Genomic DNA, 56721 nt, shown 5'->3' on the forward strand with positions numbered 1-56721 from the left:
GGATCCTGGTCGGCAACCAGCACGGAATAGTCGCCGCTGCGCTCCAGCATCAGGGCGATGGCGAAACCGATTTTTCCGGCGCCCAGCAAAACGATGGGACGGTTGGGGGTGGACATGGTGCGACTCCTGCGAAGAGGGGGGATGGGTTGGCCTCATCCTATGCGGGAGTGCTGTCGATTTGTAGATTCGAAAGTGTCGTAACGGCTTAAGTTAACGTCGTTATGACTTAAAGCTGCGTCGAAACGTCAAAAAACAAAGCCCCTCGGCTTGTGGCCGAGAGGCTTTCGATGGGTGATCACAGGGCCTTTTCAGGCCAGGCGATCAGCTGCCCATGGGGGGGTAGTCCATGTTGCCGAAGGTGACCAGGCCTTCTGCCTTGGCTTGGGCCAGTTGCGATTGCACTTGCGCGCGGGTCAGCGACGTGGCGGTTTCAGCGGCGGCGACGGGCGGGTAGTCCAGGTTGCCGAAGGTGACTTCGCCGGCGGTTTTGGCCTGGGCCAGTTCAGCTTGCACTTGTTGCGAGGTCAGGCTGGACTTCTGGGCGATGGCGGCGGGGTAGCCTTCTTCACCGAACGTGTACTGGCCCGAAACCTTGGCTTGTTGCAGTTCGGCTTGAACCTGGGCGCGCGTCGGGCCCTGGTCGGCTTCAGCGGCTTGAGCGCCTGCAGCCAGAACGGACATGGACAGCATCAATGCGGTAGCAAGGGTTTTCATAGCAGACCTCCGGTGTCTTGTGAGCTTGGGATCCGAACCTCTGGCCTCATTGCTGGGGGTTCGCTTGCTGTGTCCCGATGAGATGCATTCTGTGCTCAAACAACCCTGGGATAAACCCTTATTACCTGAAAACATCTTTCCAAAATCTGCACTAATCGATTTCGATTCTTCCGAATGACACCATAGGTGGCGATATTTCCATTTGATGACGCAATAGGTGGTGGTCCGCAGGCGGCCGGCGGGGAACAAAAAAAAACAGCCCCGGGACGGGCCCGGGGCTGCGCAGGAGAACGGGGCTTGCCGGTTCTGGCTTAGCGGTTCAGTTCGACCAGTGCGGCGTTGTACTCGGACTGGGCTTCTTCCAGCTTGCGCTGCGCCTTGTCGATCTTGTCTTGCTTGCCCTTGGCGCGCGCTTCCTTCAGCTCCTGTTCGCGTTCAGAAACTTTGGACTGCTTTTCGCGTACGTCGGCTTCGCGCTGAGACTGCAGGCGGCTGTCGGTGCAATGGGCCTTGGCTTCGGCCAGGGCCTTGCGCAGGCCGGCTTCGCGGCGGGTATTGTTCTGCGCCTGGGCGGCGGCGATGTCGTTCTCGATCTCGCAGAACTTGGCGGCGCAGCCGCGCTGCGCCGAGCAGTCGGTGGCGGCTTGCGCCGGCAGCACGCCGAACAGGGCGCATGCGGCGACGGCAGCGGTCAGGGATTTGATCAAAGCGGGCATGCGGTGGCTCCGTAAGCGTGGCGGGAACACCATGATCGCGCGATCCGCGGTTGCCGGCAATGCGCGGGGTCAAAGCGCCCCGCGCCGCCGGCTTGCGGGATCAGCGGATCACCGTGCCGGCCAGCGCGGCCGCCACCAGCAAGGCGCCCAGCCACAGGTTGGCGCGGAACAGCATGAAGTTGCGGTCGGGGCGCTGGATGTCGAACACCTTCAATTGCCATGCCAGATGCACGGCGACGGCGGCGATGCCGGCCTGATACGCCCACGACAGGCCCATGGCGTGGCCGCCCCAAGCCCACAGCACGACGGTGGCGACGTAGAAGCCGCCGATCCACAGTTTGCCCTGGTCGCCAAAGCGCATGGCGGTGGAGTGCAGCCCCAGGCTGCGGTCGTCGCGCACGTCGACATAGGCGTAGATGCTGTCGTAGCCCACCTGCCAGAGCACCGCGCCCAGCCACATGGCGACGGCGGCCAGCGGCACGTGGTTCTGCGTGTCGGACCAGGCCATGAGCATGCCCCAGTTAAAGCAGATGCCCAGCACCACTTGCGGCCAATACGTGATGCGCTTGCACAGCGGGTAGATGAAGACGAAGGGCAGCACGGCCAAGGCCAGCCAGCGGCTCATCTCGTTCAGGAAGAACAGCAGCGATCCGCAGACGAGCAACTGGCCCAACAGGAACCACACGGCGTTCTTCATCGTCAGCTGGCCGCTGGTCAGCGGGCGGAAGCGCGTGCGTTCGACGTGTTTGTCGAAGTTGCGGTCGCACATGTCATTGACCGTGCAGCCGATGCCGCGCATCAGCAGGGCGCCCAGCGAGAAGACGATCAGCCGCCGCAGGTCGGGCAGGCCGCCTGCGGACTGGACCAGCGCGGCGATGGCCGGCAGCAGGGTCAGCCATGTGCCGATGGGACGGTCCAGGCGGCACAGGCGGGCGTAGGGCCGCCACGACTTGGGCAGCCAGCGTTCGACCCAGTCGGTGAAGACGATGTCGCTTAAGTCGACGGGAGATGGTTGCGGGGCGCTCACTGTCACGGTCGGAAAATGGTCGGGAAAGCCGACAGCATAAAACAACGGCCGGGCATTAAGCCCAGCCGCCCCAATATTCCGCCGTGTCGAGTGCTCCTACGAGGCACTTCCCCCATTAGCCGCCATTGCAACGCAAGCGGGGCCGCACGGATCCGGCTCCGCCGGTCCGTCGCGGCGCCCCCTGGGGGGAGGCGCCGCAGGCGCTTCGGGGGGGGACTTACTCCCCTTTCAACAACTTGCCCAGGATGGCGATGCCGGTGCGGATCTTGTCTTCCTGCACGGTGGCGAAGCTGAGGCGCAGCGTGTTGGCGCGCCCGGCGCCGCAGTAGAACGGCGCACCCGGCACGAAGGCCACGTTCTGCGCGATGGCCTTCTCCAGCAGTTTGGTGCTGTCGATGTGCTCGGGCAGCGTCAGCCAGATGAACATGCCGCCTTCCGGCTTGGTCCAGGTGACGGTGGACGGGAATTCGCGCTTGATGGCGTCCAGCATGCAACTGCCCTGGGCGCGGTAGATTTCGCGCACGTTGGGCAGATGCTCTTCCAGGAAGCCGTCCTTGACGATTTCGTACACGGCCATCTGCGTCAGCGTGGGCGTGTGCAGGTCGGTGGCTTGCTTGGCCTGCACCAGCTTGTTGATCAACGGACGGGCGGCGGCGATGTAGCCCAGGCGCAGGCCGGGGGCCAGCACCTTCGAGAACGTGCCCAGGCGCACGACATTGGCGCCGTATTCGGTGGCCAGCGCGATCAGGCCCGGCTGCGGCTCGCCTGCATAGCGCAGTTCGCCGTAGGGGTCGTCTTCGACGATGGGCAGGTTCAGTTCGGCGGCGCGCTTGACCAGCGCGATGCGGCGTTCCAGGTTCAGCGTGCGGCCCGTGGGGTTCTGGAAGTTGGGCAGCGCATACAGGAAGCGCGCGCCGTCGGCCAGTTCCGGGGTGATGGCCTCCGGGATCAGGCCGCCTTCATCGGTGGGCACCGGCACGAAGTCGGGCTGATACAGGCTGAACGATTGCAGCGCGCCCAGGTAGCTGGGGTCTTCGACCAGGACTTTGCTGTCCTTGTCGATCAGCACCTTGCCCAGCAGGTCCAGTGCTTGCTGCGAACCCGAGACGATGAGGATCTGGTCGGCGGCGACATTGGCGCCGGCGCGGTTCAGGTCGTCGGCAACCCATTGGCGCAGCGGCGCGTAGCCTTCGGTCGGGCCGTATTGCAGGGCCGCGCGGCCGTTGGTGGCCAATACCTTGTCGAATGCAGCACGTACCACTTCTACCGGGAAGCCGCCGGGCGCCGGCAGGCCGCCAGCGAACGAAATGACTTCGGGGCGCTCGGTGACCTTGAGGATTTCGCGGATGGCGGAGCTGGTAAGTTGCTGAGCGCGTTCCGAGAAGGAAAACGCAGGTTCGAAAGGCTTGTCCATGGATTGCTTCTTGATCAAGAAGGGTAAAGGGAGAGGCGTGTGAGGGGGACTGCGGTAAAAAACTATTGTCCCATACGCTAGCAGCCCGGCCCCTTTAACGCGCGGAACCCCTAAAATCACCTGCATCGATAACCGCCTGTACAGTTACATTTGACGCTATGTTTGAAGCCACCCCGATCGTCGCCGACACCAAAGCCGCCCTGTACGCCGAACTGGCTGCCCAGGCCCGCGCCCTGCTGGACGGCGAACCCGACCGCATCGCCAACGCCGCTAACCTGAGCGCGCTGGCCTACCAGGCCTTGCCCGACCTGAACTGGGCGGGTTTCTATTTCTTTGACGGCACGGAACTCGTGCTGGGCCCGTTCCAGGGCAAGCCGGCCTGCGTGCGCATCCCGTTGAGCCGCGGCGTCTGCGGTGCGGCCGCCAGCCAGCGCCAGACGCAACTGGTGCCGGACGTGCATGCGTTTCCGGGCCATATCGCCTGCGACGCCGCTTCGCGTTCCGAGATCGTCGTGCCGCTGGTGCATCAAGGCGCGCTGATCGGCGTGTGGGACGTGGACAGCCCCGTGCCGGACCGCTTCGACGAAGACGACCGCCGGGGCATGGAAGCGTTGTGCGCGGTGTTCCTGGCCAGCCTGGGCTGAACAGCGCGGCGCGCGCCGGGCATTGCGTGTGCCGCCGTTGACACGGCGGCGGGCGCCCGGTAGATTTCTGCATCCGTCGCCAATCGCGCGTTTCATTCATTCATGATCCATCAGGCCTTCCAATCCGCTTCCTGCATCCGCGCCCTGGGCGTGGTGCTGGCTGCCGTCGGCCTGAAATCCAAAAAACAGCCGCTCATCTGACCGGAGCATGCTGTTCCGTCAGATGGGCGACGGAACAGCGGCCTCCTGGCGGCGCTTTGGCGCCTCTGCGCACCCCCCTGATATCCCGAGCACTTCTGTACGGCCAACCACCACGGTCCGCTTACATCGAAGGAGTGTTCTCATGCCATCTCAATCTTCACTTTTCCAGGGCGTCTGGGTACCGCTGGTGACGCCGTTTTCCGGCGGCGCCGTCGACGGGGGCGCATTGCGCCGGCTGGTCCGCCATGTCGCCGCCGCCGGCGTGGACGGGCTGGTCGTGTGCGGCAGCACCGGGGAAGCCGCGTCGCTGGACGACGCCGAGCAACTGGCCGTGCTGGACGCCGTGCTGAACGAGGCCGGCCGCCTGCCCGTCGTCATGGGCCTGGCGGGCAACCATCAGGGCCACGTGCTGCAGCGCCTGTCCGCGTTCGGCACCCGGCCGCTGGCCGGCATCCTGGCGCCCGCGCCGTACTACGTGCGGGCCGGGCAGGAAGGGGCCGCGGCGTACTTCCGCTGTCTGGCCGATGCGTCGCGTTTCCCGCTGGTGCTCTACGACATTCCCTACCGGACCGGTACGACGCTGGACACGGAGACCCTGCTGTCGCTGGCGGCGCACCCGAACATCGCCGCCATCAAGGACTGCGGTGGGTCGTTTGCGAAGACGCTGGCGCTGATCGCCGACGGCCAGATGAACGTGCTGGCGGGCGAAGACCTGCAATCGCTGTCGACCCTTTGCCTGGGCGGCACGGGGATGATCGCGGCGGCGGCGCATATCCGGCCCGACCTGTTCGTGGCCATGCACCAGGCCGTGCGCGCGCAGCAGCTGGACCTGGCCCGCCAGCTGTTTCAGGCGCTGGTGCCTGTGATCCAGCTGGCATTCGAGGAGCCCAATCCGGGGCCGTTGAAGGCGCAACTGGGGCGGCAGGGGCTGCTGAGTGAGGAATTGCGCCTGCCGATGCCGCCGGCAAGCGCGGCGCTGGCGGCGCGCATGGATGCGGCCGTTGCAGGCTTGAACCGCCAGTATCCCTGTCAGTAGCCGGAAGTTAGGCCGATCCTGATGCGCTGTCCGCCAGCTTTGTGGTGCCCGGATTCATTTGGTAATAATTGGCTTACCGGGAAGCTGACGGATTGCTTATGATGCGGCCATTCTCAGGGTGAAACCAAACGTTTATGGCCCAAGCTTTTGAAGCCTTGTCCGCCTGGCAGGTGATGCTGGCGGGACTGCTGTTTTTCGGCGGCATCTATCTGGTCTTCGGCGCGGCGACCTGGCTGCTGACCCAGCACGTGTTGCCGGCGCTGGGCATGGGGCGTCCCCTGGACCCGCGGCCGTTGGCGCCGGGCCAGCTGCGGCGCGAATTCGCCCAGTCGGGGCTGTCCATCCTGCTGTTCGGCACGGGCATGATCTTTCCGTGGGGCCTGTTGCAGCTGGGGTGGGCGCATCTGGATCCGAACCCCAGCTGGCAGAAGGTCGCGGTCGAGATCCTGGTGCTGGTGGCCTGGAACGACGTGCATTTCTGGATCAACCACCGGCTGCTCCACACCAAGCTGCTGCGCCGCTTCCATTTGCCGCACCACCGCTCGGTGGTGACGACGCCGTTCTCCACCTATAGCTTCCACCCGATCGAGGCCCTGATGCTGGGCAACGTGATCCTGCTGCCGATGCTGCTGCACGATTTCAGCTTCTGGGCGCTGGCGTCGGTGCCGCTGTTCAGCCTGTTCTTCAATTGCATCGGGCACGCCAACTACGACTTCTTCCCCAAGGTGTCGTATGCGCACTGGTTCGCCGCCAGCCGCCGGCACCACCTGCACCACGCCTGCTACAACGGCAATTACGGGTTCCAGTTCACGTTCATGGACCGCCTGTTCCGCACCCGGCTGAAGGCCGAAGCGGCCGCCGCGCAGCTGGATGCGTTCCAGCGTAGAGAGTCGCTTGGCGGACGGGCGTAGTCCAAGACGCCGGCTGCCGTCGCTGCGCAATGGGCGCGACTGGCAAAGCCTGGCTTATCTGGCCGCGCTGCCCGCGCTGGCCGCCTGGCAATGGTTCTACGGATTCTGGTGGCCGCTGTACGCGCTGATGCTGTTTTTGACGCTGGGCATCGGCGTCATCCACCACAACCACACGCACATCAGGATGTGGCGCGGGCGCTGGGCCAACCGCGCCACCGACTTCTGGATCACGCTGCTGCAGGGGCACCCCACCTTCGTGTTCTATCCGGCGCACGTGGCCAACCACCACCGCTTCAAGCACGGGGCGAGCGACGTGGCGCGCACCTACCGCTTCGGCGGCGACACGAACCACCTGTGGGGCTATCTGATCCACCCGCTGCAGGCCGGCTGGGTGCTGTATCCGCTGTTCTTCGCGTGGCTGGGCCGCTTGCGCCGCCATTGGCCGGGCGCCTGGCGCTATTGCATGGCGCAGTACGGCGTGTGGCTGGGCTTGTGGGGCGGCCTCTTGGCCGTGAACCCCGTCAAGGCGCTGGTGTTCGTGATCGTGCCGCAGCTGCATGGGCTGCACTGGCTGTTGGCCACGAACTACCTGCAGCACGCGCATGCCGACGGCGGGCCGCGCGCCGTCGCCGGGCTGAACTACGCGCGCAATTTCGAAGGGCTGGTCAACCCGCTGCTGTTCAACATCGGCCTGCATACCGCGCATCACGAGCATCCGCGCGCGCATTGGTCAGACCTGACTCGGCTGCACCGCGAGCACTACCGCCAACACGTCGATCCGGCGCTGAACGAAGGGGGGCTTGCGCCCTACATGTTCCGCGTCTTCGTGCTGGGCGCTTTCGTGCCGCGGTTCCGCAGCCGTTCCTGCATGGCGCCCGAGCACATCCGCTAGCGCCGCATCCACACTCCCACTAGAGACCCGCCCATGCCTATCGCGTTCAATCGTGTCTACCTGGAGAGCGCCGGCTACTTCATGCCGGGCGAGCCCGTGTCCAACGACGCCATGGACAGCTACATCGCGCCGCTGAACCGGATGTCCAGCCGCATCAAGAGCCGCATCCTGGCCGAGAACGGCATCAAGCACCGCTACTACGCCATCGATGCCGAAGGCGCCACCGTGTTCACCAACGCGCAGCTGGCCGCCCACGCCATCCGCGATTGCCTGCGGCGCAACGACAGCGACCTGTCTGCCGTGTCGCTCCTGACCAGCGGCTCGTCGGGCGGCGACGCGCTGATGCCGGGCTTTGCGAACATGATCCAGGGCGAACTGGCCGCGCAGCCGATGGAGACGCTGTCGGTGCACGGCATCTGCGCGGCCGGCGTGTCGGCGATCCAGGCGGCCGCGCAAGGCGTGGAGATGGGCGGGCACGCCAGCGCCCTGGCCGTGGCCAGCGAACTGCCGTCGCGGCTGTTCAAGCGTTCGCGTTTCGCGGCGCGCGGCTACGACGCGGACTTCGACGCGCACTTCCTGCGCTGGATGCTGTCGGACGGCGCGGGCGCGCTGCTGCTGGGCAACACCGGCCGCGCGCTGCCGGGGGCGTCCAGCGGCGTGCGGCTCAAGCTGAAGTGGGTGCATCAGCGCTCGTTCTCGGGCGATTATCCGGTGTGCATGCAACTGGGGCTGTCGGCCGACCGGCAGAAGGGCCACCTGGACTATCCGTCCTGGAACGAGGCCGAGGCCGATGGCGCGCTGTCCTTGCGTCAGGACATCCGGCTCTTGCCGCACCTGTTCGACATCGGCATCCACGAGTACGCGAAGCTGGTGCGCGACGGTTGGCTGGATCCCGATCAGGTGGACCATTTCCTGTGCCACTACTCGTCCGAAAAGTTCATCCCGGTGGTCGAGGACCTGATGGAGAAGGCGGGCCTGGTGATCCCGCGCGAACGCTGGTTCAGCAACCTGGCGTGGCGCGGCAACACCGGCGCGGCGTCCATCCTGATCATGCTGGCGGAATTCCTGGAGACCCGCGAAGTGAAGCCGGGCGAGCAGATCTTCTGCTACATCCCCGAGTCCGGGCGCTTCATGGCCGCCTACATGCTGCTGGAGGCGGAAGCCGTGCACGCGCCGCTGGCGGTGGCGGGCAAAGCGGCAACGCCGGCGGTGCCCCGCGATGACGCGCAAAGCGGCGACGCTGAGGCGATCGCGCCGCCGCACGACCCCGACATGGCGCCGCAAGGGCTGGGCCAATTGCTGACCGAGCTGGCGGCCATCTGGCACGATTACCGTTCGCGCGTCTGGCGCACGCCGGTCGTGCGCCGTTTGCGCAATCGCCAGTTCCAGACGGCCGATTACCTGAACTGGATGGAGAACTGGATTCCGCAGGTGCGCGAAGGCAGCAAGTGGATGCGCGAAGGCGCGGCTTCGCTGTCGGAACAGTACGCGCCCTTGGCCGCGCTGATCGACATGCACGCCGGCGAAGAGCAGAACGACTTCCAGATCCTGTTCCAGGACTACCGCAATGCGGGCGGCACGGTGGACAGCATCGACGCGCTGCGCCGCAATCCGGGCGGCGAAGCGCTGAACGCCTATCTGCACAGCCTGGCCGCCACGCGCGACCCGATCGGCCTTTTGGGCGCGATCTACATCATCGAAGGCACAGGCCAGCGCATCGTGCCCGCGCTGCTGCCGCTGCTGAAAGCCAGCCTGTCGCTGCCGCCGGACGCCTTCCGCTTCCTGGAGTACCACGGCCACAACGACGAACACCATCTGGCGCGCTGGTTGTCGGCGGTGGAGTTGGCGCTGGATTGCGACGAGGACGGCCGCGCCGAACAGCGCATCGTGGACACCGCGCGCCGCACGGCCGCGCTGTACCTGATGCAGTTCCATCACGTGATGGAGGGCGATACGGCATGAGCAAGGAACCCGAATTCCTCTCCAAGGCGCACGACCCGGCCGACCCCAGCCCCTGGCTGGCCTTGTACCTGGACCGCAGCACGCCATTGCCGGACAAGGTGAAGAAAGCCTGGCTGACGGATTCCAGCTGCGCGTCGCGCCAATACCTGCTGCCGTTCCTGCGGCCGCTGGCGCGCGCCTTCATCATTCTGATCCAGGTGGTGAAGACGTTCCTGCCGCGCCGCTGGTCGCATTCGAAGCTGCTGCACCGCATCCTGGCGTGGGGGCTCAAGCGCTTCGTGTCGCCCGAGGCCAACTGGCTGATCCTGCGCCACTTCCATCTGGGCGCGCAGGCGCTGGCCTTCATCGCCGCGAACTCGCCGGTGCCGATCACGACCCACCCGCTCGAACCGCTTGAGATCGACGACCTGAAGGACGAACTCTTCGTCAAGCACGACCTGAATCTGTTCAACTTCGTCATCCGCCTGAACCTGGCGCTGCGGGAGGCGGGCGTGGACATGCATGCGCCCGAGACTGTCGATTTTTCGATGATCAAGGATCCACCGCTCAAACTGGCCGACATGCCGCAGGGCAAGCTGAACTTCCTGGACCTGCAAAGCGCCATCGAACTGTTCACGCCGCTGTACCAACTGATGCTGACCGACAACGACTTCTGGCGCGCGGCCAATTCGCTGCAGCTGGACGAGACCATCGGCATCTACGCGGCCAAGCTGCTGGGCGCGCCGCAGCATCTGATCCTGGTCAACAACAGCCATCCGCTGGTGCCCATGTCGACGCTGCGCGCCGGCTATCGCCTGGTGCTGCACGGCTTGTCGACTGAAATGCTGCACAGCCTGCTGATGGAGATGAAGGCCGCGCAACAGGGGGCGGAACCGCCGGCGCCGATCGCGTAGGCGGGCGGCGCGGCGGCGGGCCGCCTGCCCCTGCTTTTGCAGGAGCGACTTGGTGTAGACCCTGCGTTACACGGAAAAACGCCTGCGGTATATTGCGTCCCTTGTTCGGCGGCACGCGCCGGACCGCGTTCGCATCGCGTGATTCTCCGTTGCGCAGGTCTTTATTCCGGAAGTCCTTCTTATGCCCCAGCCCATCGAAGTCATCGCCACCTTCCTGTTCGCCGTGGCGGTCCTTCATACGTTTTCGGTCCCTGTTTTCGCGCGGCTGGCGCATCGCGGCGGGCCGCATGCGGGCTTCTGGCACCTGTTCTCGGAAGTCGAGGCGGTCTTCGGCGTATGGGCCTTTGCGCTGATCGTGTCGATGGCGGCGATATCGGGACCGGCCTCCGCCATCGACTACATGGACACGCGCAACTTCACCGAGCCGCTGTTCGTCTTCGTGATCATGGTGGTGGCGGCCAGCCGGCCGATCCTGGAAATGGTGGGGCTGATGGTGCGCGTCGTGGCGCGCGCGCTGCCGCTGCCGCGCGAACTGGCCACGTTCTTCGTCGTGATGGCGCTGGTGCCGCTGGGCGGCTCGTTCATCACCGAGCCAGCCGCCATGACGCTGGCCGCCATCCTGCTTCGCGACGCGTACTTCCGCACCAGCGGGCGCGCCGGTTTCAAGTATCTGACACTGGGCGTGCTGTTCGTGAACGTGTCGATCGGCGGCGTGCTGACGTCGTACGCCGCGCCGCCCGTGCTGATGGTGGCCTCCACCTTCGGCTGGGATTCGACCTTCATGGTGCAGCACTTCGGCTGGCGCGCGGCGGTGGCGGTGGTCTTGAACGCCGGCCTGTTGACCTTCATCTGCCGCAAGGCGCTGATGGAGCGCTCGGTGGGCACAGGCGGCGGCGTGGACGCGCCGGAAGGGTCGGATTCGCGTCCCCCGGTGCCCGCCCTCGTCATCCTGGTGCACCTGGCCTTCCTGGTGGCCGTGGTGCTGGCCGCGCACCATCCGGCGATCTTCATGGGCCTGCTGATGATGTTCATCGGCTTTTCGGAAGCCTACAAACGCCACCAGAACCGCCTGCTGATCAAGGAAGGCCTGATGGTGGGCTTCTTCCTGGCCGGCCTGGTGGTGCTGGGCGGGCTGCAGAAATGGTGGCTGCAGGACCTGCTGGGCGGCCTGGAGCCGTTCGTGCTGTTCTGGGGCGCCACCGCGCTGACCGCCATTACCGACAACGCCGCGCTGACGTATCTGGGGTCGCTGGTGGAAGGCACGGGCGAGGCCTGGCGCTACATGCTGGTGGCGGGCGCCGTGACGGGGGGCGGGCTGACGGTGATCGCCAATGCGCCCAACCCGGCGGGTTTCGCCATCCTGAAGAACCATTTCCCCGACGGCAGCATTTCGTCCGGCCGGCTGTTCCTGTCCGCCCTGGGGCCGACCCTGGTGGCGGCCGTCATGTTCCTGCTTCCCGTCTAGGGAAGGGGGCTGCCGCGCTCCGGGGGCGTCGCCCCTGGGACGGTGCTTCCTGCCCACCCGGCAGGCCGGACACCGACGGTTCATGAAAAACCGCTAAAATTCAAGACTTTCCCGTACTTTTTCCGGCCTTGCCCACCTGCCGCCCAGGATCCGTTCGTCTGGCGACTGACGGCTTTTGATTTGCCGGGCCCGCGCCTGGGAGCCCCTGATGCCCATTTACGCTTATAAGTGCAGCGCCTGCGGCCATGCCAAAGACGTTCTGCAGAAGATTTCCGATGCGCCGCTTTCGGTTTGCCCCGAATGTGGCCAAAGCACGTTTACCAAGCAGGTGACCGCGGCTGGATTCCAGCTCAAGGGCTCGGGTTGGTACGTCACCGATTTCCGCGGCAACGGAGCTGGCGGCGCCGCGCCGGCCAGCACGCCGGCGGCGTCGGAAGGCAGCGCGCCCGCGGCTGCCCCGGCGGCGGCGGCCGCTCCTGCGGCGGCACCCGCTCCCGCAGCGCCGGCAAGCGGAACACCGGCCGCCTAGCGTACACGCCATGCGGATGCGCCTCATCAAGAAGTACTTCATCACCGGCCTGTTGATCTGGGTTCCCCTGGTCATCACGGTGTGGGTGCTGGGTCTGCTGGTCGCCACCCTGGAAGGGTTCGTGCCTGGCTTCTTGTCGTCCGAATCGCTGTTCGGCATCGACATCCCCGGCTTCCGCTTCGTCCTGGTCATCGTGGTGGTGTTGATGACGGGCGTGTTTGCGGCGAACCTGATCGGCCGTACCATGGTGGACCAGTGGGAAAACCTGCTGGGCCGCATTCCGCTGGTGCGCTCGATCTACAACTCGGTCAAGCAGGTCAGCGATACCGTGCTTGCCCCGAACGGCCAGGCGTTCCGCCGCGCGGTGCTCGTGCAGTATCCGCGGGCGGGCTCCTGGACGATTGCGTTTGTCACCGGCACGCCCAGCGGTGAAGTGGCCAGCCTGTTGCCCGGCGACCACATCAGCGTGTATGTGCCGACGACGCCGAATCCGACGTCCGGTTTTTTCCTGATGGTGCCCCGCGCCGACGCGATGGACCTGCAGATGAGCGTGGACGCGGCATTGAAGTACATCGTTTCCATGGGCGTTGTCGCCCCGGCCCAGGCGTCCGCGCCCGGGGACCGGCCGGCACCGCTCTCTCCGGTGCCGGGCGTGCAAGACGCGCCTCGCGCCGATTCGTAACCCTTACGCTCAAACTAAGCACACAACGGAGTCATCCCGCATGCGTACCTGCTACACCGGCCAGGTTTGCCGTGACCATCTCGGCCAGACCGTCACCCTGTACGGCTGGGTGAACCGCCGCCGCGACCACGGCGGGGTCATCTTCATCGACTTGCGCGACCGCGCGGGCCTGGCCCAGATCGTGTTCGATCCGGACAACGCCGCCTTCGCCACCGCCGAGCGCCTGCGCAACGAATTCTGCGTCCGCGTCACCGGCCTGGTGCGCGAGCGTCCGGCCGGCACCGCCAACAGCGAGCTGGCGTCCGGTGAAATCGAAGTACTCTGCAAGGAAGTCGAGATCCTGAACGCGTCGGTCACGCCGCCGTTCCAGCTGGACGACGACAACCTGTCGGAAACGACCCGCCTGACGCACCGCGTGCTGGACCTGCGCCGTCCGCAGATGCAGCGCAACCTGATGCTGCGCTACCGCGTGTCGATCGAGACCCGCAAGTTCCTGGACCAGCTGGGTTTCATCGACATCGAAACCCCGATGCTGGCCAAGAGCACGCCGGAAGGCGCGCGCGACTACCTGGTGCCCTCGCGTGTGAACGCCGGCCACTTCTTCGCGCTGCCGCAGTCGCCGCAGCTGTTCAAGCAGATGCTGATGGTGTCGGGCTTCGACCGCTACTACCAGATCACCAAGTGCTTCCGCGACGAAGACCTGCGCGCTGACCGTCAGCCCGAATTCACCCAGATCGACTGCGAAACCTCGTTCCTGAACGAATTCGAGATCCGTGAAATCTTTGAAAACCTGATCCGCCACGTGTTCAAGGTGGTGCAGGGCGTCGACCTGGCCCAGCCGTTCCCGATCATGCCGTGGACGGAAGCGATGCGCCGCTACGGTTCGGACAAGCCGGACCTGCGCGTGAAGCTCGAATTCACCGACATCACCGACGTGATGCGCGATGTGGACTTCAAGGTGTTCGCCGCCGCCGCCACGGCGCCCGGCAGCCGCGTGGTCGCCCTGCGCGTGCCCGGCGGTGCGGAAATGTCGCGTAGCGAAATCGACGGCTACACGCAATTCGTCGGCATTTACGGCGCCAAGGGCCTGGCCTACATCAAGGTCAACGAAGTGGCCAAGGGCCGCGACGGCCTGCAATCGCCCATCGTCAAGAACCTGCACGACGCCGCGCTGGCCGAATTGGTCAAGCGCACCGGCGCGCAAGACGGCGACATCATTTTCTTCGGCGCGGATCGCGAGAAGGTCGTCAACGACGCCATCGGCGCGCTGCGCGTGAAGATCGGCCACAGCGAATTCGGCAAGAAGACCGGCCTGTTCGAAGCCGGTTGGCAGCCGCTGTGGGTGGTTGACTTCCCGATGTTCGAATACGACGAGGAAGACGGCCGCTACACCGCCGCCCACCACCCGTTCACCAGCCCGAAGGATGGCCACGAAGACTTCCTGGAAACCGATCCCAGCAAGGCGTTCGCCAAGGCTTACGACATGGTGCTGAACGGTTGGGAAATCGGCGGCGGTTCGGTCCGTATCCACCGCGAAGAAGTCCAGAGCAAGGTGTTCCGCGCGCTGAAGATCGGCGCTGAGGAAGCCCGCGAGAAGTTCGGCTACCTGCTGGACGCGCTGCAGTACGGCGCGCCTCCGCACGGCGGCATCGCCTTTGGCCTGGACCGCATCGTCACGATGATGACCGGCGCCGAATCGATCCGCGACGTGATCGCCTTCCCGAAGACGCAGCGCGCGCAGGATCTGCTGACGCAAGCGCCGTCGGAAGTCGATGAAAAGCAACTGCGCGAATTGCACATCCGGTTGCGTAACGTCGAAACGAAGTAACCCCCCCCGAGGCGCCGGGGGGCGCCTCCCCCCCAGGGGGGCGCCTCGCGGGACCGGCGGAGCCGGATCCTCGGCGGCCCGGGTCGCCAGGGTACTTGCTTGCGGAGTGCTGCGCTCTTTGAGCAGCAGGCCTTGCGGTGAGCATCTTTTTGTTGCGGCAAGGGTTCGCTGAATTGGAGTAATCTGGCAAACGCCGCTTTCCGGCGGTGCTTGCCAGGGCCGCTCTTGGGCCTGGCTAGTGGTTCCTCTGCTTTCAAAGGCGCCATCGCTTTTATGTCGCTCATCCGTGTCGTCAGCTACAACATTCACAAGGGCCGTTCGGCATTAGGCCGGCGCGACTCCCTGAATGAACTGCGCTTAGGGCTCTACGGCCTGCGCCCCGATCTGGTCTTCCTGCAGGAAGTCCAAGGCCGCAACGAGCAGAAATCCCTGCTCGACGCCCAACACGAATCCCTTGCCGCCGCCTTGCGGCTGGATGTGGCCTATGGCCGCAACGCCATCCGGCACGCGACCGACCATGGCAACGCGCTGCTGTCGCGCTATCCCATCCTTGACCACGAAAACCTGGACATCTCCGATCACCGACTGGAGCAGCGCGGCCTGCTGCATGCGCGCGTCGAGCTCGATGGCCGCGCAGTGCATTGCTTCGTGGTGCACCTGGGCCTGTTCGCCGGCAGCCGCAGCCGCCAGGTCCTGGCGCTGACTGAACGCATCCGGCGCATGGTGCCCGACGGCGAACCCATCCTGATCGCGGGTGATTTCAACGACTGGAACGACCGCCTGGCGCCGCTTTTCGTGCAGCAGCTGGGGCTGTATGAAGTGTTTTCCCACGCGCCGCGCAGCCACGGCGGCGAACTGCCGCGCCTGCGCGATTCGGTCAAGCGGCTGAGCAATGCGCTGCGGGGCCTGCCCAATAGCGGTTTGTCCGTCATGGAACGCAATAACCAATTGGGCATGGAGGGCAGCTCGCGCCTGTTGCTGCCGCCGCCCCGCACCTTTCCCGCCGTCTTCCCCTGGTTCCGCCTGGACAGGATCTATCAGCGCGGCTTCGCCGTGCGCAGCGCGCGCGTGCTGCGCGGCCGCGAATGGGCGCGGATGTCCGATCACTCCCCCTTACTGGCGGAGCTGGAACTCCCGTGAAGGCCGAGCAGGTCAAGCTGGAATGGACCGACGGCAACAGCATCCGGTTGCTGCAGAACGGCACGGACTTTTTTCCCGCGCTATGCCAGGCTATCGATGCCGCCCAGGTCAGTGTGCATCTGGAAACCTACATCTTCATGGTGGACCGCACCGGCTCGCGCGTGCTGGAATGCCTGACGGCCGCGGCCCGGCGTGGCGTGAAGGTGCGCGTGGTGCTGGACGGGTTCGGCAGCGCCGAAAGCGTGATCGCGGTGCGTGACCGGTTGCTGGAAGCGGGCGCGCAATGCCGTATTTTCCGGCCCGAACCGCGCTGGTTCGCCCGCCTGATCCCGTCGCGCAGCCGTCTGCGACGACTGCATCGGAAAGTCACCATCGTGGACGGACGCATTGCGTTCGTCGGCGGCATCAACGTCATCGACGATTACGACGACCTGGATCCTACGGACGGCATTTCGGCGCCGCGCTTCGATTTCGCCGTGCAGGTGGAAGGGCCGCTGGTCACCGATGCGGCCTACGCGCAAGACCTGCTGTGGGTGCGCCTGAACTGGGCGCGCCTGCGTCGCCATCCGCGCGACTGGAACCGCATGCGGCTGACCAAGCCGCACCACGCGCCGGTGGCCCCGTGCGGCACGCTGCGGGCGGCGCTGGTGTTGCGCGACAACCTGCGCTACCGGCAGACGTTCGAACGCGCCTACCTGTACGGCATCACGCAGGCGCGCCGCGACATCCTCATCGCCAACGCGTACTTCTTTCCGGGTCGCCAGTTCCGCCGCGCGCTGGCAAAAGCAGCCGCACGCGGCGTGCGGGTGCGGCTGCTGCTGCAAGGCAAGGTCGAATACCGCATGCAGTACCACGCCACCCGGTCGCTGTACGACCAGCTGCTGCGCGACGGCATCGAGATCTACGAATACATGCCCAGCTACCTGCACGCCAAGGTCGCGGTGATCGACAACGTGGCTACCGTGGGCTCGTCCAACCTGGACCCGTTCAGCCTGCTGCTGGCGCGCGAGGCCAATGTGGTCGTGGACGACCAGCCTTTCGCCTGGGACTTGCAGGAACGCCTGGAGACGGCCATCCGCGAAGGCGGGCGCTTCATCCGGCCGCTGGAGTACCAGCGCCGGGGATGGGTGCGGCGCTGGGTGGATGCGGCGTCTTACACGCTGCTGCGCATCGGCGTGGCGCTGACGGGCACGTCGGACAAGTATTGAAAGCGTGGATCAAGCACGAGGCTTGAGTGCGAGACCTAGGCGCGGCGCTTGATCAGGCCCAGCGCCAAGGCGGTGCCGACCAGGATGATGGCGGCGCCCACCGCGATGGACGGCGTGATGCTTTCGTCCAGGAACCAGGCGCCCCACACCACGCCGAAGATCGGCACCAGGAAGGTCACGCTGACCGCCCCGGTGGGGCCGACGTTGGCGATCAGGCGGAAGAAGACGATATAGGCGGCGCCGGTGCACACGACGGCCAGCAGAATCGTGGAGATCCAGGCGGCCGTCGATGCGGGCGCCTCGGGCCAGGCCGAGATCGCCAGGGGCAGCAGCACGAGCGAGGCCGCGATCATGCTGCCGGTGGCACTGGCCAGGGCATCCACGCCGCCGAGGAAGCGCTTGGTCCAATTGGCGGCGATGCCGTAGAAGATGGGCGCCGATACGGCGGCCAGCACGGCGGGCCCGGTGCCGCCCGCCTGAAAATTCAGCTTGTCCCACACCAGCACGATGATGCCCAGCAGCCCGATCATCAAGCCCAGCGAACGCATCCAGGGCAGCTTGTCCTTCAGCCAGAGCCATCCCACGACCGCGCCCCACACGGGCGTCACCGCATTGGCTACCGACAGGAATCCGGCGCCGAGCGACTGGGCCGCGTAGGCGTAAAGCAGGAAGGGCACGGCGGCGTTCAGGGTGCCGACCACCAGCAGCGCCTTCCAGTGCCGGGCGATCACCGGCAGCTTGCCGCGCCACAGGGCGGCCGGCAGCAGGAACAGCGCGGCCAGGCCGACGCGCAGCTCGATCAGCGCGATCGGACCGAAATCGCCGACCGCGACTCGCATGAACAGGAAGGAGCCGCCCCAGACCGCCGCAAGCAGCAGCAGGTCCAGCAGATTGCGTTGACGCATGGTTTGTCTCGGGTTCGCCTCGGAGGCGTGTCTTGGGTGATGTCTGGGGTGATGCCAGGAGTCACCACCCGGAGCGATTTCTATTTCCGGGCGGTGACCAGATTCTTCATCTTGACCCGATACGCCAGCAGCGCACAGGCAAGCGACAGCACAATACACAGGACCAGGCCGGCCCGCACTCCGTTTAGTACCGTGCTGTGCGAAATGATGATGCCGACGACCGCCGTGCCCAGCGCGCTGCCGATGGCGCGCGTGGTCTGCACCAGCGCCGAGGCCACGCCCACGTCGCGGCGTTCGCTCAGCATCTGCATGAAGAGCGTCAGGTTGGGCAGCAGGAAGCCCAGCGCGCAGCCGTTGACGAAGAAGGCGGCAAGGATCCACCAGGCCGACGTGCCCGGGGAAATCAGCAGCACCATCAGCGAGCCGGCCGCCAGCAGCAGGGCGCCGAACACCATCAGGCGCTGCGGCTCGGTCTGCTTGGGGAACAGCCGGCCGTTGACGATGCTGCCGACCGAGATCGCCGCGACCAGCGGGGTCAGCAGCAGGCCGGCCTCGCTGGGCGTGTAGCCCAGCACCTGCTGCAGCAGCAGCGGGCTGTAGAAGATCAGCACGAACATCACCGCACCGACCATCATGGCGGCCAGGTTCAGCAGGCGGGAATCCAGGGCCTCCAGCACGCGCAGCGGAAAGATGGGGGACTTCACGCGGCGTTCGGTGGGGATCAGGATGGCGATGGCGGCCACGCCGACGAGCGCCAGCATGCCCCCCAGGAGCGGATGCGCATGCTCGCCGCGGGCAAAGGCCAGTTCCAGCGCCGCCAGCGGCGCGCCCACGGCCAGCACCAGCAGGATGGCGCCTACCCAGTCGATCTTGCGGCTGCCGTCGTGGATGGGGCGGATGCGCGGGAAATAGCGCGCCAGCAGGAAGAAAGCGCCGGCCGCCGCGATGGGCGAGATGAAGAACGCCGCGCGCCAGCCCAGCGCCTGCGTGGCCGCGCCGCCCAGGACCGGCCCGATGCCGCTGGCCATGGCGAAGGCGGCGGACACCAGCGCCATCCATCGCACGCGCTGCTTGGCGTCGGGGAACAGGTCGGCGGGCGCCGCGAAGGCAGTGGCGATCATCATGCCGCCGCCTACCCCCTGCAGCGTCCGGAACACGATCAACTGGGTCATGGACTGCGCCAGGCCACAGGCGATAGACCCCAGCGCGATGATCAGGACCGAGACCAGCATCAAGGGCTTGCGGCCGAACATGTCCCCCAGGCGGCCGAAGATCAGGATGGAGGCCGCCGTGGCCAGCAGGTAGCCGGTGCCGACCCAGGCATAGAGGGCCATGCCGTCCAGCGCTTCGGCCACGCGGGGCAGCGTGGTGCTGATGATGGTGGAATCCAGGGCAGCCAGCACCACGGTCGCCGACACGCCCGCCATGGCCATCAAGAGGTCCCGTCGGGAGTGGGCGGGGTCGGTGGCTGGCGGGGTCGGTGATGGCGGCGGCGTCATGCCGCCTAGGATATCACCGGCCCACTAGGGTTTTCACTTGTAGAGCGAGTGGTAACCCAGGAACACCACGACGACCAGCAGCACCAGCGCCCAGGACCAGCGCGAATTGGACAATCCACGGGGTTCGGGCTCGGGGGGAGGGGGCGGCGGCGCCAGGCGGGGCTGCACGGCCATGTGGTCGATAAAGGCGGCGAAGAATTTCTGGATGATCTTGTCGCCTGCTTTCAGCAGCAGGCCTTCGCCGCATTCGGCCAGTTTGCCGCCCGCCATGCCGGCCACGGTATAGGCCACGCGGGTGCCCTGGTCCTTGGTGCTGAGGTTGACCTGGGCGGTGCCGATGGCCAGGCAGGCCGCGCGGCCCTTGCCTTCGAACACCAGGGTGCAGCTGTCGGGGGCGTTGACATCGGAGAGGAGGATTTCGCCTTCGTAGTCGGTGTCGATTCCGGCGATGTTGGCCCGCAAGGTGACGGCGTACTCGGTGGGGCTGCGCATCGCGACTTCCACGCAGCCCGGTATGCATTTCTGCAACACTCTCGGGTCGGTCAACGCATCCCAGGTCTGGTGTTGCGTCGAAGGAATCCATTGGGCATCGGCAATGCGCATGGCAGTCTCCTTAGAAGAGTTATATGCACATTCTCGTCCCAAACCGCGGGTTTGGCTACCGGGGCCAGGAGGGCCCGGCCCTGCGGCTCACCGGCTCGCTGTCAGCACCGAAATCCAGTGTTGCGTCGACAGGTCGTGCGCCGTGCTACGGGCTTGCCCGTGCAACTCCTGCAAAATGCCGCTGGCCATCTTCTTGCCGGCTTCGACGCCCCACTGGTCAAAGGGATTGATGCCCCAGATCAGCGCTTGAACGAAGATCTTGTGCTCATAGAGCGCCAATAGCGCGCCCAGTGCGTAAGGGGTCAATCGGGGCAGCACGATCAGCGTCGACGGCCTGCCGCCTTGATGTCTGCGGTGACGGGACAGCCATTCGGCCATGTCCGGGGCCATGCCTTGGGCCAGCATGCCGGTGCGGTCCGCGTCAGCCGAGGTGCCCTGCAATAGCGTCTGGCGTTGCGCGAGGCAATTGGCCAGCAGCATGGCATGCTCCTCCGTCCACTGATGATCCGCTTCACGGCACATGATGAAATCGACTGCCGCGCCGTCCGTGCCTTGATGCAGCCATTGGAAGAACGTGTGCTGGCCGTCGGTCCCCGGCATGCCCCAGACGGAGGGGCCGGTGGAAACGCCCACGGGATTGCCCGCCATGTCCACGGACTTTCCCAGCGACTCCATGTCCAGCTGTTGCAGGTAAGGGGCCAGGAATTGCAGCCGAGCGTCATAGGCCGCGATGCTAAGCGAGCCATAGCCCAGCACGCTGCGATTGGCTACACCAGCCAACGCGAGCTGAGCCGGGGCGTTTTCGTCGATGGGGGCCTGGGCGAAATGGGCGTCCATCGCGGCGGCGCCTTCGCGGATGCCTTCGATGACGTCGATGCCGACCGCCATCGCGACTGGCAGGCCGACCGCCGACCACAATGAATAGCGGCCACCGACCCAATCCCAGAATTCAAAGACCTGAGCGGCGGGAACCCCCAATGCACGCGCGGCCTCCGGGCGGGCGGTAATGGCGACGACTTGATCGTAGGGCCGTTCAATGCCAGCCTGCGTCAGCCAGTCGACGGCGCGTCGCAGATTGGCGAGAGTCTCTGTGGTGGTGAAGGATTTGGATGTCACCACGATCAGGGCGTCTTTGGGGTCCAACCCCAGGATCGCGTCTTCCAGCGCGTGCCCATCGATGTTTGCGACGAACTTCAACGTCCGGCGTGCGCCGCTGCCGCTGCATGCGTCGGTCGCCAACCGGACGCCCCAGTCGCTGCCGCCAATCCCGATGTGAATCACCGCCTTCCATTGGCCTTGAGCGTCCGCCCGTTGCACGAATTCGCGCACGCGCCGGTGCTCGCGCGCGACGGCGTCGATGGGTTCGGCGGCGCGCAGCATCGTGTGCCAGGCGGCGCGGTCTTCCGTCTTGTTGACGTGCTCGCCGGCCAGCAGCGCCTTGCGAGCCTGCTCGAAACCGCGCGCAGCGAGGAGCGCAGCGGCGGCCTCGCGGGTCGCGGGGGAGGTGACGTGAGCGCTCAGGTCGATGGTAAGGCCGGCGGCTTCCACCAGACGGAGCTCATCGGTACAGAAAGAGGCATTCTGGACGGCGAACCGAAACGCCTGCCATTCTGGCAATTGCGGCAGGGTCACGTGGTCAGCGGGGTCTAAAGGCAGCATATTTTTGTGAATACGTCTTAATACTGAAGAAGGGCGTCCAGCTGTTCCCCACCGGCCAGGAGGCGACGGTGTTTCAGTCGTTCTGCAAAACCGCGAGTTTAGCCGGTCGTTCGAGCTTGATGGAGGCCCCTTTTATTTTGCAAGCCGCGTTTCCACTCTTTTGCAAAACTATCCATGTTGTTTTCATGTCTTGTCTGTGTCTGACGCTACAATCCCGCCAATTCCCCCTCCGGCGCACGCTTTCCCATGTTGTACGTTCTTGTAGCGTTTCTGGTTTCGCTTATCTCCACCTTGCTGATCGTTCGCTACCGCTCTTGGCATGATGGCCTAACGGCTGATCACGATTTGGATGGCGTGCAGAAGTACCATTCGGCCCCCGTTCCCCGTATCGGAGGGCTTTCGCTATTGATCGCCACCGGGGTCACATGTGCACTGGTCGCGGTGCGTGAACCCGATGTCCTTCCGAATATGGTTTTATTGCTGGCGGCGTCGATGCCGGCGTTTCTGGGGGGCTTTGCCGAGGATCTGACCAAGCAGGTCCGGGTCTTGGTGCGGCTTGGATTGGCCATGTTGTCGGGAGGCATAGCGTTTTATTTTCTTGATGCGGCAGTAACGCGTGTCGACATTATCGGAATCGATTGGTTGTTGCAGTTCGGCATTGTTTCCCTGATTTTCACTTCAGTGGCTATTGGTGGTGCCGCCAATGCCATCAATATCATCGATGGATATAACGGCTTGGCTGCCGTGGTGTCCGCAATGATATTGGCGGGATTCGCCTACGTTTCGTTTTATCTGGGCGACCGATTTTTATTGATTGTGGCCCTAAGTACGCTAGGCGGGGTTATCGGTTTTCTGGTGTGGAACTACCCCCATGGGCACATATTCCTGGGAGATGGCGGCGCCTATTTCCTGGGGTTCATTATTGGCGAACTGTCAGTGCTGATGCTGGCGCGGCACCCGGAAGTATCCGCCTGGTTTCCGCTGCTTCTGTGCATTTACCCCGTCTTCGAGACCTTGTTTTCGATATATCGGAAAAAATGGCTGCGGGGCCGTTCCCCCGGAGCGCCGGACGGGGTGCACTTGCACATGCTTATCTATAAGCGCCTGGTGCGTTGGGCGATCGGGTCGCGGGAAATGCGCCACCAGACGCAGCGTAATTCCATGACGTCTCCTTATTTGTGGCTCCTGTCGTCGCTGGCGGTTATTCCCGCCGTGCTGTTCTGGCAGCAGCCCTATCTGCTGATGTTCTTCACGGCGGTTTTCTCCACCACTTATGTCGTGCTTTACCGCCGCCTGGTACTGTTCCGCATGCCGAAATGGATGATCGTAAAGAAGAAGAAGCGGCATTGATCCGACACTCGCGGCAATCCGCCATCCTTGAAATTTGAAGGCATTGGCTGGCCGCCCGGGCGCATCGCTGTGAAAGGCAATGTTGTTGTACAGTGCGGGCTGCGTTGAACGGCGCTTGCCACCATCGGGTCGAGGGCGGCGCCAAGCACGAATCCCTACTCATGCCCACACGAATTCTCATTGTTCGCACGTCCTCTCTGGGCGACCTCGTTCACATGCTGCCGGCAATCACCGATATTGCCCGGCATGTGCCTGACGCACAGATCGATTGGGTTGTCGAAGAGGCATTCGCTGAGATTCCGTCCTGGCACCCCGCAGTCAGCGAAGTCATCAAAGTCGCGCATCGCCGGTGGCGCAAGTCCTGGTGGTCCTCGCAGGTGCGTGCCGAACGCAGGGCATTGAAAGAGCGTTTGCGCTCCACCCAATACGACATCGTCCTGGACATGCAGGCGCTGCTGAAATCCGCGTGGCTGGTGCGCCAGGCGCGCGGCGTGCGGCACGGATTGGATTGGCGTTCGGCGCGCGAGCCGCTGGCGTCGCTGTTCTACAACGTGCGCCATCGCGTGGAATTCTGGCAGCCCGCGGTGATCCGCCAGCGCAAGCTGGCGGGGTTGACCTTTGGCTACCAGCACGCCGGCTTGCCGGATTTCGGTTTGCAGAACTTCGTGCGCCAGGCGGGGCAACCCGCAACCCCTATGCATGAGGTCGGCAGCGACGGGCTGAACGCCACCGAGCTGCCGCGTTTGCATCACCTGGACACCGATCGCGGGTACGCCGTGATCATGCCGTCGGCCAGTCGCGACGACAAACTCTGGCCAGAAGAGGATTGGCGCGCCGTGTTTCGCCGCTTGCGCGAGGCCGGCTGCACCTTGAAATTGCTGGCGGGAAATGACCAGGAAGCCGAGCGTGCCCGGATGCTTGTTGCCGGCATGGACGGCGCCGAGGTGATGCCTCGCATGGAGCTGTCCGCGGTGGCAAGCCTGCTGGCCGGTTCGCGCCTGATGGTGGGGCTCGATAGCGGCCTGACCCACTTGTCCGCCGCGCTGGGCCGCCCCACCATCGGCATCTACCGTGCTTCCACGCCGGTGCGCACGCCGCTGGTCGGTTCGAACTACACCGCCAGCCTGGGCGACCGCGGCGCATCGCCGTCGCGCGAGGCCGTGATGGCGGCGGTGGAGCAGGCATTGGCCGCCCAGTGACATGAACCGCGGCGTCTATTCTCTGGCGCTCCGGGCCTTGTCGCCGCTGGTCTGGTTGTGGATGGCCCATCGCGCCAGGCGCGCGGGCGGCCAGTGGGGCATCTTCTCCCCGGAACGGTTCGGCCGCGCCGCGGCGCCGTCCCCCCTGCCATCCCCGTCTTTTCCGTCCTGGACGAAGCCCGTCTGGCTGCATGCCGTCAGCCTGGGTGAGACCCGTGCCGCGCAGCCGCTGCTGCAGGCATTGCTGGACCGCGGCTTGCCCGTACTGCTGACCCACATGACGGCGACCGGCCGCGCCGAAGGCCAGCGCCTGTTCCCGGCGGCCATCGCCCGCGGGCAATTGCGCCAGACCTGGTTGCCTTACGACTTTCCTGGCGCGACGCGCCGCTTCATGGACAGCCACCAGCCGCGCTGCGGCCTGCTGATCGAACGCGAAATCTGGCCCAATCTGCTGGCCGCGGCCCGGCGCGCGCGGGTGCCGATGGCGTTGGTCAGCGCCCGCTATTCGGCGTCGTCGCTACGTCAGGCGGGCCGGATGGGCAGCGTGATGCGCGAGGCGCTGGCCGGCCTGGACCGGGTGCTGGCGCAGACGTCCGAGGACGCCGCCAGACTGGCGCAGGCGGGGGCGCCGACGCCCATCGTGACGGGCAATCTGAAGTTCGATCTGGTCTTGCCGGCGCCGCAGGTGCAGGCGGGGCGGGCCTGGCGGGCGCAAGCGGGCAGGCCGGTGGTGGCCGTGGCCAGCACCCGCGAAGGGGAAGACAGCGGTTTCATCGCCGCCATCAAGCGGCATGCCGTAGCGGCCGGGGGGCCGGACGCGCCGCTGTTTCTATTGATTCCCCGGCATCCGCAGCGCTTTGACGAGGCGGCCCGCCAGTTGGCCGAGGCCGGGCTGTCGTTCGTGCGGCGTAGCGAAGGTGTCGAACCTGGTCCGGATACCGTGGTGGTGCTGGGCGATACGCTGGGCGAGATGGCGTTCTATTACGCGGCCTCTGACGTGGCCATCGTGGCGGGCAGCTTCGCGCCGCTGGGCGGCCAGAACCTGATTGAGGCCTGCGCGGCCGGCGTGCCCGTCATCGTCGGCCCGCACACGTTCAACTTCAAGCAGGCTGCCGAAGACGCGATCGCCGCAGGCGCAGCCTGGCGCGTGGCCGATGCGGGGCAGGCGGTGGACACCGCCGTGGCCTTGCTTGCCGACACGCCGCGCCGGCAAGCCGCCAGCCTGGCGGCACGGGCCTGGTTCGACATGCATGCGGGGGCGACGCGGCGGACGCTGGACGCGTTGGCGCCCTGGCTGGATTGAACCGGTGGCGCGTGAAACGCGCGGGCCCGGGAGGCGTCGCTAGGGTGTTTTCCGGGGAACCAGGGTCACGGCGCCCGCGTTCAGCTCCTGGCTGAAACGGCGGGTGTCGCGGCCTTCGTCTTCGGGCCGCACGCCGATCCAGCCCTGGCCCAGCGCCAGCATCCACAGATTGGCCAGCAAGATCAGGATGAAGAGCACTCGCATGGCGGGCCTCGTTCAGGCGTTGGTGTCCAGGGTGGCGCGCGCCACCGCGGCCAAGCCGTCCAGGACGGGATGGTCCAGGTAGACGGGCACCGGCGCGGCGCCGAACGCGCCGCCGGCGTCGGCCAGCAAGCGTTCAATCTCTTGATGCACTTCGGGCCAGCCGCCGCCCGCCGCATAGATCTGCGGGGTCTGGCCATAGCGCTGGCGGCCGGCCAGCCATTGGCGCACGACGGCGCCGGCCTGGGCCGCGGCGATGCCCGAGGCGATGGCCTCATGCGTATCGACCGGGTAGGGCACGACCTGGCCCTCGGCGATCGGCAGGTTGGCGGTGCCATGGGCCAGCGACGTGCGCATCATGGCGGGGCCGGGCAGGATCAGGCCGCCGGCGAACACGTTGTCGGGGCCGACGGTATCGATCGTCGTGGCGGTGCCGAAGCTGGCCAGCACGAAGGGCGGGTGCGCGCCGGGCAGGCGCGACAGCACGCCCAGCAGCGAGGCCCAGCGGTCCGCGCCCAGCTGTGTCGGCACGCGGTAGCTGTTGGTGAGCCCCAGCGTGTGGGCCTGCGAGGGCGACCAGGCGACCGCGCAGCCGTGTTTTTGCAGGATGGCGGCGATGGCCGTGCCGCGGGCGTCGCCCGCCACGTTCACGCCCAACGCGCGTAGCGGCCGGCGCGGCAGGGCGGCCAGCCAGCGGTCCAGCGCATCCAGGTCCAGGCCGTCGAACGCGACCGCCGCCGGTTCGCGCGGCATGTCGGGGTTGCTGGCGTCCAGCCAACCCACTTTGAGGCGGCTGTTGCCCGAGTCGATGAGAATAATCATGCTTGGCGTCGAATCGAAATTTCGCCGACCGAAATCGGTGTGGCGCCCTCGGGCGTGCGCACCAGCAGGCGGCCTTGCTCGTCCACGCCGCTGGCGGCGCCGCTAAGTAGGATATCGCCTTTCTCCAGCACGTTGACCGTGCGGCCCGCCAGGGCGTCCACCTGGTCGAAACGCTGCCGGAACGCCGCGAAGCCGTCGCGTTCAAGCGTCTGGACGGCTTCGTGCCAAGCCGTGGCGCTGGCGCAGACCAGGTCGGCGGCGGTGGCCAGGCAGTGCGATCCGGCCTGCACCTGGGTCCAGTCAGCGACCTCGCGGCCCAGGGCGCGGGACAGGTCAGCCGCGTCGGTCAGGTTCACGCCCATGCCGATGACGACGGTGTAGCCGGCCTCGCGGCCGCCAGGGTTGCGGGTGGTCTCCACCAGCACGCCCGCCAGTTTGGCGTCATGCCATTGGACGTCGTTGGGCCATTTCATGCACAGGCCCGGGGCCTCGGGGCCGGCCACGGCGCGCAGGGCCTCGCAGGCGGCGACGCCGGCCAGCGGCGACAACGCGGGCAGTTGCGCGGCGGGCAGGTGCACGTCGAACGCGCACGAGAACATCAGCGTGGAGCCCGAACGGTTCTGCCAGGGGCGGCCGGCGCGCCCGCGGCCGGTTTCCTGCAGATGGGTGCCCAGCAGCCAGGGCTTGCCGGCGCCTGTGCCGGTGCGGGCGCGGGCCAGCAGGTCGGCGTTGGTCGACCCGGTGCTGCCTGTCCAGGCAATGTCTTGGAATGCGGGCAGGCGCGAGCCTAGCTCCCGGGCCAGGGTTTCCGGCGCGGGCAGGTCGATAGGGCGGACGTGATCGGACATGGCGGCGATTGTAGGGCACGCGGCCGGCCCTCGCGGCCTTTAGGCCTTCCAGCGTTTATGATTGGCGATACATTTTGCATCCGTCCCCCGCCTACATGCCGCAAACCGCTCCATCCGCGCCTACCGCCGCGCCGTTCCGCCAGGACGGGAACGCCTGCCATGTGGCGGGCGACTGGAGCGTCCTGGCCCTGGCCGAGGCGGGCGAAGTCGACCGCCGGCGGTCGGCGCTGGCCCGCGCGGTCAAGGACGGGGTGCGCTGGGACCTGCACGGCATCAGCCGGCTGGACACTATCGGCGCGTTGCTGATCTGGCAGGCCTGGGGCGAAAAGCTGCCCGAACGGGTGCGCTGGTCGGCCGGCCAGCAAGACGTCTTCAACGCGCTGGCCATGAACAAGGGCGGTGCCCGGGCCCCTGAACCCAAAGCCGAATCCTGGGGCTGGGTGCGCGCCCTGGGCGGCGCCATCTTCCAGGGCGCCGAGAACGGCCGGGCGCTGCTGGTCATGCTGGGCCAGCTGGTGCTGGACGTGGGCGCCATGCTGCGCCGTCCGCGGCTGGGCCCCTGGCGCGAGATTTCCGCGCAGGTGTACCGCACCGGCGCGCAGGCGCTGGGCATCACGGCGCTGGTCGGGTTCCTGATCGGGGTGGTGCTGTCCTACCTGTCGGCGCAGCAGCTCCAGATGATCGGGGCCGACCGCTTCATCGTGCGGCTCCTGGGCGTGTCGATCGTGCGCGAACTCGGCCCCGTGCTGGCCGCCATCCTGGTGGCGGGACGGTCCGGGTCGGCCATCACGGCCCAGATTGGCGTCATGCGCGTGACGCAGGAGCTGGACGCGATGCTGGTGATGGGCATTTCGCACGGGCAGCGGCTGATCCTGCCGCGCGTGATCGCGCTGGCCGTGACGATGCCGCTGCTGGTGTTGTGGACGGACGCCATGGCGATCCTGGGCGGCATGCTGGCCGCGCAGATGCAGCTGGGCGTATCGGCGCAGTGGTTCCTGACGTCGCTGCCGGATGCGATATCGCTGACCAATTACTGGATCGGCATCTTGAAGGGCGTGACCTTCGGCATCCTGATCGCGCTGATCGCGTGCCACTTCGGCCTGCGCATCCAGCCCAACACGGAAAGCCTGGGCCGCGGCACCACCACGTCGGTCGTGACGTCGATCACCGGCGTGATCCTGCTGGACGCGCTGTATGCCATCATCTTCAGTTCGGTGGGCATCTGATGAGCGGCGCCGCCCAACACCGCTTGTTCACCGATGACAGCGTCACGGTCGAACCCGTCATCTCGGTGCGCGGATTGCGCACGGCTTTCGGCGACCACGTGGTCCACGACAATCTGGACCTGACCGTCTTCCCGGGCGAAATCCTGGTGCTGGTGGGCGGATCGGGCACGGGCAAGACGGTGCTGCTGCGCCAGATCATCGGCCTGGACGAGCCCGCGGCCGGCGTCGTGAAGGTGCTGGGGCATTCGCTGTTCGACCTGTCGCCCGGTGAACGCCGGCGCCTGTCCTACCGCTGGGGCATGCTGTTCCAGGCGGGGGCGCTGTTCTCGGCGCTGTCGGTGTTCGACAATGTGGCGTTGCCGCTGCGCGAACTGCGCACGGTGCCGGAAGACCTGGTGCGCGACGTCGTCATGTGCCGGCTGGCGATGGTGGGCCTGTCGGCGCAGGACGCCGGCAAGCGGCCGTCGGACCTGTCCGGCGGCATGGTCAAGCGCGTGGCGCTGGCGCGCGCGCTGTCGCTGGACCCCGAACTGGTGTTCCTGGACGAGCCCACGGCCGGCCTGGATCCGTTGCGGTCGGACGAATTCGTGGACCTGGTGCGCAGCCTGCACCGGCAGTTGGGATTTACCGTCGTCATGGTGACGCACGATCTGGACACGCTGCTGGCGTTGGCCACGCGTGTCGCCGTGCTGGCGGACAAGCGGGTGATCGTGTGCGACACGGTGCCGGAAGTACTGAAGGTCGACCACCCGTTCATTCACACATTCTTCCTGGGCGAGCGCGGTTTGCGCGCGCTTGGGGATCTGGCGCCGAAGGGGTTGCATCATGGAAAACCGTAGTCATGCGCTCATGGCCGGTATCTTTACGCTGGTCTTGCTGGCCGCCGCCGCGTTGGTGGCCGTCTGGATCGGCCGGGACCGGACCAAGCTGCAAACGTACGAAATCGTGTCGGCCACGGCGGTCAGCGGCTTGAATCCGCAATCGGCCGTGCGCTATCAGGGCGTGCCGGTCGGCAAGGTGCAGTCGCTGGCGCTGAATCCGAACAAGCCGGGCCAGGTGCGCATCCGCATCGGCGTGGCACCGAACACGCCGATCACCGAGTCGACCTGGGCTGAACTGGGCGTGCAGGGCGTGACCGGCATGGCCAATGTGGAGCTGCGCGACGACGGCACGTCCCTCAAGCGCCTGACGTCCTCCGCGGAACATCCGGCCGCCATCCCGTTGCGGCCGGGTTTCCTCGACCGCATCGAGCAGCGCGGCGGCAAGCTGATTTCCAACGTGGAAGAAGTCACCGAGCAGTTGCGCCGCGTGCTGAGCGAACAGAACGTGCAGGCGCTGACCGCCAGCCTGCAGAACGCGACCGACATCACGCAATCGCTGAAGGATGCCAGCCGCGATCTGGCGCCCACGATGGCCAAGCTGGGCCCGCTGATCGATTCGCTGGGCAGCACCTCGCGCCAGGCGGACCGCGCCGCGCGCGAAATGGGCGACCTGGCACAACAGGCGCGGCAGTCGCTGGCGCGTTTGAGCGCGCCCGACGGGCCCTTGTCCGTGGCCACGCGCAGCCTGAACGACATTGCTCTGGCCGCCGCGCGGCTGGACGGTGAAACGCTGCCCGCCGTGACCAACATGGCCGCCAACATCAGCGCGGCCGCGCGCGGCGCGACCGTTACCCTGCGCCGTGTCGACAGCACGCCGCAATCGTTCTTGTTCGGCCCGGCGCCAGTTGCGCCCGGACCCGGCGAGGCCGGATTCGCCGGCTTCGGGAGACAGCCCAAATGAAGATGCGTCGCGCCGTTTTGATCCTGACATTGACCGTGACCACGACCCTGGCGGGTTGCGGCATCGGCCGCGTGGGGGCGCCGCCCTCCGTGTTCGACCTGGGCCTGGACACCAAGCCCGTGCCGGCGTTGCCGGCGCGCGCCCCGATCGCGCTGAACCTGCAGGCCGTGCCGGCGCTGTCGGACACCAGCGTGATCTGGCGGGTGGGCGACAGCGCCGCACCCAAGGCCTATGCGACTTACCGCTGGGCGTCGTCGCCGTCGGAACTGGTGCGCCAGCGCATCACGGACCGCTTGTCGCGCCAAGGGGCCGTGCTGGCCGACCGCGTCAATCTCCAGATGCCGCAGTTGCAGCTGTCGCTGATGCAGTTCGAGCAGGTGTACGCCGAAGACGGCCAGTCCAGCGAGGGGCGCATCCTGCTGCAGGCGGTGCTGCTCAACGGCCGAGCCGTGGTGGACCAGAAGCGCATCCAGCTGAGCGTGCCTGCGGCCACGCAGGATGCCGCAGGCGGTGTCGCGGCATTGCGGCAAGCCACCGACGAGGCCGCCGACCAGCTGGCGCAATGGCTGGCCGGCGCCACATCCGCTCCCGCCGCCACGCCCCGGCCGGGCGGTTAACATCTTTCCTTTTCCGCACGCCGAGTTCCGCCATGTCCGCAGCACGTACTGATACCCACGCCTTTACCGGGGCCGCCGGCCGCATCGATTGCGCCGTCGACTGGCCCGCCGGCACGCCGCAGGGCTGGGCCCTGGTCCTGCATCCGCATCCGCTGCAAGGCGGCGCGCGCGAGAACAAGGTGGTCACGACCTTGTCGCGTGCTTGCGTGCAGCATGGGCTGGTGGCGGTGCGCCCCAATTTCCGCGGCGTGGGCCTGTCGGAAGGCGCGTTCGACAAATCGGTCGGCGAAACGCAGGACATGCTGGCCGTGGTGGCGCAGATGCGCGAGCTGCACCCGGAACTGGCGGGTGCCCCGTGGGTGCTGGCCGGATTCTCCTTCGGCACTGCGGTGGCCGCGCAGACCTATGCGGCGCTGGCCGAGGCCGGCGATGCCGTGCTGCCGTCGGCGCTGATGCTGATGGGGCCGGCCGTGAACCGCTTCCAGTCGCATGAAGTGCAGGTTCCTGACGATACGCTGATGGTGCACGGCGAAGAAGACGAAGTCGTGCCGTTGTCCGAAGCCATGGACTGGGCGCGTCCGCGCTCGATTCCGGTGGTGGTGGTGCCGGGCGCATCGCACTTTTTCCACGGCAAGTTGCTGGTGCTGCGCCAACTGGTGCAGGCGCGCCTGAAGGTCGCGCTGGACTGAGCGATGCGTTGCGGCAAGGCCGCAGGTTGCATCAGGTTGCATGATTTAAATGCGTGCGGAACCCCGCACGGGGCGGACCGGCCCAATGGGCTGCCTATAATTGTCAGCCATTAGCCCCGCGCCGGCGGGCGTCTTTCCTGGACCCACGTTGCCGATGAAGAATTTGCCTTACTCCGCTCACTCCCCCGTTGTCTTGACCCGCCGCCTGCTGTCCGGCGCGGTGCTGTCGGCGATGCTCGCGGCCTCGATGCCGGTCTGGGCGCAACAGGCTCCCGCCGCCGCGCCCGCTGCCGCAGGCGCCACGGCGCCGGCCCCGACGGCCTCGGGCGCGGTGCCAGTTGGGGATGTATCGGCCGTGCCGGCGCCCACCATCGCGGCCAAGGCCTGGATCGTGATCGACGTGAACAGTGGCCAGACGCTGGCCGCTTCCAATCCCGATATGAAGGTCGAACCGGCGTCGCTGACCAAGATCATGACGGCCTACGTCGTGTTCAACGCGCTGGACGAAAAGCGCCTGACGCTGGAGCAGACCGTTCCTGTGTCCGAGCACGCCTGGCGTACCGGCGGGTCGCGCATGTTCATCGAACCGCGCAAGCCCGTCACCGTCGACGAGCTGAACCAGGGCATGATCGTGCAATCGGGCAACGACGCTTCCGTGGCGTTGGCCGAGGCCGTGGGCGGCAGCGAAGCCGCCTTCGCGTCGCTGATGAACCAGGAAGCCGAACGGCTGGGCATGAAGAGCACGCACTTCATGAACGCCACCGGCCTGCCCGACCCGCAGCACACCACGTCCACGCGCGATCTGGCCACCTTGTCGTCGCACCTGATCACCGATCACCCGGACTTCTTCCACTACTACAAGCAGAAGAGCTACACCTACAACAAGATCACCCAGCCCAACCGCAACCGCCTGCTGTGGGCCGACCCGTCGGTGGACGGCATGAAGACCGGCCACACCGATTCGGCCGGCTACTGCCTGGTGTCGACCGCGGTGCGCGGCGACCGCCGCATCCTGGTGGTCGTGGTGGGCACGGACAGCGAAGCCACGCGCGCCGAAGAAAGCCTGAAGCTGCTGAACTGGAGCTTCCAGAACTTCGACACCGTGAAGCTGTTCGACAAGAGCCAGCCGGGCATCGATGCGCGCGTCTGGGAAGGCACGGCTGAAAGCGTCAAGCTCGGCCCGCCCAACCCGGTGTCGATCGCGGTGCCGCGAGGCAAGGCCGGCGACCTGAAGCCGGTGGCGCAGCGCACGGATCCGCTGATCGCGCCGTTGGCCAAGGGCCAGCAGGTCGGCACGCTGCAGTTCACGCTGGACGGCAAGGTGCTGCGCACCGAACCGCTGGTGGTGCAGGACGCCGTCGAACGCGCCGGCTTCTTTGGCCGCATGGTCGACACCGTCAAGCGCTGGTTCCAGTAACCGCGCAACCGGGCGCGCCACGGGCGCGGCCGCGGGTGTAAGCTAGCAGCGGGCGTTTCGTGCGCGAAACGCCCGTTTTCCATTCTGGGACGGACTGGCGGTTCGTCCTTTGCTTTTGACAATTCAGGAGTGCCTCATGATTCCGGGCGTGCCGGGCGAAAGCCAGGTGTATCTCAACGGTGAGTTCCTGCGTGTGGACGAGGCGAAGGTCTCCGTCCTCGACCGCGGCTTTATTTTTGGCGACGGCATCTACGAAGTCGTCCCCGTCTACCAAGGCAAAGCGTTCCGCATGACGGAGCACTTGAACCGTCTGGACCGCAGCCTGGCCGCCTTGCGGATCGCGCAGCCGTTCGACCGCGAAGGCTGGGTCGACCTGGTCGAGCAGCTGCTGGCGCGCACGAATCTGGACACCTGCATCGTGTACCTGCAGGTGACGCGCGGCGTCGCCCGCCGCGACCACCAGTTCCCGGCCACGCCGGTCGTGCCCACCGTGTTCGGCATGATCTCGGCGTGGGCGCCGCCGCCGGCCGCGCAGCGCGCCCAGGGCTTGACGGCCATCAGCATTCCCGACGAACGCTGGCTGCACTGCGAGATCAAGTCCGTGTCGCTGCTGGGCAACGTGCTGGCCAAGCAGCAGGCCGTGGACGCCAACGCCGACGAGGTCGTGCAGTTCCGCGACGGCTACCTGACCGAGGGCTCGTCCACCAATATCTGGGTGGTCTCGGGCGGCAAGCTGCTGGCGCCGCCAAAGAACAACCTGATCCTGGAAGGCATCCGCTATGGCCTGATGGGCGAACTGGCGGCCCAGGCGGGCGTGCCCTTCGAGGCCCGCCGCATCACGCAGGAAGAGGTGGAATCCGCTGATGAACTGATGCTGTCGTCGGCCACCAAGGAAGTGCTGGCGATCGTCTCGCTGGACGGGAAACCGGTCGGTTCCGGCAAGCCCGGCCCCGTTTTCGAGCAATTGCGCGCGGGTTATGATGCCCGCATCGCCGCGCTGTAAACCGTTGTCCCGGGCGGCCCCCAGGGCCGCCCAGCACCCAGCGGACACTTGCCAACGCACCGTTTGCCCCCATATAAGAACACTCAGGGGCAACCACCACTCTAGGCAAATCATGCATATTCCGCCCGAAGAATCGCTCATCGAATATCCCAGTGACTTCCCCATCAAGGTCATGGGCAAGCAGCACCCCGAATTCGCGCAGACGCTGACCGAAGTCGTGTTGAAGTTCGACCCGGGCTTCGATGCCGCGACGGTCGAGATGCGCCCCAGCAAGGGCGGCAACTACATGGGCCTGACCTTCATCGTGCGCGCGACCTCGCGCGAACAGCTGGACAGCCTCTACCAGGCGCTGCACGGCCACCCGATGGTGTCCATCGTTCTGTAATCGGGATTGCCGTGATCAAGTGGCTCGCGGGGCCGGCGGACTATCTGCCGGTCTGGCAGGAAATGCAGGCGTACACCAACCAGCGCGGCGCCGATACGCCCGACGAGATCTGGCTGTGCGAGCACGCGCCGGTCTATACCCTGGGGCAGGCCGGCCTGCCGGAGCACGTGCTGAACCCCGGCAATATTCCCATTGTCCATTGCGACCGAGGCGGCCAGGTGACCTATCACGGGCCTGGCCAGGTGATGGCGTACGCGTTGTTCGACCTGCGCCGCGTGGACATGTACGTGAAGGAATACGTCAACTTGCTGGAGGGCGCGGTCATCGACACGCTGGCCCAGCACGGGATCGGCGGCGCCTGCCGTAAGCCCGGCGCGCCGGGCGTGTACGTGCCGGACCCCGAAGGCGGCGAACTGGCCAAGATCGCCGCGCTGGGCATCAAGATCCGCAATGGGCGGGCCTATCACGGGGTCTCGCTGAACGTGGCGATGGACCTGTCGCCGTTCCTGGGCATCAACCCCTGTGGCTACGAAGGGCTGCGCACCGTGGACATGGCGGCCTGTGGCGTGCGGCGCGCGCCCGCCGACGTGGGCGACGCGCTGGCGCAGAATCTGGCGGCCGCCTGGCGCCGCGCAAGGAACCCCGCATGAAGACCTACAGCGCGGCCGACGTCGCCGCGACCTCCCCCGAACAGCTGGCGCGCCTGCGCGAAGGGCCGGCTGAAGACTATGCCGCCTGGATCCGGGCGGCCGCCGAACTCGGGCTGGTCGAAGCGCAGACCATCTACGGGCAGATGCTGCTGGACGGCGTGGGTGTCGACAGCCAGCCTGAAGAAGGCCTGGCGTGGTTCAAGCGCGCCGCCAACGCCGATCACCCGATGGCCATCAATATGGTGGGCCGCTGCTACGAGAACGGCTGGGGCGTGCCGCGTGACGATACGGTGGCGGCCTATTGGTTCCGGCTGGCCGCCGACCGCGGCCTGGACTGGGGCATGTACAACTATGCCCACATGCTGCGCAGCGGCCGGGGCGGCGTCACGCAGAACAAGGCCGCGGCGCTGGCCCTGTACCAGCAGGCGGCGCAGGCCGGCCACGTGAAATCGATCGGCGTGGTTGGGCGCTTCTACGAAGCGGGCGACGTGGTGGGGCAAGACATGGAGCGCGCCTTCGACTGCTACCAGCGTTGCGCCGAAGGCGGGGATTTCCGCGGCATGTTCCACCTGGGCCGCCTGCTGCTGTTGCGCGGCCAGAAGCAGGACGCGGTGCAATGGCTGGTTCGCGTGCCGGAAACGTCCACGCCGGCGTTCCTGAAGGAAGCCAACGCCATGCTGCAGGACTGCGGTTTCCCGGCGCTGTACGAGGTTTGAGGGGGGGCTGAGCCCGTTCAGGTGCTGAGCCGCATCTCGAACACCGCTTCCAGGGTATCGCCTTGGCCGGCGCCGCGGGCACCCGTCAACCTGTCCAGCAGCAATTGGGCCGCCCGCCTGCCCAGGTCGGCGGCATCCACGCCCAGCGTCGTCAGCCCTTGCGCCCATTGGGCCGCGCTGCCGTCGTCCGTGAAACCCAGCACCGCCAGGTCTTGAGGCACGTGCAGGTCACGGTTGTGCGCTTCCGACACCGCCGCGGCGGCCAGCAGGTCCGAGGTGCAGAACACCGCGTCGAAAATCGTGTTGGTGGCCAGCAGCCGCAGAAAAGCCATGCGGCCGTCATTCATCTGCTGCACTTCGGGCTGCACGATATCGGCGACCCGGTCCAGGCCCAATCCGGCGGCCGAGCCCAGGAAGCCGTCGCGCCGCGCGCGCTCCCAGGGGTTGTCGGCGCTGATGCAGGCCACCATCGCATGGCGCTTTTCGGCCAGATGGCGGGCTGCCGCGCGGCCGGCTTCTTCATTGTCGATCACGACGGCGCTGTCCAGCGGCCGGGCCGAGGCGCTCCAGGTTTCCACCACGGGTATTTCCAGCGCGGCCAGCCCGGCCCGCAGGACGGGTTCGTCCAAGGGGCCGATGACGAGCGCCGCGGCAGGCCGCAGGACGGTCAGCTGGGGCAGCATGTCGGCGTCGTGCCAGGGGCCGGCGGCCAGGTAGTAGCCGGCGGGCGCCAGGCGTTCGGCGCAGGCCTGGATGGCGCGGCCGGCGGGCCCGGCGTCCAGGCGGGGCGCGATGAGCGCGATGGGGCGCAGCGTAGGCAGGGAGGGCATGGCGGAATTCAGGGGATTCGTCAGGCGTGACGATAACCCAGCCGGACGGGCGGCGCCCCGGTACCGGCAGCAGTCTGGGGCGGATCCCGGCGCGGGGAGGTAAAATGCCTCTTTTGTCTCAGACCGGGCGGTCTTGCGCCCCGGTTTCGAAGGTGCCCAATGTCTACGCTTGCCGAGTCTCCTGTTCCCTCGAACGAATCCGCCGCCGCGCCCGCGGACACGGCCTATGATCCGACGCAAAAGCAGAAATCGCAGGCCAAGACGGCGCGCATCCCGATCAAGATCATTCCCGCCGAACGCCTGAAGAAGCCCGAATGGATCCGCGTGAAGGCCGCCGCGCCCGGGTCGCGCTTCTACGACATCAAGCGCATCCTGCGGGAACACAACCTGCATACCGTGTGCGAAGAAGCCTCCTGCCCGAACATCGGCGAATGCTTCGGCAAGGGCACGGCCACGTTCATGATCATGGGCGACAAGTGCACGCGCCGCTGCCCGTTCTGTGACGTGGGCCACGGTCGCCCCGATCCGCTGGATACGAAAGAACCCGAGAACCTGGCGCGCACCATCGCTGCCTTGAAGCTGTCTTACGTCGTGATCACTTCGGTCGACCGCGACGATTTGCGCGATGGCGGCGCCGCTCACTTCGTGGATTGCATCACGCACGTCCGCGAACTGTCGCCCACCACCCGCATCGAAGTGCTGGTGCCCGACTTCCGCGGCCGCCTGGACCGCGCGCTGGCGATCCTGAATGCCGGCCCCCCGGACGTCATGAACCACAACCTGGAAACCGTGCCGCGCCTGTACAAGCAGGCACGTCCGGGTTCGGATTACATGCACTCGCTGAAGCTGCTGGCCGAGTTCAAGAAGCTGCACCCGGAAGTGGCCACCAAGTCCGGCCTGATGCTGGGCCTGGGCGAGACCGACGAAGAAATCCTGCAAGTGATGCGCGACATGCGCGAACACAATGTGGACATGCTGACGATCGGCCAGTATTTGCAGCCGTCGGAGCACCACTTGCCCGTGTTGCGTTATGTGCATCCGGACACGTTCGCCATGTTCGAACGCGAGGCGTATGCGATGGGGTTCTCGCACGCGGCGGTGGGCGCGATGGTGCGGTCTTCGTACCATGCGGATGAACAGGCGCATGCGGCTGGGGTGAACTAGACTGCCGTATTTTGCATAGGGGGCCCGGGCGACGGTTCGCCGGGCAATTCGGAGAATAAAAATTCAATCGGTTCGTGCTGAGTCCTCTAGAGGCCAGGGCCCCTTCATTGGAAGCCTGCCGAGTCTTGGGGCAACTCGTAATTTCTGGCTGGCACTGGCAGCTGCCCTGGCAGTCTTTACGGTATTCAATCGACTCGTGCCGCCGATGCAGTCGCCGGATGAGCCTGTCCATATCATGCGCGCCTATCTGCTCTCGGAGGGAGTAGTGTTCCTGCACAGCCAAAACGGCAGGGATTCAGGCGGCATGATAGACCCAAGCCTTACCAAGTATTCCATAGACGCGCAGGCCGATATCGCCGCTAATGAGGTCGGTAAAGTCTCGGCCGAGCGGATAAAAGCCCTGTCGTCAATGAGGTGGTCTGGCAAGAGGGAGTTCTTTGAGATTCCGACCACTAGCTACTATTTCCCAGCGATTTATATTCCGCAAGCCGTCGGGCTCGCTATCGGCGAAGGCCTGAATTTGTCGGTCCAGCAGTCGTACTATCTCGCGCGATACTTCTCATTTCTGGCGGCTGTGGCGGTTTTTATGCTGGCGATCAGCATCTTTCCCATCAATCCGCTAACGGTAGGTTTGTTGATTATTCCCATGACCGTCTTCCAGCTAATGGGCGCGGGCATGGACGGCTTTTCATTGGCACTGACGATCCTGGCGGTCAGCGTCTTTCTACGTTTGGCACAGCGGGTAGACGACAGGGCGTCGATGGTTTGGTCTTATCTTCTGATAGTGTTGATCTTCGTCCTGGCAACTAGCCGGATTCAGATCGCATCATTCGTGCTCATGCCGTTCGCATTGGCGTTGGCCACTCGCCGGATACGCTACTTTTGGCAAGGCTTGATTGTGACAGTTTGCGTGCTGGGGTGGCTAGCGACTACTATCGCGGCCAACAAAGACGGCGGCATGCAACACGCTGGCTACAGTCACGTGGAGGTGCTCAAGTACTACCTGTGGCATCCTCGTGAACTGCTGCGCATCATCTACCACACGGTGATTGCACCCTACAACCGCCACATTTTCGTGCAGCAGTTCATTGGCGTGCTGGGGTGGTTGGATACTTGGTTTCGGACGGGCTACTACAACACCATGTGGGTGCTGTTGCTGCTCGTCGGCTTTCTTTCAGTGTCATTTAAGGATCTGAAGCGGGATTGGCTGCCCCGATTGGCGCTGGCAATCATGTTCCTGGGTGCATGCTTCACGATTTATTTTGCATTGCTGGTTCAATGGAACAAGTTTCCGACCGATTCGATCCTCGGTGTGCAGGGGCGGTACTTCACAATTCCAGTTGTTGCTCTGGCGTACGCGGCCAGCGGCGACCGCGGTTTTAAAAGTACAGGAGCGAAGGTCGCCATCCCGCTTTTGGTCGTGATCGCAATGCTGACGCTTGCCAGAATGCCGCAGGTTTTGCTTGACCGTTATTTCATTGGTTGACGTTACTAGCCATGTCCCAAATAGAGCAATACAAAGTCGCCGTGGTGATCCCGGCCTACAAGGTCGTGCGCCATATCCTTGACGTCATTGCTGAGATCGGCCCCGAAGTCAGCGGAATTTTCGTTGTCGATGACAATTGCCCCGATGGTTCGGGTGCGTATGTTTCGGAACACTGTCGCGACCTGCGCGTGACCGTGCTGAAAAATGACGTGAATCGAGGTGTGGGCGGCGCGGTAATGACTGGCTATCGTCAGGCGATCGATGCAGGCTACGACATCATGGTGAAGGTAGATGGGGACGGTCAAATGGATCCCAGACTGATACCCGATTTCGTCGCACCGATCATTGCTGGTGAAGCCGACTACACCAAGGGCAACCGGTTCTTCGATCTTGAGACGCTGCGGGCTATGCCGCGCAAACGTCTGTTCGGCAATGCCGTCCTGTCATTTATGACGAAGTTCTCGTCCGGCTATTGGGACCTGTTCGATCCTACTAATGGCTATACGGCCATTCACGCTCGGGTGGCTGAGCACCTGCCGTTCCACAAAATCAGCGAACGTTATTTTTTTGAAACGGACATCTTGTTTCGCTTGAACTTGATTGGCGCGGTCGTCATGGATGTGCCCATGGACGCCCGTTACGCTGACGAGGTCAGCAATCTGAAGATCTCGAAAATCGTGGGTGAGTTTTCACTTAAGCACATCCGGAATTCGTTAAAACGGATCTTCTACAACTATTACCTGCGCGGCTTCTCCATTGCGTCACTGGAATTGCCAGCAGGCGTTCTGCTACTGGCGTTTGGCGTGCTCTACGGAGGCTCGCGTTGGATTTCATCCAGCATGAGCGGTGAGCCGACACCGGCGGGAACGGTGATGCTGGCTGCCCTGCCAGTGCTTATCGGCATTCAACTGATACTCGCATTCGTTGGATATGATATATCCCGTGTGCCGCACAAGACGCTGCACAAAGCGTCTCTGCTTAAGAATAGAGGAAGGCGGTGATTTCGTTCAAACAATTGCTCGGCACCCTGTTTACCGTTCTGTCTCTGTCGGTGGGACAGGTGCTATTCAAGATTGCGGCGTCCAAGATCGATGTGCAAGGAAAGGGTGTTCTTCAGGGTTTCCTATTAAATCCAGCCTTGATCGTCGCGTTGGCCGTGTATGGCTTTGCGACCATTGCGTGGCTATGGGTTTTGAAGGAGATCCCGCTACGCACCGCTTATCCCTTTATCGCCCTCGGCTTCGTGATCGTCCCGATCATGGGGCATTTCTTCTTGGGGGAGGCATTTAAGTGGACATCGCTGGTGGGTGCCCTAGTCATTGTGCTTGGTGTCTATATTTCAGTGCGTTAGGGTGTCGTTCGTCCACAATGGGCGAGCAGATTATTTTCTGCAGCTGCAGGCATTATGCAATTTAGCGTTTGGAAACTAGGCGATCACACTGCCTTAACAATGTGACGCGGATCAAGGAAATGAAGGAAAAGCATGCCCATTTCTGAAGCGGAAGTTCTGAAGGCCAGGAAACGATTGCTTCAAATGCACTTTGAAAGCGGTGTCGGCCACATTGGCGGCAACATGTCGTGCCTAGATGTATTACTGCTGGTGCAGCATGAATACTTGACTTTGCGGGACCGCTTTGTTCTGTCAAAAGGGCATTCCGCCGGCGCACTATATATTGCGCTATGGAGCGTAGGCCGTCTGTCTGACGATGCGCTTAAGCAATTCCACAAAGACGACACTTTGTTGGCGGGCCACCCCCCAGCCTCGGGCATCGCGGATATCCGTTTCGCCACGGGCAGTCTTGGCCACGGTCTGTCGCTCGCGGCGGGCACCGCGAAAGCGCTCAAGATCAAGCAGCAGCCAGGTCATGTGTTTTGCCTGACCTCTGACGGGGAATGGCAAGAAGGCTCCACGTGGGAGGCCCTCACGTTTGCGGCTCATCACCGATTGGACAACCTCACCGTCCTGGTTGATCACAATGGTCTTCAAGGTTTCGGCCGAACCTCTACCGTTGCGTCGATGTCGCCATTGACCGAGAAGATTGCCGGCTTCAACGTGGATATCCAACGCGTTGATGGCCACAAACTTGATCAGATACGAGTCGTGTTGGATGAGCCTACCGACAAGTGCCGGGTGGTGATCCTGGACACGGTCAAAGGCCGTGGTGTTCCATTCATGGAAGACAGGATGGAATGGCACTACCTCCCGCTCAAGAAAGAGCAATATGCTCAAGCGCTGCTTGATCTGGAATCACAATGAGAAAGCAACTTTGCGATGGGCTCGTCTCTCGCGCGGCAAGCCCGGACATGGTGTTTTTGACGGGCGATCTGGGCTTCATGGCGCTTGAGCCGCTGCAAGATACATTGGGCAAGCGCTTTATCAATGCCGGCGTGGCGGAGCAAAACATGGTGTCGGTTGCTGCCGCGATGGCGCGCGAGGGTCTGGAGACTTGGATCTACAGTATCGCCCCGTTCTGCTATGCACGGCCGTTCGAACAAATTCGTAACGACATAACGTTTCACAAACTTCCGGTCAAACTGATTGGCAACGGTGGGGGCTATGGATACGGCGTGATGGGGCCCACGCATCACGCCATCGAAGACTACGGGATATTGCTTACGCTGCCTCACATGCGCGTATACATCCCGGCGTTTGATGAAGACGTCCAAGGAGTGCTCGACAGTGCTGCTGCCAGTGTCGATCCGGCATATATTCGCCTAGGTCGCGGCGAGGCTCCAGCTGGCTACATTGTTCCAGACTATGCTCCTTGGCGTCAGCTCATCGTCGGCAATGGAATGACCGTGATTGTTGCTGGCCCGCTAGCCGGCACGTACCTGCTCGGTTTGCAGGCCTTGCCCGACGAAATCCGGCCCAACCTCTGGGTTGTGACCGAGCTCCCACTGGAGAAGAACCTGCCCCCGCCAGCCTTGATAGAGCAACTGGCCAGCGGACGTGGCGTATGCGTGGCCGAAGAACACGTCCGTCGCGGTGGCTTCGGTTCGGAGTTGGCCTTGTGGCTGTTGGACCGCAAGATTGACCCTGGCGCGTTCCACCACTTATATGCTCGGGCGCACCATTACGCGACCTATGGCTCGCAGGGTTTCTTGCGCAAACACTCCGGACTGGATGCCTCCAGCGTGCTGGCTATTGTGGCCCCCAACCGTTGATTCATTGATCATGACCTTGATTACGCATATCAAGGCCCTCAAGGGCCCTGTTCTTGTTGCCGGCGCTTCCGGCTTTATCGGCGCCAACCTTTTCAAGATGATCCTTGCGCAACGACAGGACGTCTTTGCATGTGTTCGCCGGGAGAAGGGATGGAGGCTCGCAGACGTCAATGACGACAATATCGTCGCGGTGGATCTTAATGACTCCGCGGCAACCAAGAACCTGATAGATACGTTGGAGCCAAAGACCGTCTTCGACTGCACCTCCTACGGTGCCTATTCGTTCGAAGAAGATCCAGCGCTGATTTACCGTACCAACTTTCAAGCGCTAGTGAATCTGGTTGGGCTGCTCTCCAAGACACCGATCGTCGCCTATATACATGCGGGCAGCTCTTCGGAATACGGAGTGAACTGCACTGCGCCTGAGGAAGCGGATCGATGTGAGCCCAACAGCCACTACGCAGTTTCTAAAGTTGCGGCAGCCTCTTATCTGGAATACATGGGCAAGCAGGGTTTCCCCTCCTCCAACCTGCGGCTCTACTCCGTATACGGTCCGCTCGAGGATTCCTCGCGCTTGATACCGAACCTGGTGCGCAAGGCTCTGGACGGCAAGCTTCCGCCTTTTGTGGATCCGAACACCTCACGGGATTTTATCTACGTTGACGATGTATGCAGCGCTTTCGTTTTGGCAGCCACCAGGATGCAGCCTGACCAGTATGGCCACAACTTCAACATTGGGTCCGGTACAAAAACCACCATTGCTGACCTGGCGGCGGTCGCACGCGACACTTTCGGCATACATGACGCACCTCAATATGGCCAAATGCAAGGGCGCGCCTGGGATTTGGCGGACTGGTACTCTAATCCGAACAAGGCCCGCGCTCAATTGGGTTGGGAGCCAGAGCATGGCTTGGCATCAGGCCTGCGATTGACTGCAAACTGGGTGGGCAATCTTAGCGAAGAGCAATTTAGCACGGGTACCAAGAAGAATGCCGCAAACACGAAGCGCAGCTTGTCGGCGATCATCGCCTGCTACAAGGATGCACAAGCCATTCCGATTATGTATCGGCGGCTGTCGGACACGTTCCAGAAGATCGGCATTGATTACGAGATCATCTTCGTCAACGACGGCAGCCCGGACAATAGTGCCGAAGTCATACGCGATATCAGTGCTGCCGACAGCCGGGTCATCGGTATATCTCATTCGCGGAACTTTGGTTCACAGATGGCATTCCGTAGCGGTATGGAGCTCTCTACGAAGCATGGCGTCGTCCTGCTGGACGGAGACCTTCAAGATCCTCCGGAACTAATCGAGCAGTTCCACGCAAAATGGGAGGAGGGGAACGACGTTATTTATGGCCGTCGTATCAAGCGCGACATGCCGTGGCACTGGGGGATGCTCTACAAGCTCTTTTATCGAGTCTTCGCCGCTTTTAGCTATATCAAGATCCCGCTGGATGCCGGTGACTTTTCCTTGATTGACAGGCGTGTGGTGGGCTGGATGCTCAAATGCGGTGAACGCGACCTCTTCATGCGGGGGCTGCGTGCCTACGTCGGTTTCAAGCAGACGGGAGTCGACTATATACGCCCCGAGCGTATGTTCGGCGTGTCGACCAACAGTTTCGTCAAGAATTTGGACTGGGCTAAGAAGGGGATCTTCTCGTTTAGCAACACGCCTCTGACCATGCTTACCGCTACCGGGATCATGCTATTAGGGGTATCGGCGCTGCTTGCCCTAGTTGCGATTTTTCTGCGCATTTTCTTCCCAGAGGTTGCGCCCCGTGGCGCTACTACCCTGTTGTTAGCCACGTTGGGATTCGGGTCGTTGAATCTGTTCGCCATCGGACTTGTTGGCGAATACGTCGCCAAAATCATGGCCGAGGTGAAAGGTCGGCCACGTTTGATCCGCTCTGCGCTCATACGGAACGGCCAATCCACGGAGCTATTGCCGGACGGCAAGGACCACGAGGCCTGATCGACATCATCCCTCCGCCTATTTGTATTCACGCTTTCCTTGCAGGAAAAAGCGCAAAAGGGAAATACACATGCAAGACAAGCCGTACGTCATGTTGGCTTATGTGCTGATTGGATTCGTATTGGCTGCGCTGCCGGCGTTGCAGGGGAGCCGCAGCGCGGGGCTATCTCAGCGCGAAGTCGCGCTGCGCAGAGGTAACGACCGCGGCCTCTGGTCTCTCGCGAGCGCAGTATGGCTGCTACTCATCCTTCTATTGACGCTATATACCAGAGTTGTGACACCTTCGACGGCGCTGGGCATTGCAGCAATCTCACTGCTGTTGGCCTATCGTGGCGGTCGGATTGCGTTCAATACGCTGCTGCCTGGCTTCTTCGCGCTATGCGTCGCGATGCTGCTTCCGTGGTGGCGCCGGCCGGATGAAGCCGGGATCAATATTTCTCTAAGTGAACTATTGGCATCGGGGCTCTGCGTGCTGATTGTTGTTCAGACGCTGATGTACGCCCGATCAGATACCCTTCATCGCGGTATGGCTGTTTTTCTGATGGGCTACGCGGTGCCTGCTGCCGTCTTCAGTTTTTCAGCCGGCATTCTCCAGGCGGATTCTTCACTTCTGACGTTGTGGCACCACTGGGGGGCATACATCGGACCCGCCGAATTGATGTTGGCAGGTGCCAAGTTGTTTCACGACATCCCGTTGCAATACGGCTTCGGCCCAACGTCCTTGCTCGCAGCCAGCTGTCGCAATGATTGCTGGTCGGCCATGTATGTGATCACGGGTATTACGACGCTGCTGTGGACGCTTGCCATTGCGGCTATGGCCCTGTTGGTGAGCTCGCCTCGGGCAATCGCGCGCGTCATTGTGCTGGCGCTTTGCCTGACAGCATGCTTCTTCTGGACCGCTTACCCTCCCGCGACGGCCTCGCCGCTGGTCACGCCTTCGGTGGCGGGTTTGCGCTTTTTACCTGCCACGTTATTGGCTCTGTATCTGTGTCTGACTTCCAATATCGAGCGGAGCCGTGGGCGCCTCGTCGTCGGACACTTACTGTGGGCCGTAGGTGCGTTGTGGTCGCCTGAGTCAGCCTTCTACGTGACTCTGGTGTGGTGGCCGTACTACTTGTTCGTGCGACGAGCATCTGGCTCGTTCGGCGTACGGCTGGGCGCCGCGATCCGCAATGCGCTGGTGTTAGCGATAATAGCAGTAGCCCTCGCCACCTTGTTCTACAGTGCGTTGAGGCTGATCTACGGTGAGGGGCCCACCCTATACGGTTACCTTGCCTACGCGATCAATCCTCCTGGCCCCTTACCCATTGATCCGCACGGCAACGTCTGGTACTTCGTCGTAGCTATCGCGATCGCTGCGGCAACGTTGGCTTTGTCATGGAAGGCCGTCGGGGACACGATGTCGTTCCGGCGCGGCTTAGTATTGCTGCTGCTGGCCTATGGATCCTTCACGTATTTTCTGGGCCGTAGCCACGAGAACAATATTCTGAATATCTTGCCCCTGCTGCTGTTGGCGTTGCTTTACGTGGTGCAAGCGGCCAAGCAAGTGAATCTGGCGCACATGGCTGCTATCCTTGGCGCTTCGCTGCTTGCGTGGACGCCGTTGTTTGGATGGAACGATTGGCAAAGCAACCTAGGCAAGGGCCGGTTGTTCGACTTCGGCCCCTCGGCACTGCTCCCAGCGGTCACATTCAGCAATCCCCAAACGCAGGACAAGTTGCGAGCCAGACTGGCGGGCGCGACCGTGGGTGATCCGGCTGACGCTGGCCGCGCGATCCAGACGATCAAGGCCGAGTCGGGAGACGCTATCACCGTGCTGGATAGTGCGATGAATATGAATGGGGTGTCTCCTCCATCCGCCTGGAGCGCTATTCACGGCCCTGCTAACTTCGGATTCATCCCGTCGGAACGCCGCCGCGAATTTCTGGCCGCCTTGGCCAAGACTTTGCGGCGCTCGGGTTGGCTCGTGATGGACAAGCGCTATCCGGAACGCGAGCAATGGCTGGCGGACTACGATTCGGCGTATCGCCGTGACAAGGCCCTGGATTTTGGCAGTTATATTGCCATTCACTATGTCCCGAAAACGGCTCCATAATCGCAATCCCTACCGAACCAACATGCAACCCAAGATAAACGCATACTTGCGGGACAAGGAAGAGATGAAACCGGTGCCGGTTTCCTCTCCTTTGGGCAACCCCCTGGCCTTCGCCTTGCGCTGCTTGCTCGATCTGCAGCTCAAGACCATAGTTGATTTTCTGAAACCGAGACTTTCTGCTCTTGAAGGCAACGTCCTCGACGTGGGTGCCGGGAACGCGCCATGGAAGAGCTATCTGCCTGCAGGAGTCCAGTACGTTGGGCTAGATGTGGACAAAGCCGACGAGTTCAACATGAGGCCTGACACCGACATCGTGTACTATCCCGGCGGCAAATTTCCGTTCGACGACGGAATATTCGCCAATGCGCTATGCGTCGAAGTGCTTGAGCATGTGCCCGATACGGAAACATTGCTGGCAGAGATCTATCGATGCCTGAAGCCTGGTGGCCAGCTATTGATGACGGTGCCGTGGTCCGCACGCCGCCATCACATTCCCCATGACTATTTCCGCTTTACGCCCGAAGCACTGGCGATGCTGTTGCATAAGCAGGGACTGGAAAACATCCAAATTTCGGAAAGAGGCAATGACTATGCGGTGATTTTCAACAAGATTTTGTGCTTGGGTAAGAATCTCGTCGTTCCGAAGTGCAAGATCTGGCTGCCGTTGACGCTACCTATGGCCCTTCTAATACTGCCCAGTGCGGGCTTGTTCCTAGTGGCGGCGCATGTGTCGATGAGGTTCGGCCTGGGCTCTCATATCGACCCCTTGGGCTATGCGATAGCGGCAATCAAACCGCCGCTCGCTACACCGCAAACTCCTATTGCGAAGGAGCATCCTTGATGTCCATCTCGCGCGACTGCCCTATTTGCGGCACGCCTTCCAGCAACGCCAAGATATTCCAGAAAGAGAATATCGACGAAAGCCGCATCTCGGGGTTCAGCTACGCCTCGCGAAAAGAACCGGAATACATGTGCCACGAGCTGGTGCAGTGCCCGGCGTGCGATCTAGTTTATGTCAGTCGTCCCCCGGCGCAAGAGGAGCTGGCCAGTGCCTATCACGTGGCTGACTACGATAGCTCCGAAGAGGCTGCCGATGCCGCTCAGGCCTATATATTGGCTATGGACCCAGTTCTAAAGCAGATCAAGCGCTGCGACAGCGTGCTGGAAATCGGTTCGGGCACGGGCGTGCTTCTGGACCTGCTGAAGGCTAGAGGTTTTTCCGAACTGATCGGTGTCGAACCTTCGTCAGCCGCTATCAGCGCGGCACCGGACCACCGTCGGGGTTGGCTGCGAGAAGGCATCTTCAAGGAAGCCGATTTTGCGCCCGAGTCCTTTGATCTCATCTGCTGCTTCATGACCATGGAGCACGTTCAAGATCCCATGGCCACGGCCCAGTCGGCGGCGAAGTTATTACGTCCGGGAGGCGCATTCGTGACCGTCACGCATGACTATCGCAGCTTCGTAAATCGGGCAATGGGTAAGCGGTCGCCAATTATCGATATCGAGCATATGCAGCTGTTTTCGCAGACCAGCATTCGGGAGCTCATGCAGCGCTGCGGTTTCGGAAACATCTCGGTGAAACCCTTCGTCAATCGCTACGCGCTCAGCTACTGGATGCGCTTGGCTCCAATGCCGTCGGGACTGAAACGAGCCCTTAAACAAGCCACTCACGCCATTGGTCTAGACAAGACCAAGATCGGCCTAAATGTCGGCAATACTCTCGCCGCCGGCTATAGACTTAATGATTAGGTTAGGCAGTTGCACGACAAAAAACAGATTTTCAGATTCCTTTTCGTTGGCGGGCTGAACACGCTGTTCGGATTCGTCGTATATGCGTTGTTCGCATTGACTCCACTCCCTACCTGGCTGGTCTTGATAGCGTCCAATATCATCACGCTCTCTTTCAATTTCGTCACGACCGGAGGCTTGGTGTTCCGCCAGATGAAGTTACGTCTGATTCCAAGGTTTCTCCTGGGATACGGACTCGTATTCTTCATATATCTTGGCATGATTCGGTTGCTGGCCCCGTTCGTCGGCGGCCGCATCTGGGCTATGGCGATTATTGTCCTGCCAGTGGCTATACTGACCTACTTTATTCAGCTTCTCTTCGTCTTCAGGCGACCGAAGGACTAGGGTCTCTTCCCCTCAGTCATCAGAATTTGAACAGCGCGTAGCCACCACAGTCCAACACCTTCTGGACCTGAGCGGCGTCGACCCAATTTATGCTGTCGCCAGGATTGACGACATACCAGCGGATGCCTCGGCGCCGCATGGCGGCGACCAATTCGTCGGCGGACTCCAGTCGCTTGAGCGCAGCCAGTTCCTCCAGACGTTCCTTGATGCCCGCCGGCAGGCGCACGCCGCCTGAATCTATGGCGTACGGTTTGCGCTCCGACAATGCGGTGAGTCGGTAACCTGGATCGTTCAGTGAATCTTGAACGATATCGCCAGGTTGGCTGTGCACCTTGATATACCGCGCAATGTCGACTTGGCAAGTCGGAAGAGCAAGGTACTCTGTCTGCCAGGTCTTGAAAGTCTGGATCCGCCGGCCGTAATGCAGCGGTGCGCTAAAAAGCAGCACCGCCAAGAATAGTAGCGCCAAACGGGTGCCACGGCGAGCCGGCAGCTCATCGCCGTAGATGGATGCATAGAGCCCGCCACCAAAAAATACGACCACCACAAAATACGCCCATACAAAAGGCCTATGCAGCAGTTCTTCCATTGTGCCAATGTGCCGTTCATCCAGCGCGAGGCTGGTCGCCATCACCAGATAGACACAAACCACAAGCAACGGGAACATCCGTGCAAGTGGGGTCGCAACTGGCCGCGCCCGGCGCATTAGGCAAAGATATGCAGGCAGGTAGACGCCAAAGGTGCAGACTAGCAACATTACCGAAAATACCGACGCTTGCAAGAGCCAGCTTGTGCCCGCGGCGTCAAGCATGCTGGAGAACAGGCCCTTCATGAATCCATCGTCCTGAAGTGCCATGACCGCGCCAATGTATGGGGACAGGCCGGAACCGTCCAGTCGCAGCGTTGGCACGCTTGTTGAGAGTTGTGAAATGGCGGCCGCGCTAAAATAGAGGCAGATCAGGGTAATTAGGATGGGTGCGCGAAATCGTGCCCAGCTGCCACGCAGATAAAAGGCCGGCAGCATTAGAGCCATAAATGAAATAGCGACGAAAATCTGCGCCTTGTAAAGCAAGGTAGCCAAGACAAAGAAGTAGCTGCATAGGACGAGGGCCAGCCGGGAGCTGCGACAGCTTTCTAATACCAAGGCGAACACTACGGCGGCGCTGGCTACACCATACATTTGCGCTGGAGCAATCTGCTGCAACCAGTGGTAGCCAAGGAACGGATTGCCGAATCCTTGCTGAGCGGCGTCAGGTAGCAGAATTAGGGCCGCCGCGCCAGCCAATGCGGGCCATTTTCCAAAAGCAACTGCGCCAAGCGAGTAGGCACCTAGTACCGTCAGCAGCATGCCGAGCGGCGTCAACAAGCTAGCATACGCCACGTACGTCGAAATCCCCGTCGCATCGACCAGGGCCGCCGGTAGCATGTAGCTGGCCATATGATACGGTTGGGCGGGTGCGCCCGCCATCTGCACATCGAACAGTGTGCCCAGCCCTCGCGAGGATGCAAATGACGCGATTTGACTGAGGTGATAGAAAATATCCATCCATGCTCGGATGATGGTCGTGTCAGCCCCGATCTTGATCGGTTGCAGGATGTCCCAGCACCAGACCGTAACTGCCACGGCTCCTAACAGGAACAGTAGATTCTCCGAGGCGTGGACTGGCCCAAATGCCCGCACGCGCCCCGCCCGGAAAGCTCGTAGCCAGAACGGAGATGCAGCTATAAGCAGAAAGATCGAATGGATCGCCAGGCCGTAGGGCAATAGCATTCCGGTGAGAAATAAGATCAGGTTAGTCAGCAGTAGGCCAATCAATACACGGGTCGGCACGTTGTGCAGGCGCGGGTAGTGCTTGAGCGCGGCAGAACAGAATAGGTCGCCGATCACCACCGCCGTGGAGATTGTCAGCAGCAGCCAGCCGGCGGCCGCAAACGATACGGCGCCGGCGACTTGGTAATGCCAGCCGAGTAAAGTTAGGTATGTGACTAAATAGGGCATGAATCGGCTTGCTCTGCGCGAGGCTGAAGCCAAAGGGAATTGTTCGGGGGGCATATCAACTTCGGTTCGAATCCGCTTATCGGGCGCAAGTAAATTCTTCTAGCCGTCCACAAAAGGCAACGTCAATCTCGCCGTTGCCTTGTGCCTGGCGATCGTTCCAACCGGCCATTTGCTTGCGGTCGGCAGCGTCCAGAATTCAGAATAGGCGTTTCAATCGCCGCTTGGCCGAACCCGCCTTGCCGCGCGCCTTTTTGTAGCAGTGGTAGCCGATCCGTGCAAGATCGGCAAAACGCCGAAATGCGGAGGAGTTCGCCATATATACGGCAAGACGTTGCACATGTGGAGGAAAAACCTCTTGGGCGTTGGCAGCCGTAGTGGGCAGTATGTCCTCCGGCAGAATACTCCGCGACATCATGTCGTAGGCGAACGCGATGCTGCGGTCGTACTTGGGACGGAGGGAGCTTTCGTACCAGCACTGCGGGTTTGACAGGAGCTTCGCGTAGTAGGCCTCCAGCGTATCGATCGAGCTATCCCAATTCCATTCGCGGGCGGTTTGCGCACCAGCGGCGATCAGCTTACCGCGCAGCGCGCCGTCGTCGATCAGTCGCTGTACCGCGTCGCGCGCGGCGTCAATGTCCAGCGCGTCCACTACCAGCGCGTTTTCTCCGTCGACGATGTATTCATCGTAGCCTGTGACCCTGCCCACAACCGCCACGCCGCCGCATGCCATCATCTCCATAGGGGGGCCGAAAAAGCCTTCAACGCGGCTCAGCTTCAGCAAGATATCGCAACTGGAATAAATGTTACGCATCTCTCGCATCGGTACGTGCTCAAAGAAGCGGTCGCAATGCCAATGTGGCTCTGGCGCCCCATACGAACTGACGCACCATACTTCAGCATCGATATTCTGCACCACCTCGAATGCTTCGCGCATTCCCTTGTAGGGCAGCCCGATGGCGCCCTCTAGAAGAATGCGGGGTTTCTGGCCCCTCGCTTCTAACGGCTCGGCCGGGCTGAAGATCTCAGGGTCCAGTCCGTTGGGGACTAACTCGGCGTCGTGTCCAAAGCTGTCCTTCAACCACGCGCGTATCCAACGTGCCTCGGTCAGGTAATGCACGCCAAAGTAGTAGGTAAGGGTGGTCAGGTGTTGCCATCGGGAGTCGTCGGGGTGGAACCGCGTCTCGTCGGACTGCACGAAATAACATTTTACCCGGGCCTCAATTCTCGGCAGCCAGAACGCTGTGCTCCAGCCTGTGGCAACGACGACGTCCAGGCTACCTTCCCAGGTGGCCGCGTCATAGATCGGCACGTGTTGACCGGGAAACCAATCCATCGGCCGGATTTCCACGGTGGATAGAAATACGATCTCGTGGCCTCGTTTGCGCAAGCGGTTTGCATGTTGGCAAATGACTGCCATGCCACCGGAGACTGAGCAGCTGGGCACGATATAGCCGATCTTCATTTTCTTTTCTGGCGAGGTGGGCATATTCAGTAGTTTAGGTAGCAAAAATTCCTTGACGATTCGGGGCTCACTTCAGCAGCTTGCGGGCGAAAGCGCGCGCGCGCGATTCTATATTGAAGTACTTAGCCAAGGCATTCACTCCGCCAGAGGGCGTTGAGGTTTTAAAGGCAGAATATTTGCCTTGATCCAGATCTTCGATCAATTGCTGGAAGTTATGCCTTGCATTCAAAATTTCATGAATGCGTGCCCTGCCGGAAGCCGCAATGCTACGGCGTTCGTCATCATGCCTAAGGTAGTAGTCCACCTTTTCGTACATGTCTGACGGCGAGGTGGCTTCCACATAATCAACGCCGGGACGCAAATAACGGTTTGGTGTGATGGGTTCGGAGATCACGAACGCGCCTGTTGCTAGCAGCATCTGCATCCGAGGTTCCCAGGAAATCTCGGGTTCCGCATGGACGTTGAGGTTAATCTTAGCCTGCGCCATATACTCAATCAGGGGCGGGCCAAAGACACCGTGGCAGATGTGCAAGAATTGGAAATGGTGCTTCAACGGGCCGAAGAAGCGCTCACGGTGTGAGGTACTCCGGCCAATAAAAAAGATGTCCCACTTTGGCTCTAGTTGACGGTCGACATAGGTGTCGGTAGCGACAGGAAAAGCAAAAGCCCCCGAGAGTTCTAGGCCGTCCTTGGCCATGAATTGCAGCGACGCCTCGTCATAATGGAACACGAAGTCGAACGCTTGGGTGCGGATACGCGAACGGAAATCCAGATAGCGCTTGATAGAGTCACGCGTGTACTCCAGCTTGTTTCCCAAGTTACGTGGGAACGGTTCGCTCGAGAGCGCGATTTTCGTACCTCGCAGTTGCGGCAGCAGGGACGTTGGGAAGAATTCGCCTCGAAAGAAAAAATTCACATCTGCATCAAAGGCGATCAGATCTGCAAACTCTTCTTCCTTCATTCCGAAATGAAATGGAAATTCGCGCACCTCGTGGTCTGCGCTAAGGTCCTGTTCGTAGCAGAAACGGAAGTATTCAGGCTGACTGACAAAGGCGATTTTCATACTGGCGGGTGGTGGCAGTGTCAGGCTTTGCCGAAGAGCGAGCGTAGCGCGCGAGTGAATCGCGCGCACCGCGTGTTCTGTAATAGGGCAATTGTGGTTTGGGCGGATTCCAGCTCTTTCCGAGTGGTGGCGCATTCCTGGCTGACAAACGTAAGGTCACTGTCTCGCACTTGCAGCGCGCCGGAGACTTCGGCGATATAGTCACTCATGCGGCGGATCTCGGCGCTCAGTTCCAGCACTTCTCGCTGTTTTTCATAGAAGGCGTTGTCGCCCTCGGAAAAGAAGGCTGTCGTGCGGCCGGTGTCTGGCAACGTGATATTACTGGCTACGGCTAAGTAATACATGGGCTCGATGGCTACCGGCGTTGCACGCGCAACACCACTATCGGTCTCCGTGAACGTCTGGACACTATCGCTGGCATCCAGCTCCAACGGCATAAGCAGGGACGTGGCTGTGACGCGCTGCCCATAGTGGCGCACATTCGTGAAATAGCGTCTCACCAACGTGTCAAACTCCGAAAAATAAAGTTCTTTGACGTGAAAGTGATTGTGATCTCCACCAGCCAGATCCGAGTAAATCTTCTTGTTGGGTGAGGACATGATCAACAACCCTTCGGGTGTCAGGACACGCCGAATCTCCGACATCATTTCTTCGTGCTGATCATGGTGTTCGATCGTTTCGAAGGAAACGACGACGTCCACACTATGGTCAGGCAGGGGAATGCATGCCGCATTGCCTTCCATGAACGTGAGGTTTGTCCGGTCGGCATACTTAGCGAGGGCATGGTTGACCGCTTCGCCTGAAATGTCTACGCCGATGACTGACTTCGCATTGCTCGACAGCGCATACGAGCCATAGCCTTCGCCGGATGCGATGTCGAGCACGCGTTTGCCCTGGGTGTGGTTCGCACACCATTCATAGCGATGTAGGTGTTCGAGGCGGATGTCGCCTGGGAGGGTGGGAATGAAACGTTCGCCAGTAAATTCCATGCGATTCTCTTAATACTCAGTCGCTGAGCGTCAGTTTGATGGATTCCATCGGAATCCCCACTAGGCCGGTCGTTATTGAACTCGATGTGGACCGGAAAATCAGGGCTTCGTGTATCCACTGATGCTGAATGTGGTCCTGCTGGTTGCCTTCCGCTAGCGCCACGTTGATGCTGTACTCGCCGAGAGGCAGGATCGGCATCGGAAACGAGAAGGATGCAGCGAAGGAGTCCCCTGCGGGAACGCTCAGCGGAGCCTCCATGTGGGTCAAGTATGTATTGTCGCCGAACAGCACTTGCCCCAGGCGGTCTTTGATGAAGAAGCCGACGATAGGGGAAAAGACATCCTGGTGGGCGCGGCATGAAACATGCAGGCTGACGCGTTCGCCTCCAACCACCCATTGCAGCGGTTTGCCTTCTGTATCGCGCAATTGGACGTTCTCTATGCTTGCGCCGCCCTTGCCGAATGCTTTGGCATTTTCTTCAAAAGTGAACAGCTGTATGTCGTTCCTGAACTGGGTTTGGTTCAAGAAATCTAGTCGCATGTCGCGAAAGACGGGAGGGGGAGCCTCCGCGATCTGTTTAGGGCTGTCCGACACCGTTGCTGCTTTCGTCGACGGTGCAGCGCTTGGCCCTTGTTGCGCTTCATATATATCGGCCATATAAGCCGCGCTGATTTCCTTGGGTGTGCCCGACATGCGCAGGACGCCCTTGTCCAGCCAGTAGGCGCGTTGACACAAGGAGGTTACGGCGCCGATGTCGTGGCTGACGAAGAGAATAGTGCCATTTTCCTGAAAACGGCGTAGAAAGCGCATGCACTTCTGCGTGAAGACCGCGTCGCCGACTGCGAGCGCTTCGTCGATGACGAGTATATCAGCGCTAACGTGTGCCACGACAGCGAAAGCCAACCGCACATACATGCCGCTGGAGTATGTCTTGACCGGCTGTTCGATAAAGTCGCCGATGTCGGCGAACGCGGCGATGTCGTCGAAACGGTCGGTGATCTCTTCCTCGCTCAGGCCAAGCATCGCGGCGTTCAGGTAGACGTTCTCGCGCCCCGTGAATTCGGGATTGAAACCCGAGCCCAATTCCAATAGCGCCGCGACTCGGCCATGTGTCGCAATCGTTCCAGTCGTGGAATTGAGCGTGCCGCAAATCAATTGCAGCAAAGTGGATTTGCCGCTACCGTTACGGCCGATGAGTCCAATGGTTTCTCCTTTCCGGATCTCCATCGACAATGTTCGCAGCGCCCAGAACTCCTTGTAGTATTGCTTGCGCTTGCCGAAGAGCATCTGCAGGAGACGGTCTCGTGGTTTGTCGAATATATGGTAGCTCTTGCTGAGCCCGTCGATCTTGACGGCGATATCAGAGGACATCGGCAAATCCTTTGCGCGTTTTCTGGAACCAAAAGAATCCCAACCAGGCCACGGCACCGCTAACCACCATCAATATGGCCCAGTGCCTGATGTCCGGCAGCACGCCGAAGATTAGCAAGTTGCGGCTTTCTTCGATCAGGTATGCGAGCGGGTTCAAGTTGACCAGAATCTGGTACCTCTCAGGCAATGCGCTGATCGGATAAAAGACCGGCGACATGAACAAGAGCACAGTGGTCAGCATGCTGGTGATCTGGCCGATGTCGCGTACGTACACTCCTAGCGCCGACAGGAACCAGCTGATGCCCAGCGTGCCTAGGATCAACGGGACGAGAAGGAATGGGAACAGCAGTGCAGTCCAGGGCAGCTCGTGCTGCAGGAGGATGCGGGCGACCAGGAGCACAATCAGGCTGATGCAGGTGTGGAATAGCGCCGCTCCGAAGGCAACCCAAGGCAAGATTTCCAGCGGGAAAATAACTTTCTTCACATAGTTGACATTGTTCAGGATCAGACTGGGAGCGCGGAGCACGCATTCTGCGAACAAGCCGTGCACGATGAGCCCGACGAACAGGATTAGCGCGAATTCCGTCTTACTGCCTTCGGTGCTTCCACCCCACCGCGCGTTGAAGACCACCGAGAAGATGAACGTATAGATCGTCAGCATCAGGATGGGGTTGAAAAAGGACCAGGCCAGGCCCATCACAGATCCGCGGTACCGGCCAATAACCTCGCGCTTCGTCAACGCAAGAATAAGGGAGCGGTTGCGCCACAGGCTAGCGACCATTTCGCGCCCGCTGCTTGAATATTGCTGCATATTGCGCTCCTACGACTCGGGGTATCCGTCGGGGTTCTCGA

General features: G+C 62.9%; 56 protein-coding genes (2 of these 56 running past the window's edge). 36 read left to right on the top strand and 20 right to left on the bottom strand.

Annotated features, from left to right (window positions below; genetic code table 11):
- From A9973_RS29565 to A9973_RS29585, 5 genes are all read right to left on the bottom strand, one after another.
- Window positions 1-116, bottom strand: partial view of a saccharopine dehydrogenase family protein gene (locus A9973_RS29565; protein WP_183017115.1) — the 5' portion only. 1003 nt of this gene lie to the left of the window's left edge; the window shows 116 of its 1119 coding nt (coding positions 1-116); it begins with the start codon at window positions 114-116; its stop codon lies beyond the left edge, outside the window.
- 205 nt (window positions 117-321) lie between these two features.
- Window positions 322-714 carry a DUF4148 domain-containing protein gene (locus A9973_RS29570; RefSeq protein ID WP_183017116.1) on the bottom strand — a complete coding sequence of 131 codons (393 nt, stop codon included), beginning with the start codon at window positions 712-714 and terminating at the stop codon, window positions 322-324.
- Between the two features lie 311 nt (window positions 715-1025).
- The gene (locus tag A9973_RS29575) at window positions 1026-1430 is read right to left on the bottom strand and encodes a DUF1090 domain-containing protein (protein ID WP_183017117.1); all 405 of its coding nucleotides are present in this window, start codon (window positions 1428-1430) and stop codon (window positions 1026-1028) included.
- A gap of 100 nt (window positions 1431-1530) precedes the next feature.
- A complete protein-coding gene (gene ubiA / locus A9973_RS29580) occupies window positions 1531-2457 on the bottom strand; it encodes a 4-hydroxybenzoate octaprenyltransferase (protein ID WP_183017118.1) in 927 nt (308 codons plus the stop codon).
- A 217-nt stretch (window positions 2458-2674) separates the two neighbouring features.
- Entirely contained in the window at window positions 2675-3871 is a 1197-nt protein-coding gene (locus tag A9973_RS29585) for a PLP-dependent aminotransferase family protein (RefSeq protein ID WP_183017119.1), read from the bottom strand.
- 158 nt (window positions 3872-4029) lie between these two features.
- Between A9973_RS29585 and A9973_RS29590 the strand changes: the two genes are divergently transcribed.
- The 12 genes from A9973_RS29590 (at window position 4030) to clsB (ending at window position 17262) form a co-directional block, all read left to right on the top strand.
- Window positions 4030-4515: a GAF domain-containing protein gene (locus tag A9973_RS29590; RefSeq protein ID WP_183017120.1), complete on the top strand. Its 486-nt coding sequence runs from the start codon at window positions 4030-4032 to the stop codon at window positions 4513-4515.
- A 343-nt stretch (window positions 4516-4858) separates the two neighbouring features.
- Window positions 4859-5752, top strand: a complete 894-nt coding sequence (dapA, locus tag A9973_RS29595; RefSeq protein WP_183017121.1) for a 4-hydroxy-tetrahydrodipicolinate synthase — start codon at window positions 4859-4861, stop codon at window positions 5750-5752.
- Between the two features lie 134 nt (window positions 5753-5886).
- The gene (locus A9973_RS29600; protein WP_183017122.1) at window positions 5887-6663 is read left to right on the top strand and encodes a sterol desaturase family protein; all 777 of its coding nucleotides are present in this window, start codon (window positions 5887-5889) and stop codon (window positions 6661-6663) included.
- Window positions 6623-7555, top strand: coding sequence for a fatty acid desaturase (locus A9973_RS29605; RefSeq protein WP_370539549.1), 933 nt, complete (start codon window positions 6623-6625; stop codon window positions 7553-7555). The genes A9973_RS29600 and A9973_RS29605 overlap by 41 nt, the downstream gene beginning before the upstream one ends.
- A 33-nt stretch (window positions 7556-7588) precedes the next feature.
- Window positions 7589-9517 carry an iron-containing redox enzyme family protein gene (locus tag A9973_RS29610; RefSeq protein ID WP_183017124.1) on the top strand — a complete coding sequence of 643 codons (1929 nt, stop codon included), beginning with the start codon at window positions 7589-7591 and terminating at the stop codon, window positions 9515-9517.
- Window positions 9514-10410 carry a hypothetical protein gene (locus A9973_RS29615; protein ID WP_183017125.1) on the top strand — a complete coding sequence of 299 codons (897 nt, stop codon included), beginning with the start codon at window positions 9514-9516 and terminating at the stop codon, window positions 10408-10410. Before A9973_RS29610 ends, A9973_RS29615 begins: the two co-directional genes overlap by 4 nt.
- A gap of 181 nt (window positions 10411-10591) precedes the next feature.
- Window positions 10592-11875 (top strand): putative Na+/H+ antiporter, encoded by a 1284-nt coding sequence (locus A9973_RS29620; RefSeq protein WP_183017126.1) that lies wholly within the window; start codon window positions 10592-10594, stop codon window positions 11873-11875.
- A 208-nt stretch (window positions 11876-12083) separates the two neighbouring features.
- A complete protein-coding gene (locus A9973_RS29625) occupies window positions 12084-12404 on the top strand; it encodes an FmdB family zinc ribbon protein (RefSeq protein WP_183017127.1) in 321 nt (106 codons plus the stop codon).
- Window positions 12405-12414: 10 nt separating this feature from the next.
- Window positions 12415-13086, top strand: coding sequence for a DUF502 domain-containing protein (locus A9973_RS29630; protein ID WP_183017128.1), 672 nt, complete (start codon window positions 12415-12417; stop codon window positions 13084-13086).
- Window positions 13087-13126: 40 nt separating this feature from the next.
- A complete protein-coding gene (gene aspS, locus A9973_RS29635) occupies window positions 13127-14914 on the top strand; it encodes an aspartate--tRNA ligase (protein WP_169273434.1) in 1788 nt (595 codons plus the stop codon).
- Between the two features lie 273 nt (window positions 14915-15187).
- The gene (locus tag A9973_RS29640) at window positions 15188-16054 is read left to right on the top strand and encodes an endonuclease/exonuclease/phosphatase family protein (protein WP_183017129.1); all 867 of its coding nucleotides are present in this window, start codon (window positions 15188-15190) and stop codon (window positions 16052-16054) included.
- On the top strand, window positions 16051-17262 hold the full coding sequence (gene clsB, locus A9973_RS29645; RefSeq protein WP_183017130.1) for a cardiolipin synthase ClsB: 1212 nt from the start codon (window positions 16051-16053) through the stop codon (window positions 17260-17262). Before A9973_RS29640 ends, clsB begins: the two co-directional genes overlap by 4 nt.
- A 35-nt stretch (window positions 17263-17297) precedes the next feature.
- On the opposite strand, the gene A9973_RS29650 is transcribed toward clsB, so the two are convergent.
- The 4 genes from A9973_RS29650 to pgi all read right to left on the bottom strand — a co-directional run bounded on the left by A9973_RS29650 (window position 17298) and on the right by pgi (window position 21928).
- Window positions 17298-18167 carry a DMT family transporter gene (locus A9973_RS29650; RefSeq protein ID WP_183017131.1) on the bottom strand — a complete coding sequence of 290 codons (870 nt, stop codon included), beginning with the start codon at window positions 18165-18167 and terminating at the stop codon, window positions 17298-17300.
- Window positions 18168-18247: 80 nt separating this feature from the next.
- The gene (locus A9973_RS29655) at window positions 18248-19600 is read right to left on the bottom strand and encodes an MFS transporter (RefSeq protein WP_255469338.1); all 1353 of its coding nucleotides are present in this window, start codon (window positions 19598-19600) and stop codon (window positions 18248-18250) included.
- Between the two features lie 99 nt (window positions 19601-19699).
- Window positions 19700-20269 (bottom strand): carbon monoxide dehydrogenase subunit G, encoded by a 570-nt coding sequence (locus A9973_RS29660; RefSeq protein WP_183017133.1) that lies wholly within the window; start codon window positions 20267-20269, stop codon window positions 19700-19702.
- Between the two features lie 87 nt (window positions 20270-20356).
- Window positions 20357-21928 (bottom strand): glucose-6-phosphate isomerase, encoded by a 1572-nt coding sequence (pgi, locus tag A9973_RS29665; protein WP_183017134.1) that lies wholly within the window; start codon window positions 21926-21928, stop codon window positions 20357-20359.
- A 246-nt stretch (window positions 21929-22174) separates the two neighbouring features.
- Between pgi and A9973_RS29670 the strand changes: the two genes are divergently transcribed.
- The 3 genes from A9973_RS29670 (at window position 22175) to A9973_RS29680 (ending at window position 25780) form a co-directional block, all read left to right on the top strand.
- Entirely contained in the window at window positions 22175-23278 is a 1104-nt protein-coding gene (locus tag A9973_RS29670; RefSeq protein ID WP_183017135.1) for a glycosyltransferase family 4 protein, read from the top strand.
- 161 nt (window positions 23279-23439) lie between these two features.
- Window positions 23440-24477 (top strand): lipopolysaccharide heptosyltransferase I, encoded by a 1038-nt coding sequence (gene waaC, locus A9973_RS29675; protein WP_183017136.1) that lies wholly within the window; start codon window positions 23440-23442, stop codon window positions 24475-24477.
- Window position 24478: 1 nt separating this feature from the next.
- Window positions 24479-25780 (top strand): 3-deoxy-D-manno-octulosonic acid transferase, encoded by a 1302-nt coding sequence (locus A9973_RS29680; RefSeq protein ID WP_183017137.1) that lies wholly within the window; start codon window positions 24479-24481, stop codon window positions 25778-25780.
- A 39-nt stretch (window positions 25781-25819) separates the two neighbouring features.
- Here the strand turns inward: A9973_RS29680 and A9973_RS29685 are convergent, their stop codons facing one another.
- From A9973_RS29685 to A9973_RS29695, 3 genes are read right to left on the bottom strand one after another with little or no spacing between them, the layout of a single operon-like run.
- Window positions 25820-25984 (bottom strand): hypothetical protein, encoded by a 165-nt coding sequence (locus A9973_RS29685; RefSeq protein ID WP_183017138.1) that lies wholly within the window; start codon window positions 25982-25984, stop codon window positions 25820-25822.
- A gap of 12 nt (window positions 25985-25996) precedes the next feature.
- The gene (locus tag A9973_RS29690) at window positions 25997-26803 is read right to left on the bottom strand and encodes a type III pantothenate kinase (protein ID WP_183017139.1); all 807 of its coding nucleotides are present in this window, start codon (window positions 26801-26803) and stop codon (window positions 25997-25999) included.
- Window positions 26800-27651, bottom strand: coding sequence for a biotin--[acetyl-CoA-carboxylase] ligase (locus A9973_RS29695; protein WP_183017140.1), 852 nt, complete (start codon window positions 27649-27651; stop codon window positions 26800-26802). Before A9973_RS29695 ends, A9973_RS29690 begins: the two co-directional genes overlap by 4 nt.
- A gap of 95 nt (window positions 27652-27746) precedes the next feature.
- On the opposite strand from A9973_RS29695, the gene A9973_RS29700 reads away from it, so the two are divergent.
- The 10 genes from A9973_RS29700 to A9973_RS29745 all read left to right on the top strand — a co-directional run bounded on the left by A9973_RS29700 (window position 27747) and on the right by A9973_RS29745 (window position 36136).
- Window positions 27747-28877 carry an ABC transporter permease gene (locus A9973_RS29700; protein WP_183017141.1) on the top strand — a complete coding sequence of 377 codons (1131 nt, stop codon included), beginning with the start codon at window positions 27747-27749 and terminating at the stop codon, window positions 28875-28877.
- Window positions 28877-29716: an ABC transporter ATP-binding protein gene (locus tag A9973_RS29705; RefSeq protein ID WP_183017142.1), complete on the top strand. Its 840-nt coding sequence runs from the start codon at window positions 28877-28879 to the stop codon at window positions 29714-29716. The genes A9973_RS29700 and A9973_RS29705 overlap by 1 nt, the downstream gene beginning before the upstream one ends.
- Window positions 29703-30659: an MlaD family protein gene (locus A9973_RS29710; protein ID WP_183017143.1), complete on the top strand. Its 957-nt coding sequence runs from the start codon at window positions 29703-29705 to the stop codon at window positions 30657-30659. Before A9973_RS29705 ends, A9973_RS29710 begins: the two co-directional genes overlap by 14 nt.
- Window positions 30656-31276, top strand: a complete 621-nt coding sequence (locus A9973_RS29715; protein WP_183017144.1) for an ABC-type transport auxiliary lipoprotein family protein — start codon at window positions 30656-30658, stop codon at window positions 31274-31276. Before A9973_RS29710 ends, A9973_RS29715 begins: the two co-directional genes overlap by 4 nt.
- 32 nt (window positions 31277-31308) lie before the next feature.
- Window positions 31309-31965 (top strand): alpha/beta hydrolase, encoded by a 657-nt coding sequence (locus A9973_RS29720; RefSeq protein WP_183017145.1) that lies wholly within the window; start codon window positions 31309-31311, stop codon window positions 31963-31965.
- A gap of 154 nt (window positions 31966-32119) precedes the next feature.
- On the top strand, window positions 32120-33382 hold the full coding sequence (locus A9973_RS29725) for a D-alanyl-D-alanine carboxypeptidase family protein (protein ID WP_183017146.1): 1263 nt from the start codon (window positions 32120-32122) through the stop codon (window positions 33380-33382).
- 136 nt (window positions 33383-33518) lie between these two features.
- On the top strand, window positions 33519-34385 hold the full coding sequence (locus tag A9973_RS29730; protein ID WP_183017147.1) for a D-amino acid aminotransferase: 867 nt from the start codon (window positions 33519-33521) through the stop codon (window positions 34383-34385).
- Between the two features lie 112 nt (window positions 34386-34497).
- A complete protein-coding gene (locus A9973_RS29735; protein ID WP_183017148.1) occupies window positions 34498-34770 on the top strand; it encodes a YbeD family protein in 273 nt (90 codons plus the stop codon).
- Between the two features lie 11 nt (window positions 34771-34781).
- On the top strand, window positions 34782-35420 hold the full coding sequence (lipB, locus tag A9973_RS29740; protein WP_183017149.1) for a lipoyl(octanoyl) transferase LipB: 639 nt from the start codon (window positions 34782-34784) through the stop codon (window positions 35418-35420).
- Entirely contained in the window at window positions 35417-36136 is a 720-nt protein-coding gene (locus A9973_RS29745; RefSeq protein WP_183017150.1) for a tetratricopeptide repeat protein, read from the top strand. Before lipB ends, A9973_RS29745 begins: the two co-directional genes overlap by 4 nt.
- A gap of 17 nt (window positions 36137-36153) precedes the next feature.
- Here the strand turns inward: A9973_RS29745 and A9973_RS29750 are convergent, their stop codons facing one another.
- Complete coding sequence (locus A9973_RS29750) at window positions 36154-36966, bottom strand: substrate-binding domain-containing protein (RefSeq protein WP_183017151.1); 813 nt, start codon at window positions 36964-36966, stop codon at window positions 36154-36156.
- 159 nt (window positions 36967-37125) lie between these two features.
- On the opposite strand from A9973_RS29750, the gene lipA reads away from it, so the two are divergent.
- The 11 genes from lipA (at window position 37126) to A9973_RS29805 (ending at window position 48984) form a co-directional block, all read left to right on the top strand.
- A complete protein-coding gene (lipA, locus tag A9973_RS29755) occupies window positions 37126-38130 on the top strand; it encodes a lipoyl synthase (protein WP_183017152.1) in 1005 nt (334 codons plus the stop codon).
- Between the two features lie 166 nt (window positions 38131-38296).
- Window positions 38297-39616, top strand: a complete 1320-nt coding sequence (locus A9973_RS29760; protein WP_255469343.1) for a DUF2142 domain-containing protein — start codon at window positions 38297-38299, stop codon at window positions 39614-39616.
- A gap of 11 nt (window positions 39617-39627) precedes the next feature.
- Window positions 39628-40617, top strand: a complete 990-nt coding sequence (locus A9973_RS29765) for a glycosyltransferase family 2 protein (RefSeq protein ID WP_183017154.1) — start codon at window positions 39628-39630, stop codon at window positions 40615-40617.
- Window positions 40614-40967: an EamA family transporter gene (locus A9973_RS29770; RefSeq protein ID WP_183017155.1), complete on the top strand. Its 354-nt coding sequence runs from the start codon at window positions 40614-40616 to the stop codon at window positions 40965-40967. Before A9973_RS29765 ends, A9973_RS29770 begins: the two co-directional genes overlap by 4 nt.
- A gap of 132 nt (window positions 40968-41099) precedes the next feature.
- Complete coding sequence (locus A9973_RS29775) at window positions 41100-41873, top strand: transketolase (protein ID WP_183017156.1); 774 nt, start codon at window positions 41100-41102, stop codon at window positions 41871-41873.
- Window positions 41870-42781, top strand: coding sequence for a transketolase family protein (locus A9973_RS29780; RefSeq protein WP_183017157.1), 912 nt, complete (start codon window positions 41870-41872; stop codon window positions 42779-42781). The genes A9973_RS29775 and A9973_RS29780 overlap by 4 nt, the downstream gene beginning before the upstream one ends.
- A 10-nt stretch (window positions 42782-42791) precedes the next feature.
- A complete protein-coding gene (locus A9973_RS29785; protein WP_183017158.1) occupies window positions 42792-44756 on the top strand; it encodes an NAD-dependent epimerase/dehydratase family protein in 1965 nt (654 codons plus the stop codon).
- A gap of 70 nt (window positions 44757-44826) precedes the next feature.
- Window positions 44827-46851, top strand: coding sequence for a hypothetical protein (locus A9973_RS29790; protein ID WP_183017159.1), 2025 nt, complete (start codon window positions 44827-44829; stop codon window positions 46849-46851).
- A gap of 22 nt (window positions 46852-46873) precedes the next feature.
- Window positions 46874-47692: a bifunctional 2-polyprenyl-6-hydroxyphenol methylase/3-demethylubiquinol 3-O-methyltransferase UbiG gene (locus tag A9973_RS29795; RefSeq protein ID WP_220805704.1), complete on the top strand. Its 819-nt coding sequence runs from the start codon at window positions 46874-46876 to the stop codon at window positions 47690-47692.
- Window positions 47692-48600: a class I SAM-dependent methyltransferase gene (locus tag A9973_RS29800; RefSeq protein ID WP_183017160.1), complete on the top strand. Its 909-nt coding sequence runs from the start codon at window positions 47692-47694 to the stop codon at window positions 48598-48600. Before A9973_RS29795 ends, A9973_RS29800 begins: the two co-directional genes overlap by 1 nt.
- A gap of 9 nt (window positions 48601-48609) precedes the next feature.
- The gene (locus A9973_RS29805; protein WP_183017161.1) at window positions 48610-48984 is read left to right on the top strand and encodes a GtrA family protein; all 375 of its coding nucleotides are present in this window, start codon (window positions 48610-48612) and stop codon (window positions 48982-48984) included.
- A gap of 19 nt (window positions 48985-49003) precedes the next feature.
- Here the strand turns inward: A9973_RS29805 and A9973_RS29810 are convergent, their stop codons facing one another.
- The 7 genes from A9973_RS29810 to galE form a co-directional block, all read right to left on the bottom strand.
- Complete coding sequence (locus A9973_RS29810; protein WP_183017162.1) at window positions 49004-50983, bottom strand: hypothetical protein; 1980 nt, start codon at window positions 50981-50983, stop codon at window positions 49004-49006.
- 196 nt (window positions 50984-51179) lie between these two features.
- Window positions 51180-52445, bottom strand: a complete 1266-nt coding sequence (locus A9973_RS29815; protein WP_183017163.1) for a glycosyltransferase family 4 protein — start codon at window positions 52443-52445, stop codon at window positions 51180-51182.
- A gap of 67 nt (window positions 52446-52512) precedes the next feature.
- Window positions 52513-53508 carry a glycosyltransferase gene (locus tag A9973_RS29820; RefSeq protein WP_183017164.1) on the bottom strand — a complete coding sequence of 332 codons (996 nt, stop codon included), beginning with the start codon at window positions 53506-53508 and terminating at the stop codon, window positions 52513-52515.
- Window positions 53509-53528: 20 nt separating this feature from the next.
- The gene (locus tag A9973_RS29825; RefSeq protein WP_183017165.1) at window positions 53529-54497 is read right to left on the bottom strand and encodes a bifunctional 2-polyprenyl-6-hydroxyphenol methylase/3-demethylubiquinol 3-O-methyltransferase UbiG; all 969 of its coding nucleotides are present in this window, start codon (window positions 54495-54497) and stop codon (window positions 53529-53531) included.
- Between the two features lie 16 nt (window positions 54498-54513).
- The gene (locus A9973_RS29830) at window positions 54514-55869 is read right to left on the bottom strand and encodes an ABC transporter ATP-binding protein (RefSeq protein WP_183017166.1); all 1356 of its coding nucleotides are present in this window, start codon (window positions 55867-55869) and stop codon (window positions 54514-54516) included.
- Entirely contained in the window at window positions 55859-56680 is an 822-nt protein-coding gene (locus tag A9973_RS29835) for an ABC transporter permease (RefSeq protein ID WP_183017167.1), read from the bottom strand. Before A9973_RS29835 ends, A9973_RS29830 begins: the two co-directional genes overlap by 11 nt.
- Window positions 56681-56689: 9 nt before the next feature.
- Window positions 56690-56721, bottom strand: the 3' portion of a protein-coding gene (gene galE / locus A9973_RS29840) for a UDP-glucose 4-epimerase GalE (RefSeq protein ID WP_183017168.1). 982 nt of this gene lie beyond the right edge of the window; 32 of the gene's 1014 nt are visible here — the last part of the coding sequence; its start codon lies off the right edge, out of view; its stop codon occupies window positions 56690-56692.

Source organism: Achromobacter sp. UMC46 (assembly GCF_014170335.1).
Classification (GTDB): domain Bacteria; phylum Pseudomonadota; class Gammaproteobacteria; order Burkholderiales; family Burkholderiaceae_B; genus Achromobacter.

Excerpts from the sequence above, each read along its gene's own strand:
- A9973_RS29570 (WP_183017116.1), bottom strand. The coding sequence starts at position 714 with ATGAAAACCCTTGCTACCGCATTGATGCTGTCCATGTCCGTTCTGGCT.
- A9973_RS29575 (WP_183017117.1), bottom strand. The coding sequence starts at position 1,430 with ATGCCCGCTTTGATCAAATCCCTGACCGCTGCCGTCGCCGCATGCGCC.
- A9973_RS29585 (WP_183017119.1), bottom strand. The coding sequence starts at position 3,871 with ATGGACAAGCCTTTCGAACCTGCGTTTTCCTTCTCGGAACGCGCTCAG.
- A9973_RS29590 (WP_183017120.1), top strand. The coding sequence starts at position 4,030 with ATGTTTGAAGCCACCCCGATCGTCGCCGACACCAAAGCCGCCCTGTAC.
- dapA (WP_183017121.1), top strand. The coding sequence starts at position 4,859 with ATGCCATCTCAATCTTCACTTTTCCAGGGCGTCTGGGTACCGCTGGTG.
- A9973_RS29600 (WP_183017122.1), top strand. The coding sequence starts at position 5,887 with ATGGCCCAAGCTTTTGAAGCCTTGTCCGCCTGGCAGGTGATGCTGGCG.
- A9973_RS29605 (WP_370539549.1), top strand. The coding sequence starts at position 6,623 with ATGCGTTCCAGCGTAGAGAGTCGCTTGGCGGACGGGCGTAGTCCAAGA.
- A9973_RS29610 (WP_183017124.1), top strand. The coding sequence starts at position 7,589 with ATGCCTATCGCGTTCAATCGTGTCTACCTGGAGAGCGCCGGCTACTTC.
- A9973_RS29615 (WP_183017125.1), top strand. The coding sequence starts at position 9,514 with ATGAGCAAGGAACCCGAATTCCTCTCCAAGGCGCACGACCCGGCCGAC.
- A9973_RS29620 (WP_183017126.1), top strand. The coding sequence starts at position 10,592 with ATGCCCCAGCCCATCGAAGTCATCGCCACCTTCCTGTTCGCCGTGGCG.
- A9973_RS29625 (WP_183017127.1), top strand. The coding sequence starts at position 12,084 with ATGCCCATTTACGCTTATAAGTGCAGCGCCTGCGGCCATGCCAAAGAC.
- A9973_RS29630 (WP_183017128.1), top strand. The coding sequence starts at position 12,415 with ATGCGGATGCGCCTCATCAAGAAGTACTTCATCACCGGCCTGTTGATC.
- aspS (WP_169273434.1), top strand. The coding sequence starts at position 13,127 with ATGCGTACCTGCTACACCGGCCAGGTTTGCCGTGACCATCTCGGCCAG.
- A9973_RS29640 (WP_183017129.1), top strand. The coding sequence starts at position 15,188 with ATGTCGCTCATCCGTGTCGTCAGCTACAACATTCACAAGGGCCGTTCG.
- A9973_RS29650 (WP_183017131.1), bottom strand. The coding sequence starts at position 18,167 with ATGCGTCAACGCAATCTGCTGGACCTGCTGCTGCTTGCGGCGGTCTGG.
- A9973_RS29655 (WP_255469338.1), bottom strand. The coding sequence starts at position 19,600 with ATGGCCATGGCGGGCGTGTCGGCGACCGTGGTGCTGGCTGCCCTGGAT.
- A9973_RS29660 (WP_183017133.1), bottom strand. The coding sequence starts at position 20,269 with ATGCGCATTGCCGATGCCCAATGGATTCCTTCGACGCAACACCAGACC.
- pgi (WP_183017134.1), bottom strand. The coding sequence starts at position 21,928 with ATGCTGCCTTTAGACCCCGCTGACCACGTGACCCTGCCGCAATTGCCA.
- A9973_RS29670 (WP_183017135.1), top strand. The coding sequence starts at position 22,175 with ATGTTGTACGTTCTTGTAGCGTTTCTGGTTTCGCTTATCTCCACCTTG.
- waaC (WP_183017136.1), top strand. The coding sequence starts at position 23,440 with ATGCCCACACGAATTCTCATTGTTCGCACGTCCTCTCTGGGCGACCTC.
- A9973_RS29680 (WP_183017137.1), top strand. The coding sequence starts at position 24,479 with ATGAACCGCGGCGTCTATTCTCTGGCGCTCCGGGCCTTGTCGCCGCTG.
- A9973_RS29685 (WP_183017138.1), bottom strand. The coding sequence starts at position 25,984 with ATGCGAGTGCTCTTCATCCTGATCTTGCTGGCCAATCTGTGGATGCTG.
- A9973_RS29690 (WP_183017139.1), bottom strand. The coding sequence starts at position 26,803 with ATGATTATTCTCATCGACTCGGGCAACAGCCGCCTCAAAGTGGGTTGG.
- A9973_RS29695 (WP_183017140.1), bottom strand. The coding sequence starts at position 27,651 with ATGTCCGATCACGTCCGCCCTATCGACCTGCCCGCGCCGGAAACCCTG.
- A9973_RS29700 (WP_183017141.1), top strand. The coding sequence starts at position 27,747 with ATGCCGCAAACCGCTCCATCCGCGCCTACCGCCGCGCCGTTCCGCCAG.
- A9973_RS29705 (WP_183017142.1), top strand. The coding sequence starts at position 28,877 with ATGAGCGGCGCCGCCCAACACCGCTTGTTCACCGATGACAGCGTCACG.
- A9973_RS29710 (WP_183017143.1), top strand. The coding sequence starts at position 29,703 with ATGGAAAACCGTAGTCATGCGCTCATGGCCGGTATCTTTACGCTGGTC.
- A9973_RS29715 (WP_183017144.1), top strand. The coding sequence starts at position 30,656 with ATGAAGATGCGTCGCGCCGTTTTGATCCTGACATTGACCGTGACCACG.
- A9973_RS29720 (WP_183017145.1), top strand. The coding sequence starts at position 31,309 with ATGTCCGCAGCACGTACTGATACCCACGCCTTTACCGGGGCCGCCGGC.
- A9973_RS29725 (WP_183017146.1), top strand. The coding sequence starts at position 32,120 with ATGAAGAATTTGCCTTACTCCGCTCACTCCCCCGTTGTCTTGACCCGC.
- A9973_RS29730 (WP_183017147.1), top strand. The coding sequence starts at position 33,519 with ATGATTCCGGGCGTGCCGGGCGAAAGCCAGGTGTATCTCAACGGTGAG.
- A9973_RS29735 (WP_183017148.1), top strand. The coding sequence starts at position 34,498 with ATGCATATTCCGCCCGAAGAATCGCTCATCGAATATCCCAGTGACTTC.
- A9973_RS29745 (WP_183017150.1), top strand. The coding sequence starts at position 35,417 with ATGAAGACCTACAGCGCGGCCGACGTCGCCGCGACCTCCCCCGAACAG.
- A9973_RS29750 (WP_183017151.1), bottom strand. The coding sequence starts at position 36,966 with ATGCCCTCCCTGCCTACGCTGCGCCCCATCGCGCTCATCGCGCCCCGC.
- lipA (WP_183017152.1), top strand. The coding sequence starts at position 37,126 with ATGTCTACGCTTGCCGAGTCTCCTGTTCCCTCGAACGAATCCGCCGCC.
- A9973_RS29765 (WP_183017154.1), top strand. The coding sequence starts at position 39,628 with ATGTCCCAAATAGAGCAATACAAAGTCGCCGTGGTGATCCCGGCCTAC.
- A9973_RS29775 (WP_183017156.1), top strand. The coding sequence starts at position 41,100 with ATGCCCATTTCTGAAGCGGAAGTTCTGAAGGCCAGGAAACGATTGCTT.
- A9973_RS29780 (WP_183017157.1), top strand. The coding sequence starts at position 41,870 with ATGAGAAAGCAACTTTGCGATGGGCTCGTCTCTCGCGCGGCAAGCCCG.
- A9973_RS29785 (WP_183017158.1), top strand. The coding sequence starts at position 42,792 with ATGACCTTGATTACGCATATCAAGGCCCTCAAGGGCCCTGTTCTTGTT.
- A9973_RS29790 (WP_183017159.1), top strand. The coding sequence starts at position 44,827 with ATGCAAGACAAGCCGTACGTCATGTTGGCTTATGTGCTGATTGGATTC.
- A9973_RS29795 (WP_220805704.1), top strand. The coding sequence starts at position 46,874 with ATGCAACCCAAGATAAACGCATACTTGCGGGACAAGGAAGAGATGAAA.
- A9973_RS29800 (WP_183017160.1), top strand. The coding sequence starts at position 47,692 with ATGTCCATCTCGCGCGACTGCCCTATTTGCGGCACGCCTTCCAGCAAC.
- A9973_RS29810 (WP_183017162.1), bottom strand. The coding sequence starts at position 50,983 with ATGCCCTATTTAGTCACATACCTAACTTTACTCGGCTGGCATTACCAA.
- A9973_RS29815 (WP_183017163.1), bottom strand. The coding sequence starts at position 52,445 with ATGAAGATCGGCTATATCGTGCCCAGCTGCTCAGTCTCCGGTGGCATG.
- A9973_RS29820 (WP_183017164.1), bottom strand. The coding sequence starts at position 53,508 with ATGAAAATCGCCTTTGTCAGTCAGCCTGAATACTTCCGTTTCTGCTAC.
- A9973_RS29825 (WP_183017165.1), bottom strand. The coding sequence starts at position 54,497 with ATGGAATTTACTGGCGAACGTTTCATTCCCACCCTCCCAGGCGACATC.
- A9973_RS29830 (WP_183017166.1), bottom strand. The coding sequence starts at position 55,869 with ATGTCCTCTGATATCGCCGTCAAGATCGACGGGCTCAGCAAGAGCTAC.
- A9973_RS29835 (WP_183017167.1), bottom strand. The coding sequence starts at position 56,680 with ATGCAGCAATATTCAAGCAGCGGGCGCGAAATGGTCGCTAGCCTGTGG.